Below are 56,952 nucleotides of genomic sequence, written 5' to 3'. Positions count from 1 at the left end.
GCACTGGCCCCCGACGCCGTGGTGCACACCGCGATGACCGACGACCGGGTCTTCGAGTCGATCGAGGACCTCATTTGGATGCTGGGCCACGGCGTCAACGTCGTGTCCTCCGGCCCGGTCCTCCTGCAGTGGCCGCACGGGATCCTCCCCGACGAGATCCTCACCCGCATCGAGGAGGCCGGCCGCAGCGGGAACGCCAGCCTGCACGTCAACGGCATCGACCCCGGCTTCGCCAACGACGTGCTGCCGCTGGTCATGACCAGCCTGTCGCAGCGCATCGACGAGGTCCGGGTCATGGAGATCTGCGACTACTCCACCTACTACCAGCCGGTCGTCATGGGCGACCTCTTCGGCTTCGGCAAGCCGATGGACGAGCTCGGCTTCCTGTGGCACCCGGGCGTGCTGACGATGGCCTGGGGCTCGGTGGTCAAGCAGATCGCCGCCGGCCTCGGTGTCACCCTCGACGAGCCACTCACCGAGGAGGTCGACCGGCGCCCGGCCACCCGTGACACCGCCAGCGTCTCCGGCGACGTCGCCGAGGGGACCATGGGCTCGGTCCGCTTCGCGGTGGTCGGCAAGGTCGACGGCGTACCCCGTGTCGTGCTGGAGCACATCACACGCACCGACGCCGAGTCCGACCCCGACTGGGACTCCCCGCCCGTCGGCACCGACGGCTGCTACCGCGTCAAGATCACCGGCGAGCCGATGATGCACGTCGACTTCGTCCACCACGGCGAGCACGGCGACCACAACGTCAGCGGCATGATCACGACCGCGCAGCGCCTGGTCAACGCGCTGCCCGCCGTCGTGGCCGCCGAGCCCGGCCTGGTCACCGCGCTGGACCTGCCGCTGGTCACCGGCCGCGGCCTGGTCGCCGGCTCCGGCCACACCGGCACGACGGGCTCGACGGGCTCGACGGGCTCGACCACCGGGGAGGCACGATGAGCATCCTCGACCGCTTCGGCGTGCCGGGCACGGTCGCCGTCGTCACCGGTGCCGGGCGCGGCCTCGGCGCCGCCACCGCTGTGGCGCTGGCCGAGGCCGGCTCCGACGTGCTGATCTCCGCGCGCACCGAGTCCCAGCTCGAGGAGGTCGCCGCGCAGGTCCGGGCCACCGGGCGCCGCTGCGTCAGCGTCGCGGCCGACCTCAGCGACCTCGACGCGGTCGCCGGCCTCGCGCAGACGGCGTACGACGAGCTGGGTCGACTCGACATCGTGGTCAACAACGTCGGCGGCACCGGCCCGCGCGGCTTCCTCGACACCAGCCCCGGCTACCTCGAGCGGGCCTTCTCCTTCAACGTCAGCACCGCGCACGTGCTCACCAGGGCCGCGGTGCCACTGCTGCTGAAGACCCTCGAGGGGGAGGACGAGGCGAGCGCCGCCCAGAAGTCGGTGGTGACGGTCAGCTCCACGATGGGGCGCAGCGCGGACCGTGGCTTCGTCGCCTACGGCACCGCCAAGGCCGCGCTGGCGCACTGGACGAAGATGGCCGCCCAGGACCTCTCGCCGCGAATCCGGGTCAACGGCATCTACGTCGGCTCGATCATGACCAGCGCCCTGGAGATGGTCGCCGGCGACCCGAACCTCATGGGACAGCTCGAGGGCAAGACACCGCTGGGTCGCGTCGGTGAGCCGGCCGACATCGCCGCGGGGGTGCTCTACCTGTCCTCGAGGGCGGGGCAGTACCTCACCGGCAAGCTGCTCGAGATCGACGGCGGCATCCAGCAGCCGACGCTCGACCTCGGCTTCCCCGACGTCACCGCGTGAGCCGACCGCCGGTGCCGTGCCTGATCAGGTGTCCTAGGGTCGCCGGGTGAGCCTGTCGAACACCCCCACCGCCCATGCCGTCTCCCCGGACTCCGGGGAGCACTGGACCGCGGAGGGTGCCTGGCAGGTCGCACCGGGGCTGTGGCGCATCCCGCTGCCGCTGCCGATGGACGGCCTCAAGGCGATCAACGTCTACGTGCTCGAGACCGACACGGGGCTGACGCTGATCGACGGCGGCTGGGCGATCCCGGTGGCGCGCGAGCTGCTCGAGCGCTGCCTGCGCCAGATCGGCGCGGGCTTCGGGGACATCCGCCGCTTCCTGGTCACCCACGTCCACCGCGACCACTTCACGATGGCCACCGTGCTGGGCCACGAGGTCGGGGCCGAGGTGGCGTTGGGCCGCGGCGAGGAGCCGGCGCTGGACCTGCTCAACAACGCCGACCAGATCACCGAGAGCCCCTTCCTCGCGGTGCTCCGCTCCTCCGGCGCGCTGGACGTCGCCGAGGAGTGGGCCGCGGGCCGCGGCGACGACGAGGTCCCGCCCAAGGAGGACTGGCAGTACCCCACCCGGTGGATGGACGGCGACCACACCATCTCCGTGGGGCACCGCTCGCTCGAGGCCGTGCACACCCCCGGCCACACCCCGGGCCACTTCGTCTTCGCCGACCGGGCCGAGGCCGTGCTCTTCGCCGGGGACCACGTGCTGCCGACGATCACGCCGTCCATCGGGTTCACCGTGCCGCCGACCGACCAGCCGCTGGGAGACTTCCTCGGTTCGCTGGCCCGGGTGCGCTCGCTGCCGGACCTGCGGATCCTCCCCGCCCACGGCCCGGTCGCGCCCTCCACCCACGCCCGGGTCGACGAGCTCGTCGCCCACCACGAGAAGCGGCTCGCCCAGAGCCTCGCCGCGCTCTCCGGTGGGCCGGTGACCGCGCACGACGTCGCCGGCACGCTGGGCTGGACCCGTCACGAGCACTCCTACGACTCCCTCGACGTCTTCAGCCGCGGCATGGCCGCGATGGAGACCAAGGCCCACCTCGACCTGCTCGTCGCCCGGGGCCAGGCCACCGCGACCCCCGCGGAGGACGGGGTGCGCTACACCGCGGTCCGGGACTGAGCGCGCCGCGGAAGGTCTGACTGATGACGGTCAGACCTCTCGGATGGCGGTCGAACCTTCGACCGCACACCGCAAGGTCGGACTGACATCAGTCGAACCTTCCAGCCGCCGGGACCACCCGCCGGAACCCCACCGCCAGCAGCGCCTGCGCGAGGGTGTACGTCGCCATCACGACCCGCTCCATCCACCGGGTGCTGGCGTCGGGCCGGCCGGCGAGCACGAGGTCGCGGGTGCCGAGCACGGTGTCCGAGGCCAGGAACACCGCCCCGCCGGCCGCGAGCAGCCGTCGCGTCGCCGGGTCCGTCCCGACCGCCTGGGTCACCGCGGCCATCGACGCCACCGTGAGCGTGTACGCCGTCACGGGCACCCCCAGGCGCGGGTCGACCCGGTGGGCGGCAAGCCCCATCAGCGGGGCGGAGGCGAGGGTGGACCCGGCCATCAGCCGGACCCGCCGGCTGGCGAGGAGTCGGTCGCGGGAGACGTGCGGGGCCAGCGCGGCGACGTACCCGCCGTGCGCGACGGCGAAGGACGCGACGCCCGCACGGAACGCGCGCGGCCCGTCCACCATGAGCGCGACGTCGCCGGCCCACGAGCCGGCGAGCCCTACCGCGACGGCGGGGGAGCGCGGCGGCACGGCCGCCGCGAGCGTCGGCACCAGCGCGGTCTTCGTGACCGCGCGGGCCGCCCGCACGCCCCGCGAGGGCAGGCGTCCGGCCAGCCAGGTGTCGGCGACCGCGAGCGCGGCGTAGGCCGCCAGCACGCGGCTACGCGCGGCCATCGGCGGCCCTGACCATGGGCAGGTGCGGGATCGACCCGTCGAGGAACTCCGGGCCGCACACCTCGAAGCCGAACGTGGCGTACCAGCCGGTGAGGGGCGTCTGGGCGGCGAGGACCACCGGACGACCCTGGCAGACCTCCAGGCACGCCGTCATCAGTGGTCCGGACAGGCCGCGGCCACGGGCCTGCGGCGCCAGCGCGACCCGGCCGACGCGCCACTCGTCGCCGTCGTCGAGCACCCGGGCCACGCCCACCACCTCGTCGGTGTCGTCGCGGAGCACCACGTGCACGGTGCCGGGCTCGGTGTCGCGGCCGTCGAGGTCGTCGTAGGGGTCGCCCTGCTCGACGACGAAGACCTGCTGACGCAGCCGGAACACGTCGTGCGCGGTGGTCGCGTCCATCTCCGCCCAGGACAGGACGTGGGTGTAGCAGTGCATCAGCCCAGGAACTCCCGGGTCGCCCGCCAGGCCCGCCGCGCCTCGGGGATGAAGGAGACCAACGGGTAGACGTGGATCAGCCCCGGCTCCTCGACGTAGGTGAGGTCCCACCCGGCCTCCTCGGCACGCCGCGCCAGCAGCCGGCACCCCGGCACCAGCAGGTCGCGGGTGCCGCAGAACATCAGCGCCTGCGGGAGACCCGACAGGTCGGCCAGCCCCGGGGAGACCTCGGGTCGACCGAGGTCGTCGGCCGACCCCGCCCACCAGGTCGCGTAGGCGTGCAGCTTGGTGATCCGCAGCCACGGGTCGCGCCGGGCGAACCACGCGGTCGCCGGCGTCGAGGTCGTCAGGTCGACCCAGGGGGAGTGCAGCAGCAGGTGCGTGGGCTGCGGGCCGCCCCGGTCGCGCAGGGACTGGGCCACCGCGAGGGCCAGCCCGCCCCCGGCAGAGTCGCCCGCCACGACGGTCGGGCCCCCGGCCGTCAGCTCCGCGGTCAGGTCGACCAGCGCGTCGTGGGAGTCCGCCCAGGTGTGCCCGGGGGCGAGGGGGTAGTCCGGGAGGAGGACGCGGGCCTGCAGCGAGGCGGCCAGCCGGGCGGCGTACCGCACGTGGAAGGGGTCCAGCGGCGCGACGTACCCGCCGCCGTGCAGGTAGAGCACGGTACGACGCGGTGTGCTGCCCCGGCGGGTGATCGTGTGCACGGGGAACCCCTCCCCGCCCGCGGTGCCCGCTCCGACCTGGCGGGTCTCGACCGCGAACCGCCGGTCGAAGCGCACCACCGCGTTGGTGGGCAGGTCGCGCCCCATGTCGCGGTGCCAGCGCTCGATGCGCGCCCGCTCCTTCTCCTCGGAGTCGATCTCCAGGGAACCGCGCATCTTCGGGATGCCGACGGCGATCAGGTCGTGTCTGAGGCTGGCCACGCCCCCATCCCACCAGATCGGTGGGTGGGCGAATGGGTGGTCTCGACGCCCGCTCGTCGCTGGCGCTCCTCGCTGCTCGACCACCGGGGGGCCCGCTCGTCGCTGGCGCTCCTCGCTGCTCGACCACCGGGGGGCCCGCTCGTCGCTGGCGCTCCTCGCTGCTCGACCACCGGAGGGCCCGCTCGTCGCTGGCGCTCCTCGCTGCTCGACCACCGGAGGGCCCGCTCGTCGCTGGCGCTCCTCGCTGCTCGACCACCGGGGGGCCCGCTCGTCGCTGGCGCTCCTCGCAGTTCGACCACCGGAGGGCCGGTTCGTCGGGAGCGGCTGGGTGGGCGGTAGCGTGGCCCCGACAAGACAGGGGAGCACGGGCGGCTGGTGGCCGGGCGGGCTGAGAGTGCGGGAGAGCCGCAGACCCTCACGAACCTGCTCCGGTTAGCACCGGCGAAGGGAGTCGTCCCGTGCGACGTACCACCGTTCCTGCCCTCCTCACCTGCGCGCTCGCGCTCAGCTCGTGCTCGCTGGTCGGCACCGGCGACGACGAGGCCGCCGACCGACCGACCGGTGACGGCACCACGGAGGCCGGCGGCCCCGTGGTCCTCGTGACCCACGACAGCTTCAGCCTGCCGAAGAAGCTCATCCGGGCCTTCGAGGCCGAGACCGGCTACGAGCTGGAGCTGCGCGCCAACGGCGATGCCGGCTCGATGACCAGCCAGCTGGTCCTCAACGTCGACAACCCGCTCGGCGACGTCGCCTTCGGCGTCGACAACACCTTCGCCGGCCGCGCCCTGGAGGCCGGGGTCTTCGCGCCGTACCGCGGCGAGTGGCCCGCCGGGGTCGAGGAGTACGCGCTGCCCGGTGACGACGAGGGCGTGCTGACCCCGGTCGACAACGGCGACGTGTGCGTCAACGTCGACACCGCGTGGTTCGACGAGGAGGGCCTCGAGCCGCCGCAGACGCTCGAGGACCTCACCGACCCGGCCTACGAGGACCTCTTCGTCACCTCGGGCGCGACCACGAGCTCCCCGGGCTTCGCGTTCCTGCTCGCCACGATCGCGGCGTACGGCGACGACTGGCCCTCCTACTGGGAGGACCTGCTCGACAACGGCGCCAAGGTCGTCCCCGGCTGGGAGGACGCCTACTTCGTCGACTTCACCGCCGGCGGCGGGGGCGCGCGCCCGATCGTGCTGTCCTACGACTCCTCGCCGGCCTTCACCACCACCGACGACGGCGAGGACACGACCACGGCGGCCCTGCTCGACACCTGCTTCGAGCAGGTGGAGTACGTCGGGGTGCTGGCCGGTGCGGAGAACCCCGCCGGCGCGCAGGCGGTCGTGGACTGGATGCTGACGCCCGAGGTGCAGGCGGCGCTGCCGGACTCGATGTACGTCTTCCCGGTCGCCGACGGCGCCGGGCTGCCGGAGGCGTGGGCCGAGTTCGCCCCGCGCCCCGAGCAGCCGCTCGCGGTCGACGCCGCGGAGATCGACGAGAACCGGGACGACTGGCTGACCGAGTGGCAGGACATCGTCTCCCGCTGAGCGGGTCGACCGGCATGGCGGCAGCCAGGGCGACGGGGGGCGGCTCGACCGCCGGCAGGCTCGCGGGCCTGGCGGGTCTGGCCGCGCTCCCGGCCGTCGTGCTGGGCATCTTCTTCGTCCTGCCGGTGAGCGGGATGGTCGCCCGGGGCCTCGTCGACGACGGGGCCCTGGACCTGGCCGGCGTGCTGGAGGTCCTGGGGCGGCCGCGGACCGGGCGGGTGCTGTGGTTCACCGTGTGGTCCTCGGCGGTCGCGACCACGGTCGCGGTCGCCCTGGGCCTGCCGGCGGCGTACGCGCTGTACCGGCTGCGGTGGCCCGGCCGACGGGTGGTGCGCGCCTGCCTGCTGGTGCCGTTCGTGCTGCCGACCGTCGTCGTCGGGGTCGCCTTCCGCCAGCTGCTGGGTGAGGCGGGCCCGCTGGGCTTCCTCGGCCTGGACGGCACCGCGCGGGCGATCCTGGCCGGCCTGGTGTTCTTCAACGTCGCAGTCGTGATCCGCGGCGTGGGGGCCGCCTGGGAGTCCCTGGACGCCCGGCCGGGCGAGGCGGCGGCGGCCCTCGGTGCCTCGCCGGGGCACGTGTTCCGCACCGTCACCTGGCCCCAGCTGCGCCCGGCGGTGGTGTCCTCGGCCAGCGTGGTCTTCCTCTTCTGCGCCACCGCCTTCGGTGTCGTGCTGACCCTCGGCGGGCTGCGCTACGCCTCGGTGGAGACCGAGATCTACCTGCTGACCGTGCAGCGCCTGGACCTGCAGGCGGCGGCGGCGCTCTCGATCGTGCAGCTGCTGGCGGTGACCGCGCTGCTGCTGCTGGCCGCCCGGCTGCGGGCCGTCCCCGACCCGACCGTGGCGCGCCGATCCGTCCCGCCGCGGCGGCCCCGGCGTACCGACGTCGTGCCGCTGGCGGTGACCGGCCTGCTGCTGGCCTTCGTGGCGCTCCCGGTCGCGGCGCTGGTGACCGGGTCGCTGCAGCCCGACGGCCCCGACGGCGGCTGGTCGCTGGAGGCCTACCGGGCACTGGACGGCCGCGGGACCGCGCCCGGCCAGGGGGGCACGGCGCTGGTCGTGCCCGTCACCGAGGCGCTCGTGACCTCCCTGCGCACCGCGGTCGACGCGACCTGGATGGCGCTGCTGCTGGGCGGGCTGCTGGCGCTCCTGCTCACCCGGCGCTCCCGCTCGCGGACCGAGCGTCGGGTGCGCTCGGTGCTGGACGGGCTGTTCATGCTGCCGCTGGGGGTCTCCGCGGTGACGCTGGGCTTCGGGTTCCTCATCACCCTCGACGAGCCGCCGCTGGACCTGCGGGACTCCCCGCTGCTGATCCCCCTCGCGCAGGCCCTGGTGGCGCTGCCCCTGGTGGTGCGCACGCTGGTGCCGGTGCTCGGTGGCGTCGACGACCGGCTGCGCCAGGCCGCGCAGTCGCTCGGCGCGGGCCCGGTGCGGACCCTGGTCACCGTCGACCTGCCGGTCGCCTGGCGGCCGCTGCTGGCGGCGGGAGGATTCGCGTTCGCGGTCTCGCTGGGGGAGTTCGGCGCCACGTCGTTCCTGGCCCGCCCCGACGACCCGACGCTGCCCGTCGTGATCTTCCGCCTCATCGGCCGGCCCGGCCCGCTCAACGACGAGATGGCGATGGCCGCCTCCGTGGTGCTCGCCGGCACCACCGCCCTGGTGATGCTGCTGGTCGAGCGGCTCCGGGTCCCCTCGGTGGGTGCCCTGTGAGCGGCCACGAGACCCCACGACGGAGGAGGGCGGCATGACCCTGACCATCCGCGACCTGTCGGTCGCCTACGACGACGTGCCCGCGGTGCGGGGGGTCTCCCTCGAGGTGCCCGACGGGCAGGTGCTCGCGGTCCTCGGGCCGTCGGGGTGCGGGAAGTCGACGCTGCTGCGCGGGGTGGCCGGCCTCGAGCAGGCCGTCGGCGAGGTGGCGTGGGACGGCGAGGACGTCTCCCGGCTGCCGACGCACCGCCGCGGCTTCGCGCTGATGTTCCAGGACGGCCAGCTCTTCGACCACCTCACGGTCGCACGCAACGTCGGCTACGCACTGCGGCTGCGCCGTGCGGGCCGGGCCGAGGAGCGGCGCCGCGTGGAGGAGCTGCTCGCGCTCGTCGGCCTCGACGGGTACGCAGACCGGCTGCCACGCACCCTGTCCGGCGGCGAGCGGCAGCGGGTCGCCCTGGCCCGCAGCCTGGCCCACCAGCCGCGGCTGCTGCTGCTCGACGAGCCGCTCTCGGCGCTCGACGCCGGTCTGCGGCGGCGGCTCGCGACCGATCTGCGCGACATCCTGGTGCGTTCCGGGAGCACCGCGGTGATGGTGACCCACGACCACGAGGAGGCCTTCACGGTCGCCGACCGGCTCGCGGTGATGCGCGACGGGCTGCTGGTCCAGGAGGGGCCGATCGACGAGGTCTGGCGCTCCCCGGTGGACGCGGGGACCGCGCTGTTCCTCGGCTACGCGCGGGTGCTGCGCGGGCCGGCCGCCGCGGCCGTCCTGGCCGCGGCCGGCGCCCCGGGGGCGGCCGCGGTCGCCGTACGACGCTCGGCGCTGCGGGTGGACGACGCCGGTGCCCTCACGGGGCGGGTGGTGTCGCTGCGGTCGACCCCCGAGCAGCAGCGGCTCGAGGTCGACGTGGCCGGAGTGGGCGTGGTCGACGCGGTGACGTCGCTGGACCGGCGTACCGCCCCGGGGGAGGACGTGACCCTCGCGGTCGACGTGACCCGGCTCGCAGTCCTGGGCGAGGGATGAGCGGACGCCGGTCGAGGTGAACCCCCACCCCTAGACTGACCGCCGTGTACCGCCGCGCCTACTCCGCCCTCGTCGCGACGTCGCTCGCGATCGGCCTGTGGGCGATCATCACCGCCGAGGTGCTCGACAAGCGGCTGATCGACCCCGAGAGCAGTTTCCTCGGGCCGTCCTGGCTGCGACTGCCGATCCTCTGCTTCGGCGCCCTCGCCCTGGACCTGGTGCCGCGGTCGCTGTGGGGCTCCGGGGGCCACCCGCGGCGGGCGATCGAGATCGGCCGCGAGCGGCTGCGCAGCCACTGGACCCGCGAGCGGCTGCTGCTGGTGATGCTCGGCATCGTCGGCTTCTACGTGATCTACGTCTGCTACCGCAACCTCAAGTCGTTCCTGCCGCTGGTCAGCGACCGGATGTACGACCGCGAGCTGCACCTCCTGGACCGGGCGCTGTTCTTCGGCAACGAGCCCGGGCCGGTCCTGCACGACCTGCTCGGCACCACCGTGGTGGCGCACTTCCTCTCCGCGTTCTACCTGCTGTTCATCCCGATGGTCGCGATCTTGGTGACGGTCTGGCTGGTGTGGGCGCGCAACATCTCCCACGGCTGGTGGTTCGTCACGGCGCAGGGGTTCGCGTGGACCCTGGGCACGCTGTCCTACTACGCGCTGCCGACGCTGGGCCCGGGCCTGGAGTACTACTGGCTCTACGACGACCTGGCGCACACCGGCACCACCGACCTGATGAACGCACTGGTCAACGCCCGGCAGAACTTCCGCTTCGGCGACGGGCAGGCCCAGACCGTCGCCGGCTTCGCGAGCCTGCACACCGGCATCTCCCTGCTGTGGGCGCTGATGGTGCAGTTCACCGTGCAGAGCCGGCTGCTCAAGATCGTCTTCTGGGTCAACTTCGGCCTCACCGTCGTCGCCACCCTCTACTTCGGCTGGCACTACATCGCCGACGACATCGCCGGCATCACCATCGCCTTCGTCTCCTTCTACGTCGCGGGGCTGGCGACCGGGCAGAAGTTCGACCACGGCGGGCTGGCCTCGCACCCCACGACCACCACCTCGAAGGTGCCGGTCTCCCGGGACTGACCCCGGCCGCCCCCGCCCGCGAGGGGGGTGGACGGATGCGCGCGCACGGCTAGATTCGACGGTGTGGCTACCGACACCGTGACCCCCACCGACGCGTCCGACGCCAGCGGCTACGTGCAGCCCGAGGTGGACGTGCCCGCGCTGACCCGGCTGCTCGACGGCCGGTACGCCGAGGTGCGCAACCTCGTGCGCAGCAACCTGGCGGCGTACTCCTCGGTCCTGGAGGACGCCGAGACGCTGTCGCGCGAGGACTACCGCGAGCGGGTCAAGGAGATCGTCGTGGAGATGGCCGGCACCGGCCAGACCGGGATGGGCTTCCCCGAGGAGTACGGGGGGGGCGGCGACATCGGGGCCTCCATCGCCGCGTTCGAGACGCTGGCCTTCGGCGACCTGTCGGTGCTGGTGAAGGTGGGCGTGCAGTTCGGTCTCTTCGGCGGGGCGATCCTGCAGCTGGGCACCGAGCGGCACCACGAGGAGTACCTCCGTCGCGTCGTGACCGGTGAGCTGATGGGCTGCTTCGCCATGACCGAGACCGGTCACGGGTCCAACGTGCAGGCGCTCGGCACGGTCGCGACCTACGACGTGGCGACCCAGGAGTTCGTGATCACCACGACCCGCGAGGACGCCCGCAAGGACTACATCGGCAACGCCGCCGAGCACGGTGAGATGGCGGTGGTCTTCGCCCAGCTCGAGGTGGGCGGCGAGGGTCGTGGCGTGCACGCCTTCCTCGTGCCGATCCGGGTGCGCGACGGCGAGGGCGAGATGGTGCCGGCGCCGGGCGTGACCATCGCCGACGACGGGCTGAAGATGGGCCTCAACGGCGTGGACAACGGACGGCTGTGGTTCGACGAGGTGCGCGTGCCGCGGGAGAACCTCCTCAACCGCTTCGCCGACGTGACCCCGGCCGGGGTCTACGAGTCAGCCATCGAGAACCCCAACCGGCGCTTCTTCACGATGCTCGGCACCTTGATCCAGGGCCGGGTGTGCGTCGGCGGGGCCGGCATCAACGCCTCGAAGGTCGCGCTGACGATCGCGGTGAAGTACGCCCTGCGGCGCCGTCAGTTCGAGGCGAGCGGTGAGCAGGAGGAGCTGCTCCTCGACTACGGCATGCACCAGCGGCGGCTGCTGCCCCTGCTCGCGCGCACCTACGCCCTGCACTTCGCCCAGGACGTGCTCTCCGCGAGCCTGCACGACGTCCTCACCGGCGTGCGCGAGGACGAGCACACCCAGCGCGAGCTGGAGTCGCGGGCCGCCGGCACCAAGGCGCTCGGCACCTGGCACGGCACCCGCACCATCCAGGAGTGCCGTGAGGCGTGCGGCGGCGCCGGCTACCTCGCCGAGAACCGCTTCGCCGCGCTCAAGGCCGACACCGACGTGTTCACCACCTTCGAGGGCGACAACCACGTCCTGCTCCAGCTGGTCGCCAAGGGCCTGCTCACCGACTACGCCAGCGACTTCCAGGACATGGACCAGTTCGGCATGGTCCGCTTCGTCGCCGGGCTGGCCGTCGACACGGTGGTCGAGAAGACCCGGGTGCACGGGCTGCTCGAGCGGGTGCGCGACCTGCTGCCCGGGGGCGACGAGTGGGACCAGGAGGCCGGGCTGCTGGACCCGGAGTACCAGCTGGCGATGTACCGCTTCCGCGAGGAGCACATGATCAGCGGCGCCGCCCGCCGGCTCAAGCGCGGCATCGACAACAAGATGGACCCGGGCGTGGTGTTCTCCCGGGTGCAGGACCACGTCATCGGTGCCGCGCGTGCGCACATGGAGCGGCTGGTCCTCGAGGCCTTCGTCGAGAAGACGCGGGCGCTGCCCGACGGTGACCAGAAGGTCGCGCTGAGCCTGCTGTGCGACCTGCACGCGCTCTCGGGCATCGAGGCCGACCGGGCGTGGTTCATGGAGCACGGGCGGCTCTCGATCCAGCGCTCGAAGGCCGTCAGCCGCGAGGTGTCCTCGCTGTGCCGCAAGGTGCGGCCGCTGGCCGGCGACCTCGTCGACGCCTTCGGGGTGCCCGAGGAGATGCTGCGCTCGCCCGAGCTGATCGGCGACCTCGTTCCCATGAGGGGCTGAGCCTGGTATCACTCCACCATGGGTCTGCTCGCGCGGGTGTCCGGTGGCTGGGGTGCCGACCCCCTGTGGGGCGTGGTCTACGACTTCCTCGTCGAGCACCCGCTCGTGGGGCGACCCGCCTGGGCGCTCGGGCTGCACAGCGACCTGCGCCGGCTGTACGCCGTCTGCGACGAGGTCAGCGAGCTGCCGGCCGGCTCGCGGGTGCTCGACCTGCCCTGCGGTGGAGGGGTGGCGCTGCGAGGGCTGCGCTCGGCGCAGTCGGTCTCCTACGTGGCCGCCGACATCGCGCCGCAGATGCTCGCGCGGACCATGGACGCCGCACGCGCCCGCGGCGTCGACCACCTGGTCAGCCCCGCGCGGGTCGATGCGGGTGCGCTGGGCTTCGACACTGCGTCGTACGACCTGGTGGTGAGCCTGACCGGCCTGCACTGCTTCCCCGACCCCGAGGCCGCGGTGCGCGAGATGGGGCGGGTGCTGCGGCCCGGCGGCGTGGTCGTCGGGTCCACGATCCTGCTCGACACCGGGCTGCGCTTCGAGGCGCTGCGTCGGGCCGGTCGCGCCGCCGGCCTGCTCGGCCCGATGTGCACCTCCGACCAGCTGGTGCAGTGGCTCACCCGCGCCGGGCTCGGCTCGGTGACCCTGGAGATGTCCGGCGCGCTGGGGTACTTCCGGGGCGTGCGGGAGGCGTGAGGTTCATCGGGGCGCCGATGGTGCTCACGGCCCCCCGATGAAACTGCAGCGGGGCGCCGACAGGTTCGTCGGCGCCCCGCTGAAGCTCACAGCTCCAGGCTCAGTGGCCGGTCTTCTTGAACCGCTCGAAGGAGGCGTGGACCTCGGCCTCGGCCTCGCTGCGGCCGACCCACTCAGCGCCCTCGACGGACTTGCCGGGCTCGAGGTCCTTGTAGACCTCGAAGAAGTGCTGGATCTCCAGCCGGTCGAACTTCGAGACGTGGGAGATGTCGCGCAGGTGCTCCAGGCGCGGGTCCGCGGCGGGCACGCACAGGACCTTGTCGTCGCCGCCGGCCTCGTCGGTCATGCGGAACATGCCGATGGCGCGGCACTTGATCAGGCAGCCGGGGAAGGTCGGCTGCTGGAGGATGACCAGCGCGTCGAGCGGGTCGCCGTCCTGGCCGAGGGTGTCCTCGATGTAGCCGTAGTCGGCGGGGTACTGCGTGGAGGTGAACAGGGTCCGGTCCAGGCGCAGGCGCCCGGACTCGTGGTCGACCTCGTACTTGTTGCGCTCCCCCTTGGGGATCTCCACCAGGACGTCGAACTCGAGCACGTCTGCCTCCGTGTCGTGACCGGGTCGTCCGGCCGCGGGTCTGCTTGTCTTGTCACCCGTCGCGCGGCGCGAGCGAGCGTGCCCCCGCCCCGGGAGCCGGGGACAGTCTCGCGCACAATGTCCGTGAACGCGTACCGGGAGGGGGCAGATGTGGGACGACGTGACCCACGCCACTCCCGCGGTCCCGCTCGCCGGCTGCTGTGGGCGGTGCCGATCGTGGCCCTCGTGGCCGGCGCGGGGGTCGTCGTGGCCGAGCCCGACACCCTCGACCGCGCGGAGAGCACCGTGCGCGGCTGGGTCGACGACCTGCGTGGCGTCGACGACCCCGACCCGGGGGCCGAGCCGGCGCAGGTGCCGCCCCCGGACGGCCTGGTGCTCCCCGACGTGGAGCCGCCGGTCGCAGCGGCGCTGACGCTGGGGGCGACGCCGCCCAGTCCCGCCCAGGTACGCCGCACGCTGGCCGGACCACTCGGCCAGCGGGTCCTCGGCGGCCGGGTGTCGGTGGCGGTCGCCGGGCTGACCGGCCCCGCGGCGTACTCCTCCGGCGGGGCGGCGACCCCGGCCTCCACCACCAAGCTGGTGACCGCGGTCGCGGCGCTGCACACCCTCGAGCCGGGCACGACCTTCGCCACCCGGGTCGTCGCCGACGGCCGTGACGTGGTGCTGGTCGGCGGCGGCGACCCGTTCCTCGAGCGGCGGCCCGACGCCGACGCGGAGCCGGACCGTGCCGACCTCGCGACCCTCGCCCGCCGCACGGCGCGGGCGCTGCGGGAGGTGGGGGTGCGCAGCATCCGGCTGGGCTACGACGACGGCCTGTTCTCCGGACCGTCCTGGAACCCCACCTGGCCCGAGACCTACCGCGGCGACGTCATCGCGCCGATCACGGCGCTGATGGTCGACGACGGGCGGCCGGCGGAGGGCTCCGGGCGCTCGCTCGACCCGTCGTACGCCGCCGCCGACTCCTTCGCGGCCCTGCTGCGCCAGCGGGGCATCCGCATCGTCGGCGTGCCGCGCGAGTCCGCGGCCCCCGACGGGGCCACGCCGTTGGCCCAGGTCGAGTCCGCGCCGGTCGGCCAGCTGGTCGACCGGTTGCTGCAGGTCAGCGACAACGAGACCGCCGAGGTGCTGCTGCGCCACGTCGGCCTGGCGACCGGGGGCGCGGGCTCGACGAAGGACGGCGTCGCCGGTGTGCGGGAGGTGCTCGAGGAGCTCGGGGTGAGCGTCCCGAGGCGGCTGCGCGACGGCAGCGGGCTCTCCCGCGACAACCTCATCGCCCCCGAGACGCTGGTCGGCCTGCTGCAGGTGGCAGCCGCCTCCGAGCAGTCCGATCCGCTCCGGGGGCTTTTCCCGGGGTTGCCGGTCGCCGGGTTCAGCGGGTCGCTGACCTTCCGGTTCGACGCCGCGCCGCCCGCCGCCGTCGGGCGGGTGCGCGCCAAGACCGGCACCCTGCGCGGGGTGCGCAGCCTGGCGGGGGTGGTCGTGGCGAGGGACGGCACGCCGATGGTCTTCGCGCTGATGGCCGACCGGATCGCCGAGGACGACGACGAGACCGCCGAGGCGGTGCTGGACCGGGCGGCGGCCGCGCTCGCGGCGTGCCGGTGTGGGCGCGCCGGATAGGTTCGCCCCCATGAGCGCGCCAGCCACGGTCCCGGACATGGTCGACTGGGACCTCGCGGTCTCGCTGGGTTCGCGGCTCGCGGGGGAAGGCCCCAAGGTGTCGTGGGCCGAGGCCGCCGACGCCGTGACCGAGCTGCGCGCGGGTGCGGAGCGCTCGACGCCGCTGGTGCGTGAGTTCACCGGTCTCGACGGTGGCGACGGCACCGCGCCCGTGCTGGTCGTGGACCGCCCGGGCTGGGTGCGGGCCAACGCCGAGGGCTTCCGCACCATCCTCTCGCCGATCGCGGCCAAGCTCTCCGAGCGCAAGCCGCCCTCGGGCCTCTCGCTCGCGGTGGGCCGGCGGGTCACCGGCGCCGAGGTCGGCGGGCTGCTCGGGTTCCTGGCCGGCAAGGTGCTGGGCCAGTTCGACCCGTTCCACGAGCCGTCGGGGCGACTCCTGCTGGTCGCACCCAACATCGTCCACACCGAGCGCGAGCTCGGGGTCGACCCGCACGACTTCCGGCTGTGGGTGTGCCTGCACGAGGAGACCCACCGGGTGCAGTTCACCGCGGTGCCGTGGATGCGCGACCACATCCACTCCCTCGTCGAGGAGCTCGCCGCGACGATGGACTCCCGCGAGCTGGTCGAGGACGGCCTGGGCCGCGTGGTCGAGGCGCTCAGGGCGCGCCGCTCGGGCGACGGCGGCTCCGGCTCGGTCATGGAGCTGCTCTCCACACCGGCCCAGCGCGAGATCCTCGACAAGGTCACCGGCGTGATGTCGCTGCTCGAGGGCCACGCCGACGTCGTGATGGACGGCGTGGGCCCGACGGTGATCCCGACCGTCGCCGAGATCCGCCGTCAGTTCACCGAGCGCCGCAAGGGCGTCGGCACCCTCGACCGGCTGCTGCGCCGGCTGCTGGGGCTCGAGGCCAAGATGGCGCAGTACCGCGACGGCGCCGCCTTCGTGCGCCACGTCGTCGACAAGGTCGGCATGGAGGAGTTCAACGCCGTCTTCGCCGGCCCCGACAACCTCCCCACGAAGGCCGAGATCGGCGACCCGGCCGCCTGGGTCGCCCGCGTCCTCTGAGCCCGATGGCCGGTCCGCACCCCTCCGTCGCCGCGACCCGGCTGGCGGTACGCCGCTGCCTGGCCGACCTGCCGTCCGGCTCCACCGTCGTCGTGGCCTGCTCCGGTGGCCCCGACTCGCTGGCGCTGGTCGCCGCCACGGTCCACGAGGCCCGGGCCGGTGGTTGGCGGGTCGTCGGTGCGACCGTCGACCACGGGATGCAGGACGGCTCGCAGGCCCAGGCGGCTCGCGTGGTCGAGCAGATGGCCGACATCGGGGTCGACGAGACGCTCGCGGCCCGGGTCACGGTGGACCCCGGCGGGCTCGGGCCCGAGGCGGCGGCCCGCAGGGCCCGGTACGCCGTGCTCGACCAGGTGGCCGAGCACACGGCCGCCGGCGTCGTACTGCTCGGGCACACGCGTGATGACCAGGCCGAGACCGTCCTGCTCGGCCTGGCCCGCGGCTCCGGCGCCCGGTCGCTGGCCGGGATGCGCCGCGCGTTCGACGTCTACCGGCGGCCCTTCCTCGACCTGCCGCGCGACGACACGGTCACCGCCTGCCAGGTGCTCGGCCTCGACGCCTGGGACGACCCGCACAACGCCGACCCCGGCTACGCGCGCGTCCGCGTGCGCCGCGCGGTGCTGCCCGCGCTAGAGGAGAACCTCGGTCCCGGCGTCGCCGCCGCCCTGGCACGTACGGCGCAGCAGCTGCGCGCCGACGCCGACTGCCTCGACGACCTCGCCGACCACCACTACGACCGCCTCCTGGCAGAGCCGGCGCATCCCTCCGGTGCTGCTGGCCTCCCCGTGGCCGACCTCGAGCAGCTGCCCGCCGCGATCCGGACCCGGCTGCTGCGCCGCCTCGCCCTCGAGGCCGGCGCCCCGCCCGCCGAGCTGTTCCACGAGCACGTGCTCGCCCTGGACTCCCTCGTCACCGCATGGCGCGGCCAGCAGTGGATCGACCTCCCCGGGCACCTGCGCGGCCTCCGCCGGGACGGCCGGGTGGGGGTGGCCCCGACCGATACCGGCCGGGGTACCCGCGGGGCTACCCCGTAGTCATCTATCTCGGGCTGGTCTATGGCCCCGTCTAGTCCGAACGGGCCATTTCTTTACCTTGCTTCTAGTCGAGCGGTACTAGCACTCTCTTTACTTTCGCGGGTCTGACTCCACTCACCCCGAGGTGCCTGATGCCCCCACGTGCAGAACGTCGTCCCCTGGCAGTGCTTCTCGGCCTGCTCCTCGTGATGGCCACCCTGATGTCCACCAGCCCCGCTCACGCAGATCCGCCGGGGACGACGGTGGTGAACGGCTTCGTCGGGGACGTGGCCAGCCGCGGCCCGCTCCAAGGAGTGGTCGTGGAGGCGTACGACGTCGATGCCCCGGACGCCGAGGCTGCCACTGCGGTCACGGGCGAGGACGGCGCCTTCGGCATGACGCTCCCCGACGGCACGTACCGGTTCCTGTACTCGGCCCCTGCCGGGTACACCAGTCGCTGGCACGGACCCGGCGCGGGAGCCCGCGTCGCCGTCACGGGTGGCGACCCGATCGACCTCGGCCGGGTGTTGCTGGGGCGTACGGACGAGGACTCGGTCGTCACCGGGCAGGTCCGCGCTCCGGGCGGATCGCCGGTCGACGACGTCGTGGTCCAGGCCCTCCGCGAGGGGGAGGTCGTGGCCACGGCGCGCACCTACGCCGGCCCGGACGTCGACCACGGGTACTTCGAGCTGCACCTCCCGGCAGGAGCTCTGAGGCTCCGATTCGTCGATCCAGCCGGAACCTATGCACGCATGTCGACCGGCTACCTCGACGTCGCTCCCGGCCGCACCGTGTGGACCGGATCGTGGACCCTGCGCCTTCCTCGGGGCACGCTCACCGGCCTGGTCAGGACTGCCGACGGCACGCCGCTCGCGAACTCTCGCGTCAAGGTCTATGAGCTCGGCGGAAGGGGGTTCGCGCGCAAGATCCGTACCGTGACGAACGCTGAGGGACGCTACACGGTAGCGGTTCCCGGTGACCGCCTGCCGGGGAGCTTCACGGTCTGCTCGGCTCGTCAGTACTCGCAGCGATGCCTCGGAGGCGACCGTCCGAGCCGGGACCACGCCGTCGAGCTCGCCCCGGCTGAGAGAGCCGAGGCGCCCACCATCGTGTGGGACACCGTCGGGGTCTCTGGGCGGTTCGTCGACCACGACGGCCAGGCAGTGGCCATGCGCCATGTGTTCCTCGTGCGCTACGTGGCGGGGGAGCAGCCCGGCGACGAGCGGATCCTGTGGCGCGACGCCCGCATGTTCGACGCAGCCGACGGCGAGTTCGCCTTCGAGGTCGCCCGGCCCCAGGAGGAGTACTCCGTGTGTGGTCGGACCTACGGCCCGGCCGGTGTGACCGCCTGCTACGGGAACGTCGGTGACGAGGAATCGGCCCGCCGCGCCGTGACGCCTCCCTCCGGCCACATCGTCCTGGACGACATCGTCGTCGACGGGGCCACCATCGAGGGTGACGTGGTCGACCTCCGTGGCAACCCGGTTCTCCATGACTTCTACGTGGACATCTACCGGATCGCGGACGGTGAGGCCATCCAGGCTGGGACCGACTACGCCACCGGGCCGACGTATGGCATCGGGACTCAGAGGACGAGCAACCCCGACGCTCGATACACCGTGTGCGTCTGGTCGTCCGTCGACTACGGCAACGCCACCTGGTGCCTGAGCGATGACGGCGGCCTGGTCGACGACCCGCTCGAGGCTCTGACCTTCCCCCTGCCGGACCTGGCGGTCGGTCGGATGCCTGACCTCGTCACCGACTGGGTGTGCGAGGGGTGTCCCGAGCCCGCTGCCGAGGTCGGCGCCGTGGTGCGCACCCGTGCCGGAGACCCGGTCGCCGGCCCGATCGTGATGCCCTACCGGTGGGACGGCGACAGGTGGGTCGCGCAGGAGGAGGCCCTGGGAGGTGACGACGGCCGCGTCGTCGCGCACGTCCCGGCCGGCACCTACACGTTCCGCTACCTGCGGGCCGGCATGCAGCCGGTCTTCCTCGGCGGCTCGGCGGAGATGCCGAGCGAGCCCTCACCCGCGAGCTCCGTGGTGGTCGGCGACGACCTCGCGCCGGTGGATCTCGGCAGCATCACCCTCACCCGGCAGCTCACCTCGTTCGGGACGCCCGTCGCGGGTGAGTACGGCGTCGACCACGACTTCTGTCTGTCTCGGTTCCTCGACCGCAACGACGACGGCTCGACCGGGCCGGTCGAGGTGCCCTTCGCGCTGAGCTTCTTCGGGCAGAGCTACCCCGAGCTCTTCGTCAACAACAACGGCAACGTGACCTTCGGCGAGCGTCTCAGCACCTACACCCCGTCGGCCTTCGGCGACGGGGGGAGCTACGACGGGCCCCCGATCATCGCCCCGTTCTTCGCGGATGTCGACACGCGTCACGAGGACTCGAACGTGGTCACCTACGGCACGAACGCGGCGGGCAACAAGCTGTGCGTCAACTGGACCGATGTCGGCTACTACGGCTCGCACGCCGACAAGCTGAACAGCTTCCAGCTGATCCTCACCAAGGCCGTCTCGGCAGACCGGGAAGCCGGTGACTTCGACATCCAGTTCAACTACGACCGCGTGCAGTGGGAGACCGGGGACGCCTCGGACGGTGAGAACGGCCTGGGCGGAACGAGTGCACTCGCCGGCTTCACTGCCGGTACCCCCGACGTTCCCGGCACCGTGGTGCAGCTGCCGGGATCGCTCGAGAACGGTGCGCTGCTCGACAGCGGCCAGCACGCGCTGGTGGGCAACAGCCTCAACGCGGGCGGCCGGGCGGGTCGGTACAACTTCTCGGTCCTCAACGGCTCCGTAGCCCAGCTCCTCGGGAGCCTCACCGGCAGGGTCACGGCCGAGAACGGTGGCGCCGGGGTGGCCGGCGCCCTGGTCGAGCCCTGCCGTCTGGTGTCCGGGCAGACCCGGTGCTCGGGCTCGGTGCCCACGGACGCCGAGGGACGGTTCACCGTCGTCGGTCTCGTGGCCAACGGCACGGAGAACACTGCTGACCGCTACACCCTGCGGGTCAGCCCGCCGTCCGGATCACGCTTCTTCGCCGGCGTGGGCTACGGCCGGGTCGTGGCGGGGGAGACGACCGACCTGACGGCGACGCCGATCATGCTGAGGGAGCCGCGGGCGGTGCCGCCCAGCGCGACGGTCGGCACGGCCCCGGGCTCGGACACCAGCGGGTTCGCGCCGTACGTGAGGGAGGACGGCGTCCTCCAGATGTACTGGCGGACCGACCTCGCCGTCAGCGTCCTCGGCTGCCCGGGGTTCGAGGCTCCGACCTTCAGCTTCACGGTCGGAGGCACGGTGGTCGACGAGGGTTCCATGACGGAATCGCCCGAGGGCACCTACTCGGCCTCCGCGCGCGCACCCTTCCCGCTCGCAGGTGAGGGATCGTTCTCGACGAACGTGCCCTCGAGCTGTGAGGACGGCGCGGCGCCGGCCGGGTTCGACGTCTACATCGACCCCTCGGGCACGGTGACCGACCAGTTCGGTCTGCCGCTCTCGGGGGTCACGGCGACCCTGATGCGTTCCGACACGGCCGGCGGTCCGTTCGCGGCGGTGCCGGACGGCAGCGCCATCATGTCGCCGGCGAACCGGGTCAACCCGCATCCGTTGGGCGACGACGGTGCCTTCGCCTGGTTCGTCCAGTCGGGGCACTACCGTGTCGACGCCACCCGGCCCGGGTGCACCGACACCAGTACCAGTGAGATGCCGGTGCCCCCTGAGCGTCTGGCACTGCTGATCAAGATGCAGTGCACCGGCGCGACCGTCACGCCGGGGACGGAGCCTACGGTCAACGGCACCGTGCAGGTCGGGTCGCTGCTCACCGCCACGCCCGCGACCTGGCCCGGGCTGATCGCCTCGACGCGGATCGAGTGGCTACGGGGAGTGACCGTGGTGGGCACGGGTGCGACGTACACCCCGACCGCGGCCGACGCGGGACAAGCCCTGACGGTGCGGTCCTTCGGCAAGCGGCCCGACTACCGACAGGAGAACCGGGAGGACGGTGATCTCGTCAGCTTCGACGAGACGTTCGCGACGGTCACGACGGCACCCGTGGCTGCAGCCCCGGGCGGTGGCAACCCCACCCCGACGCCGACCATCACCAACACGGTCAAGCCAGCCATCACCGGTGACGCCGTGGTGGGTGGTGCCCTCGCAGCCAGCCAGGGCACCTGGAGCACCGATGGCCTGACCTTCGCCTACCAGTGGCTGCGTGACGGGACGCCCATCGCGGGTGCCACCGCCGCGGAGTACACCCCGGGTGTCGCGGACATGGGCAAGCCGGTCAGTGTCAAGGTCACCGCGACCAGGCCCGGCTCCACCCCGGGCACGGCGACCTCCGACCCGGTGACCGTCGAGAAGGGTGCAGCGCCGCAGAACAGCGCCAAGCCCGCGATCACCGGGACCCCCGAGCTGGGGGAGACCCTCACGGTCTCCGACGGCGAGTGGGACCTGGAGGACCTGACCTTCGGCTATCAGTGGCTGCGCGACGGTGAGGTGATCGAGGGGGCCACGGAGGCGACGTACGTCGTCACCGAGGACGACCCGGGCACCGAGCTGGCCGCGGAGGTCACTGCGTCGAAGGACGGTCACGAGGACGGCTCGGCCATGGCCGACGGCGTCCTGGTGACCCTGCCCCCGGTCGAGTCGGTGACCAGGGCCCGTCTGCTGGGGAAGAAGGTGAAGGAGGGCAACCGCGGCCTGGTCAAGGTGAAGGTCGCCAGCGCCGCCGAGGCGGCTCCGACGGGCGTCGTCACGGTGACCGCGGGCCGCAAGAGCGTGGAGGTGGAGCTCAGCGAAGCCGACAACGGCACGCTGAAGATCCGTCTGCCGAAGCTCAGGCCCGGCAAGCACGAGGTGGGTGTCAGCTACTCCGGTGACGACGCCACCCTCGCCTCGTCCGACGATGCGGGGACCCTGGAGGTCACCAAGAAGTCGAAGGGCAAGAAGAACAAGGGCAAGGACAAGGGCTCGCGGTTCGGTGGGGGCCGGCCGATGCCCACCCTGCTCTGAGTCGAGGCGCCCGACCCCGGCTCATCGGTGACGCCGGTCCGACCTGCACGGTCGGGCCGGCGTTGCCGCGCCCGGGCAAAGAGTCAGCGATTCCGCCTCAGGACCGCGGTCGTGAGGCCGACCATCGTGGCGGGGGACGATCGCGCCGCGATCGACGAGCAGAAGACGAGGACCCTGATGCACCGCACCACCCGCCCGGCCCGGCTGGCCGTCATGACGCTCCTCCTCCCGGCGCTGCTGCTGCCAGCCGCGGCGTCGGCGCACGACGACCTCGAGGACGACCACGACGACCACGACGAGGTTCCCGCGGTGGTGGAGAGGGCCGGGCTCATCCAGGGCGTCGCGGTCGACTCCGCGGGCAGGGGCATCGACGACGTCGCGGTCCAGGCTCTCGACGCCCGCACCGGCGAGCCGGTCGCCTCCGCCCTCACCTACGCCAGCGACCGTCCCACCGGCCCGCAGCACGGCTACTTCTACCTCCACGTCGACCCCGGCACGTACGACGTCGTGCTGGTCAAGCGCGGGTACGACGCGGGCCTCCTCGCCGACGTGACCGCCCGCCGCAAGGCCCCGACCAGCCTGGGGCCGATCACCCTCGCCCTGCGCGACTGGCCCACCACGACCGCAGCCTCCGTGGTCGACCCCGTGGTCGCGCCGAAGCAGCGCGTGAAGCTGACGGTGGACGTCGGCAGCCGCAGGACCCGCGTCGACGGCGGCCGGGTGAAGGTGCTGGAGGGACGCAGGGTCCTGGCCAACCAGCGCCTCAAGCGCTCCGACAAGGGCTCGGTGAAGGTCGACCTGGGGCGGCTGCCCAAGGGCACCCACCACCTCACGGTGCTCTTCACCGGCACCGAGGGCCTCAAGCCGTCGCGCGCCAAGAAGGTCAAGGTCGTCGTGGCCCGATCGGCCCGGCACGCTCGATGACGCCCCCGGTGGCCGGGCGGCGCCCCAGGGCGGCGGGCGCGGTGCGCCCGCCCGCTTCCCCCCACCCGATCCCCCGGCCGTAGGCTGCTCGCCATGGACTCTGCCCACGTGGAGAACGACCTCGTCAACGTGCTGTTCACCGAGGCCCAGATCCAGCAGCGACTGCAGGAGATGGCCCAGGAGATCGAGCGGGACTACGAGGGCGAGGAGCTGCTCATCGTCGGCATCCTGCGCGGCGCCGTCATGGTGATGGCCGACCTGGCCCGCTCCTTCTCGCGCCACATCGAGATGGACTGGATGGCGGTCAGCTCCTACGGCTCGGGCACCAAGTCCAGCGGCGTCGTGCGCATCCTCAAGGACCTCGACACCGACATCTCCGGGCGCCACGTCGTCATCGTCGACGAGATCATCGACACCGGCCTGACGCTGTCGTGGCTGACCTCCAACCTCACCAGCCGCAACCCCGCGAGCGTCCAGATCGCCACCCTGCTGCGCAAGCCCGAGGCGCTGCAGATGCCCGTCGACGTCAAGTACGTCGGCTGGGACATCCCCAACGAGTTCGTCGTCGGCTACGGGCTGGACTACCGCGAGAAGTACCGCAACCTGCGTGACATCGGCACCCTCGCCCCGCACGTCTACAGCTGAGCCCCCCACTGGGTGGGTCGTGCCCCTGAGCGGGCGCCATGGCGCCCGCTCAGGGGCACGACCCGTCCTCAGGGGACCGCGCGACCAGCCGCCTGAGAGGATGGGCGGCGCGACGACCGGTACCGTCGTCAGTTCAGTCGTGCACACAACGAGAGAAGTCCGTGAAGCGCATAGGCAAGAGTCCCTGGCTGTGGATCGTCGTGGCCGTGGTCGGCGTCGTCCTCGTCCTGCAGTTCCTGGCCCCCAGCGGCGACGGGGACGAGATCACCTCCTCGGAGATGACCGCCCACATCGCCGCCGGCGAGGTCAAGACGATCACGTTCGTCGACGGTGACCAGGAGATCCGCGCGACCCTCGACGAGGGGGTGCGCGACGACGGCGCCGAGGTCATGACCTACTGGATCGGCGGCACCCAGTCGCGGCTCTACAGCCTGGCCCAGCAGCAGGTCGAGAACGGCGAGATCGAGGAGCTCACCACCGAGATCTCCCGACCCAGCGTGCTCGGCTCGTTCCTCATCTCGTTCCTGCCGCTGATCATCATCTTCATCGTCTTCTTGTGGCTGCTCAACAACATGCAGGGCGGCGGCGGACGCGGCGTCATGCAGTTCGCCAAGTCCAAGGCGAAGCTGATCTCCAAGGACATGCCGAAGACGACCTTCGCCGACGTCGCCGGGTGTGACGAGGCGATCGAGGAGCTCGGCGAGATCAAGGAGTTCCTCCAGGAGCCGGCCAAGTTCCAGGCCGTGGGCGCCAAGATCCCCAAGGGCGTGCTGCTCTACGGCTCCCCGGGCACCGGCAAGACGCTGCTGGCCCGCGCGGTCGCCGGCGAGGCGGGCGTGCCGTTCTACTCCATCTCCGGCTCCGACTTCGTCGAGATGTTCGTCGGCGTCGGCGCCTCCCGCGTCCGCGACCTGTTCGAGCAGGCCAAGGAGAACGCCCCCGCGATCGTCTTCATCGACGAGATCGACGCCGTCGGTCGCCACCGCGGCACCGGCATGGGCGGCGGCCACGACGAGCGCGAGCAGACCCTCAACCAGCTGCTCGTCGAGATGGACGGCTTCGACGTACGCGGCGGGGTCATCCTCATCGCGGCCACCAACCGTCCCGACGTGCTCGACCCCGCGCTGCTGCGCCCGGGCCGCTTCGACCGCCAGATCCAGGTCGACGCCCCCGACCTGGCCGGCCGCGAGCAGATCCTCAAGGTCCACTCGCGCGGCAAGCCGATCGCCACCGACGTCAACCTGATCAGCGTCGCGCGCCGGACCCCCGGCTTCTCCGGCGCCGACCTGGCCAACGTGCTCAACGAGGCCGCGCTGCTCACCGCCCGCGCCAACGGCAAGCTCATCACCAACGAGGCGCTGGACGAGGCCATCGACCGCGTCATCGCCGGCCCGCAGCGGCGTACCCGCCTGATGAGCGAGCACGAGAAGCTCATCACCGCCTACCACGAGGGCGGCCACGCCCTCGTCGCCGCGGCGCTCCCGGGCAACGACCCGGTCCACAAGATCACGATCCTGCCCCGCGGCCGGGCGCTCGGCTACACGATGGTGCTGCCCGACTCCGACAAGTACTCCCAGCCGCGCAGCCAGATGCTCGACCAGCTGGCCTACATGCTCGGCGGCCGGGCGGCGGAGGAGATGATCTTCCACGACCCCACCACCGGCGCCGGCAACGACATCGAGAAGGCCACCAACCTGGCCCGCGCGATGGTCACGCAGTACGGCATGACCGAGCGGCTCGGGGCCATCAAGCTCGGCGAGTCCGGCTCCCAGCCGTTCCTGGGCCGCGACCTCGGTCACTCCCGCGACTACTCCGAGTCCGTCGCCGCGATCGTCGACGAGGAGGTCAAGAACCTCCTGGCCACCGCCCACCAGGAGGCCTTCGACATCCTCGAGGAGAACCGCGACGTCCTCGACGCCCTGGTGCTGGAGCTCCTCGACAAGGAGACCCTCGACAAGGAGCAGATCGCGCGCATCTTCGAGGCGCTGCGGATGCGCCCGGCCCGCCCCGCGTGGACCGGCTCGGAGACCCGCCGTCCTTCGGCCATGCCGCCGGTCGAGATCCCCCAGGAGATCCGTGACCGGGCCAAGGTCAACGGTGCCCCCGCGGCGCCCGAGGCCACCGAGCCCGGTGCGGTCGTCACGCCCCCGGGTGCGGGCGGCGACGTGCACGGCGGCCCGGCCACCCCGGGCGACGGCCCGACCCCGCCCACCCCGCCGGCCCCGCCCGGCCCGGGCGCCCCCTGAGCCGGTGGTCGTCGACCACCACCTGTCCAGGCTCACCCGATCAGGCGAACCCCGAGTGGATACCGAGCAGTCATGACCGACACCATCGCGGCCCCCGACCGCGCCCCGGGCGACATACCGGACTTCGACCACGCGCGCGCCGAGGCCGCGATCCGCGAGCTGCTCGCCGCGATCGGGGAGGACCCCGAGCGTGAGGGCCTGCGCGACACCCCGGCGCGGGTCGCCCGGGCGTACGCCGAGCTGACCGCCGGCCTGCGGATGACCGCGGAGGAGGTGCTCACCACCACCTTCGACCTCGGTCACGACGAGATGGTGCTGGTGCGCGACATCGAGCTGTGGTCGATGTGCGAGCACCACCTGGTGCCGTTCACCGGGGTCGCCCACGTGGGCTACATCCCGGCGACCTCCGGCAAGATCACCGGCCTGTCCAAGCTGGCGCGGCTGGTCGACGTCTACGCCAAGCGGCCGCAGGTGCAGGAGCGGCTGACGACCCAGGTCGCCGACGCGCTGATGGAGATCCTGGAGGCCCGCGGCGTCATCGTCGTGATCGAGGCCGAGCACCTGTGCATGACGATGCGGGGGGTCAAGAAGGGCGGCGCCCGCACCATCACCTCCGCCGTGCGCGGCATCATGCACAACCCCGCCACCCGCTCCGAGGCGATGTCGCTGATCCGCGGCACCCGCTAGGACCCACATGCCCCGACCGCTGGTGATGGGCGTCGTCAACGTCACGCCCGACTCCTTCTCCGACGGCGGTCGGTACGTCGAGCCGCGGGCGGCCGTCGCGCACGGCCTGGCGCTGCTCGAGGCCGGGGCCGACCTCCTCGACGTGGGCGGCGAGTCCACGCGGCCGGGCGCCACCCGCCCCCTGGTGGCCGAGGAGCTGGCCCGGGTCGTCCCGGTGATCACCGAGCTGGCCGCCGCCGGCGCGACGGTCTCGGTCGACACGATGCGCGCCGAGGTGGCGCGGGCAGCCCTCGAGGCCGGCGCACGCATCGTCAACGACGTCTCCGGCGGCCTCGCCGACCCCGACATGCTCCCGACGGTCGCCGCCTCCGAGGCGACGTACGTCGCGATGCACTGGCGTGCGCACGCCGACCGGATGGCCGACCTGGCCGACTACCCCGCGGGCGTGCTGCCCACGGTGAGGGACGAGCTGGCCGGTCGGGTCGAGGCCGCGGTAGCGGCCGGCGTACCCCTCGAGCGCCTGGTGCTGGACCCCGGCCTCGGCTTCGCCAAGCGGCCCGCGCACAACTGGGAACTGCTGCGCGGCCTGGGGGAGCTGGCCTCGCTCGGGCCGCGCCTGCTGGTGGGCGCCAGCCGGAAGTCCTTCCTCGGGTCGCTGCTCGCCGACGAGGCGGGGGAGCCGCGGCCGGTCGACGCCCGGGAGGCGGCCCACCTGGCCGTCGTCGTGCACTGTGCCCGGGCCGGGGTGTGGGCCGTGCGGGTCCACGACGTAGGTTCGGCCTGCGACGCGCTGGCCGCCTGGGCCGCGCTGGAGGACCCGACGAGCGGTGCAGGAGGCTGAGATGGTCGACGAGCTCAGCGTCAGCGGCATCGAGTGCTGGGGCCACCACGGCGTGTTCGAGCAGGAGAAGCGCGAGGGCCAGCCCTTCGTGATCGACCTCGTGCTCGGCCTCGACACCCGCCCGGCAGCGGCCTCCGACGACTTGCGCGACACCGTCGACTACGGAAGTCTCGTGGCGCAGGTGAAGGCCGCCGTCGAGCGCGATCCGGTCGACCTGATCGAGACCCTCATCCACCGCATCTCGGAGGTCTGCCTCTTGGACTCCCGGGTTGAATGGGCGAGGGTGACGGTCCACAAGCCGAATGCCCCCATCGACGCGACGTTCACCGACGTCACGCTGACGACGACCAGGACACGCGAGGACCTTTCGTGACCGAGACCCCCAACCCGCACATCATCGACGCCGACACGCTCACCGGCGAGATGCGCCCGATCCGGCGCGCGGTCCTGGCCCTGGGCTCCAACCTCGGCGAGCGGCTGGCCACCCTGCAGGGGGCCGTCAACGCGATCGCCGACACCCCCGACGTGTGGGTCACCGGCATCTCCCCGGTCTACGAGACCGAGCCCGTGGACGCCCCGGCCGGCTCCGAGCCCTTCCTCAACGCCGTGGTCCTCATCGACACCACGCTGGCGGCCAACCGGCTCCTGGACCGCGCCCAGGCGATCGAGGACGCCTTCGACCGCGAGCGCACCGACGTGCGCAACGCGCCCCGCACCCTCGACGTCGACCTGATCGTCGTCGGTGACCGCCGCAGCCACGAGGACCACCTGCAGCTGCCGCACCCGCGGGCCGCCGAGCGTGCCTTCGTGCTCAAGCCGTGGTTCGACCTCGAGCCCGACGCCTCGATCCCCGACTTCGGCCCGATCGCCGACCTGCTCGCCACGGTCGGCGTCGACGGCCTGACCCTGCGCGAGGACCTCACGCTCGAGCTCGAGTGACTTCCCCGACGTGAGCGACGAGCGGCCACCGCCGCCCGCGGGCACGATCCGGCCGGTCTCGCCGGTCCGGCTGGCGGTCCTGGGGATCCTCGGGCTGGTCCTCGGCTGGCTCGCGCACCCGCTCTCGGTCCAGGCCGGGGGCTCCGCGCCGGTCGTCGCGTGGCCGCAGCCGCTGCTGCTGGGGTTCGTGGCGGTGGCGCTGGGGAGGTTCGCGTGGGACACCCGCGTCTCGGTCCGGGACCGGGCCCGACGGCTCGAGCCGCACCGGGCGGTCAACCGGCTCGCGTTCGGCCGGGCTGCGGCGTACGTCGCCAGCGTGCTGGGTGGCGGGTACGCCGGCTACGCGCTGAGCTGGGTCGACTCCCGAGCCGAGCTGGCCCTGCACCGGGTGGTGTGGTCGGGTTCCGCGGCGGTCGCGGCGCTGGCCGTGGTGGTGTGCGGCGTGCTCCTGGAGCGCGCGTGTCGCGTCGGTCTGGACGACGACGAGGCATAGCCTGGCGGGCATGACTTCCCCAGCGGCCACTTCCGTCACACCGGTCACGTCGGGTACGCCGGTCTCGGCCGCTCGCCGCCGGCAGCGCTCCACGCGGCTCACCGTCGCGACCGTGCTGCTGGTGCTCTCCGCGGCCCTGGTCGCGGGGACCGTCGCGTCCGGCTCCTGGCTGCTCCTGGTCCTGGCCGCGGCCGGTGCCGTCGTCCTGGGTGCCGCGGCCACCCGCATCACCCATGCCGAGCTGGTGCAGTCGCGCCGCGAGGCCAACCGCGACCGCGCCGAGCAGGCGCAGGCCTACCGGCGCCTGGCCGAGGAGCGCGCCGCCGAGCACGCCGCGCGCGTGGAGGACCTCCGCACCCGCATCGCCGAGCGCGAGCAGGCCCTCACCGACCTCGGCGCCGTCCTCTCCACCACCCAGCGCCAGGCCGCCGACGCCTCCCGGGCACTCGCCACGGAGCGCCGCCGCACCGACCGCCTCGACGAGGACCTCCGCGTCGCCACCCGCGCCCTCGACGCCGCCTCCGAGCAGACCACCGACGCCATCGTCCGGGTCGCCGAGCTCGAGCAGGAGGTCGACGTCCTGCGCGCCGAGCTCGACTCCGTCACCGCCGCCTGGCACGCCGCCGAGGGGCAGCGCAAGCACGCCTGATCCGGCGCCGAGCCGGGATACGACGAATGACATCTCACCCTTACTGCGCAGTAAGGGTGAGATGTGATGCGGACTATCCCGATCGGCCTCCCACCAGCCCCTCCCACCACACCCGGCCACAGGGGTGAAGCCGACTACGGCATGATGTGGTGGCGTGATCCCCGAGGAGAGCCGTTTCGAGAGCGACCCGGAGGAGCTCGTCTCCGACCCGCCCCTGCCCGACGGCTGGGAGATCGGGACGCCTGACGCCTCCGACCGGTTCGAGGTCGCCCGCCTGACCCACCTGCTGCGCGCCCACGAACGGCACGGCCGCGGCTGGGCCGGGGCGTCGGTGGACGACGTGCTGGTCGAGGTCTCCGAGCACGGGCTGCGCACCCGCGAGAACGTCGTGGTCCGCGACCCCGAGGGCCAGATCCAGGCCTGGGGCAGCGTCCACGACCGCGCCGGCGGCCGGATGCTCTACGTCCACATCGTCTCCCGCGAGCTGGCCCCGCCGATCGCCCGCAAGTGCTCCGACGTGCTCTTCGAGTGGGCGCGCGGCCAGGCCCGCGCCGTGGGCGCCGCCCGCGGCCTGGACACCCAGCAGATCGACACCGGTGCCTTCGAGGACGACGACCGCCAGCACGCCTGGCTCGACAGCGCCGGGTTCCGCAAGGTTCGCACCTGGTGGCAGATGAGCCGCCCGGTCGAGCCGGAGGAGATCGGGCTGGTGCCCGACCCCGACGAGTGGGAGAAGAAGGGCGCCCGCTTCCGCCTGGTCGACCGCGAGGGGCAGGGGCTGCCCGACGAGGCCGACCTGCGCGCCGTGCACGACGTGCTGGAGGCCGCCTTCGTCGACCACTTCAACTCCTTCGAGGAGTCCTACGGCGAGTTCCTCCACCGCCTGCGCGAGGACCCGGGCCACCGCTGGAACCACTGGTGGCTCGTCGAGCTCGTCGACGACGTGCCGGAGGGGCTCGAGGCTCCCGAGGGCCGCCACCCCGCGGTCGGAGCCCTCATCGGCACCGTCTCGCACAACGCGACCGGGCCGGACTCCTCCTACGTCTCCTACATCGGCGTCGTCGACGGCGCCCGCGGCCGCGGCGTCGCCAAGGGGCTGCTGCGCACGATCGTCGCCGACGCCGCCCGGCGAGGGCGGGTCTCGGTCGGTCTCGAGGTCGACGCCGATTCCTCCACGCACGCCCACAAGCTCTACGAGTCGATGGGCTGGCGGACGAAGTACGTCACGCAGTCCTGGCACCTGGACGTTCCCGTCGACTGACGGGCAGTTTCACCAGTCGTCTGGTGAAACTGCCGCTTGTCGACCGGAACTTCGTGGGACAAGGTCCAGTTCCACCACCCGGGTGGTGAAACTGCCACTGCTCACTCCGCCAGCGCGGCCCTGAGCGCCCGGTGCACCCCGGCGGGGGTGAGGACGCCGACGAAGGCGACGCCGTCGCGGACGCCGATCATGGCGCGGTCCTCGCGCAGCATGGCGGCCAGGGCGTCCTCGAGCGTGGAGTCCAGGTCGATGGCCGCGCCCAGCTGACCGCCGGTGACGCCGTCGAGCGGCTCGAGGTCCTCGCGCCGCAGGGGTACGACGCTGAGCCGGCGCAGCCCGGTCTCGGAGCCGACGAAGCGGGCGACCGCGTCGTCCGCGGGGCGGGCCAGCAGGTCCAGCGGGGTCCCGACCTGGGCCAACCGGCCGCCCTCGGCGAAGACGGCGACCCGGTCGCCCATCCGCACCGCCTCGTCGATGTCGTGGGTGACCATGACGACGGTGGTCCCGAGCCGCTGGGCGAGCTCGCGGAACTCCTCCTGCAGCCGCACCCGCACCACCGGGTCCACGGCCCCGAACGGCTCGTCCATCAGCAGCAGCGGTGGGTCCGCGGCCAGCGCCCGGGCCACACCGACCCGCTGCCGCTGGCCACCGGAGAGCTGGTGGGGGTAGCGCGGCCCGTGCACGTCGGGCTCCAGCCCGACCATCGCCAGCAGCTCCTCGGCCCGCGACCGCGCCTGGGAGCGCGACGTCCCGACCAGCACCGGCACGGTCATCACGTTGTCGACGACCTTCTGGTGGGGGAACAGCCCGACCTGCTGGATGACGTAGCCGATGCCCCGGCGCAGCTGCACCGGGTCGACACCGGTCACGTCGCGCCCGTCGATCTCGATGGTGCCGGTCGTCGGCTCGATGAGCCGGTTGATCATCTTCAGCGTCGTCGACTTGCCGCACCCGGACGGGCCGACCAGCACCAGCGTCTCGCCCCGGCCGACCTCCAGGTCGAGGTCGTGGACGGCGACGGTCCCGTCGGCGTACCTCTTGCCGACACCCGAGAGCCGGATCATCGGGGTCGTCTCCGGGGAGCCGGTAGCGTCCATGCGGTGACCCTACTGGTGCAGGTGTCCGCCGCCGCGGCAGCAGATGCGGGCGACCCACGCTGCTACAGCCGGCTGGTCAACGAGTGGTTCTGCTGGGACTACGTGCGCGACTACCGCCCCGAGATCGTCGACGCCACGGTGCAGCACCTCGCGCTCACGGTGGCCTCGGTGACCTTCGGCCTGCTGCTGGCCTTCCCCCTGGCGCTGCTCGCGCGCCGGCTCCCGCGCCTGGAGGGCACGGTCCTCGGCGTCAGCACCGGCCTCTACACCGTGCCGTCGATCGCGCTGTTCCCCCTGCTCGTGCCCTTCACCGGCCTGTCCGCGACCACGGTCGTGATCGGCCTGGGCCTCTACGCCCTCACCATCTTGGTCCGCGCCCTCCTGGAGGGCCTGCGAGCGGTGCCCGAGGAGGCGCGCGAGGCCGCCCGCGGCCTGGGGTACGGCGAGGGCCGGCTGCTGCTGAGGGTCGAGCTGCCCCTGGCGGTGCCCGTCCTGGTCGCCGGCCTGCGCGTGGCGACCGTCTCGACCGTGGCGCTGACCACCGTCGGCAGCCTGGTCTCCTACGGCGGTCTCGGGAACCTCATCCGTGACGGCGTGCAGGGCAACTTCCGCGCCGAGCTGCTCACCGCCGCGATCCTGTGCGTCGTGCTGGCCGTGCTCCTCGACGCGCTGCTGGTGCTGGCCCGCCGGCTGCTGACCCCCTGGCAGCGGGGGGTGGCCGCATGAGGGTCCTCCAGGACGCCTGGCGCTACCTCGTCGACCCGGCCAGCTGGACCGGCGACGGCGGGATGCTCGAGCTGCTGGGCCAGCAGCTGCTGCTGACCTTCGGCGCGCTCGTGCTGGCGCTGGCCCTCGGCTTGCCGCTGGCGCTGTGGCTGGGGCACCTCGGCCGCGGCGGCTTCCTCGCGGTCAACGTCTCCAACATCGGCCGCGCCATCCCGACCTTCGCCCTGCTCGCGCTGCTGGTCACCGCGGACCCGTGGGGCTGGACCGGCGGGCACTTCCCGGGCACCGCCACCCTCGGGCCGTTCGGCCGCGGCGGCGCCGCGACCCTGGTCGCGCTGGCGCTCTTCGCCCTGCCGCCGATCATCACCAACGCCTACACCGCCGTGCGCGAGGTGCCCGCGGAGGTGCGCGCGGCCGCGCGCGGGATGGGGATGAGCGGCACCCAGGTCTTCCGGCAGGCGGAGTGGCCGCTGGCCCTGCCGCTGGTCGCCTCCGGCGTACGCCTGGCGCTGGTGCAGGTGTGGGCGACCGCCACCATCGCCGCGCTGGTCGCGGGCCCCGGGCTGGGACGCGTGATCACCGACGGCTTCTTCCGCACCCAGTACGGCAAGGGGATCGCCGGCGCGATCGTGGTCGCCCTCGTCGCGCTGCTCCTCGAGCTCGCGGCCGCCTGGGTGCAGCGCGCGGTGACCCCACCCGGGACGCCCGGGGCGCGGACGGGTGAGGACGAGGTGTCCCCGGCGGCCCCTACGGTGGACCCATGACCCTGCGACGCTCCCTCCGACGTACCTCGGCCTCCGTCCTCGCCGTGGGCGCCCTGCTCCTCGCCTCGGCCTGCGCGGGCGACGACCTCGCCTCCGACAGCGGCGACGACACCCCCGCCGCCAGCTCCGGCGGGCCGGTCACGATCGCCTCCCAGTCCTTCCCCGAGGCCGCGCTGATGGCCTCGATGTACGAGCTGCTCCTCGCCGACGCCGGCTACGACCCCACGGTCAAGCTGGTCGACGCCCGCGACGCCTACATGAAGGACTTCCCCGGCGCGGTCGACGTCGTCCCGGAGTACGTCGGCGGCATCGTCAACTTCCTCAACTCCATCGAGAACGGCGACGACGCCGAGCCGTTCGAGACCGGTGACGGCCAGCAGCTCGCCGAGGACGGCGCCGACCTGCTCGACGCCGCGGGCATCACCTTGCTGGAGGTCTCCGAGGCCACCGACACCAACGCCTTCTTCGTCACCCAGGAGCGCGCCGAGGAGGAGGGGTGGAGCACCCTGTCCGACCTCGAGGGCGAGTCGATGGTGCTGGCCGCCGCCCCCGACTGCGAGGGTCGCCTGGACTGCGAGGGCGGGCTGAGCGACGCCTACGGCATCGACATCACCAAGGTCCTGCCGCTGGGCTACGCCTCCGACCAGACCTACCAGTCGGTGCTCGACGGCGAGTCCGACCTCGGCGAGACCTCCACCACCGACGGCACCCTGGACTCCCTCGGTCTCGTGGTCCTCGAGGACGACCAGCAGATCCAGCCCGCGCAGAACCTCGTGCCGGCGGTCTCCACCGAGTTCCTCGACGAGCACCCCGACCTCGCCGACCTCCTCGAGCCGCTGATGGCGGCGCTGACCACCGAGAAGCTCACCGAGCTCAACGGCCGCATCACCGTCGACCGCGAGAAGACCGAGGACGTCGCCCGCGACTTCCTGGAGTCCGAGGGGCTCCTCTGACCTGAGGGACGGCCCAGTCGGTCGGCGTCCGCGGCGCGGACGGCGGCCGGCACCCCCTCCCCGGAGGAGGGCGGATGGGCCTGGCCCCCGGCTCGTGAGGGACGAGCGAGACGGGTGGTTCCGACGGAGGGGAGGGGGTGCCGGTTGCCGGGAGCGCCCCCGACGTCGACCGGACCCACCGGCCCCCCACCAGGTTTCGAGACGCGTCACGGGTCCGTCGCTGGCGCTCCGTTCCCGTCGACGCTCCTCGACCTTCGGCGCTGATCGGGGCCGAGCAAGCTCGTCCCCGGCGCCTCACTCCCCGGGCCGCACCTCGAGCGCGGCCCGGGGCAGGGTGGCCCGGTCCAGGAACGGCACGTCGAGCAGCTCCCCCTCCGGCGTACGCCGGCGACCGATCGGTCCGAGGGCGCGCTGGCGCATCAGCTGCTCGGCCTCCTCGCGCCGGCCCTGCTCCACCAGGTAGCCGCACAGCCGGTGCACCGGCGGCAGGATCGACTTGGTCAGCGAGCGGTCCCCGCCCCAGATGGCCAGCACCCCGTCGCGCAGCAGCGCCCACCACTCATCAGTGCAGCCGGGGATCTCGGTGAAGTAGCGGTGCATGTCACCGGCGAGCACCTTCTCGCGCAGCACCCGCAGCACCTTCGGGTCGCCGTAGTCCTCGACCGAGGCGAGCGTCATCTGCTTGGTGCGCCACCGGTCGCGCAGGTCCTCCAGGCTGGAGCGCTGCTGGGTGATCGAGGAGCCGTCGACCCGGATCCGCCAGTGGTAGACGACGTCGGGCACCACGCCGAAACGACGCGAGGCGAGGAAGGCGCGCGTGGTGGTCGGCTGGTCCTCGTAGCGCACGCCCACCGGCCAGGAGAGGTCCGCTGCGTCCCAGAACTCGCGGCGGAACAGCTTGTTCCACGCGAACACGTCGCCCAGGATCTCGGGGTGCTGGTCGATGAAGGCCATCCGCCGCGGGTGCAGCCGCCGCATCCACCGTGGCTCCTCCAGCCGCTCGCCGTCCCACCGCGCGATCGAGCCGGTCACGAAGTCCGCACCGCGGCGCAGCTGGCGCCACATCACGTCGTACGCCGCCGGGGGCACGACGTCGTCGCTGTCGGCGAAGGCCAGCAGCTCGCCCGTGGCCACCTCGACCCCGGCGTTGCGGGCCGCGCCGAGCCCGTGGTTGTCGGTGTGCAGCACCCGGATCCGGTCGGGGTGGGCGGCGGCGTAGGAGTCGGCGACCCGGCCGGTGGAGTCGGTCGAGCCGTCGTCGACGACCACGATCTCGACGGGGGAGTAGGTCTGCGCCAGCAGGCTGTCGAGGCACTCGCCGAGGTAGTCCTCGACGTCGTAGGCCGGCACCACGACCGACAGCAGCGGACGGTCGCGACGCCAGAAGCTCATGGCAGAACGCTAGCGGTGCTGGTCGGAGCCCCTCAGGCGGATAGAGTCCCCTCCCGTGAGTGCCCAGCCTGACGCCTTCACCGTGCCCGCCGACCCCGACCCGATGTCGTACGACCGCAAGGTCCTCTTCGTCGCCGGAGCCGGTCGCTCCGGCACGAGCACGATGGCGGGGCTGATGAAGATCATGGGCCTGCACGTGCCGCAGCCCGAGGTCGAGCCCGACGAGACCAACCCGAAGGGCTTCGCCGAGCCCGCCTGGGCCGTGGAGCACCACTCGCGGCTGCTGCGCGAGGCGGTCGTGCAGGTCAGCGACAGCCGGCCCGACGCGTGGTTCGAGACCGGTCGGGTCTCCACCCGCGAGCCCGAGCGGATCAAGACCGCCGAGTGGCTCGAGGGGCACTTCGCGGTCAATCCCGAGCTGGTCGTGAAGGACCCGCGGCTGAGCTGGTTCCTCTCGCTGTGGCGCGTGGCTGCCATCCGCTGCGGCGCCACCCCCGTCTTCGCCACGATGCTGCGGCCGCCCAGCGAGGTCGTCGGCTCCAAGCAGAAGTACTACGCCAACCGGCTCGGCTCGGCCCACCTGGCCGCCAGCTGGCTCAACATGCTGCTGCACACCGAGCGCGCCACCCGCGAGTCCGTCGCCGACGGCGGCCGGGTCTTCATCCGCTACGGCGACCTGCTCGACGACTGGACCAAGGCCGTCATGTACACCGGCGAGCAGCTCGGCCTCCAGCACATCCTGCACGCCAAGTCCGAGCGCATCCGCGACGCGCACCGCTTCGTCGACCCCGGCCTGCGCCGCGTCTCCGGCAGCCTCGATGACCTCGGTCTCCCCAAGCGCCTCCACGAGCTGGTCGCCGACACCTGGACCGAGCTCAACAAGCTCGCCGACGAGGGCGGCGACACCCCCGAGGTGCACGAGGCCCTCGACCAGCTGCGCGAGGGGTACGTCGAGCTCTACGAGGAGTCCGAGGCCATCTCGCGCTCCTCGGTGGTCGCTGCCGAGCAGAAGACCCGCCGCGGCCGCGAGAAGCCCGGCAAGGAGGGCGGCGCGGACGCCCCCGTCGACAGCGCGGACCCGGCGTACGTCGCCGACCGCATCCCGCACGGCCTGCGCGCCGCCATCCCGCCGGGTGTGCGCCGCGGGCTGCGCAGGGCCGTCGGCCGCGAGCGCTGAGCGGGGCTGGCCGCGCCGTGAACGCGATCCGCAACCCCCAGGGGCTCACCAACCTCGAGGGCCACACCGACTTCGACATCACCTGGCCGTGGAACCGCCCCGGCGGCCTGCGGGCCGGGGCCACCGCGGTGCTGCGGGTCAAGGACGAGGCGCCGTCGCTGCCGTTCGTGCTGCCGCCGCTGCTGCGGGCCACCGACCACGTGATCGTCGTCGACAACGGCTCCACCGACGGCACCCCCGAGGTGGCCGCCGAGACCGCTGCGAAGGCGGGCCTGGCCGACAAGCTGACCCAGGCGTCGTACCCCTTCGAGGTCGCCCGCGCCGGCGCCGAGCACCTGGGCCAGCACGAGCTGTCGGTGCACTCGCTGTCCTACTTCTACAACTGGTGCTTCTCGCTGGTGCAGACCCGCTACTCCTGGAAGTGGGACGGCGACATGGTCCTCACCACCGAGGGCGAGGTGTCGCTGGCCGACCTGACCTGGCAGATCGGCGGCGTCCAGTCGATCATCCGCGTCCCGCGCCACGGGCTCTACCTCGACTCCGACTCCCACGGCTATCTCGACCTGGGCTTGCGCAACGCCGAGGAGTGGGGCTACCCCGTCGGCCCGGACTTCGTGTTCACCAAGGCCTTCGAGTGGGAGATCCGCTCCACCCCCGAGCAGTGCCGCTCCATCGGCCTGCCGCAGGGCCTGTGCGTGGAGCTGAAGTACCTCGACGGTGACGAGTTCGCCCACTGGACCGACCCGGAGTCCTTCGCGACCTCCTGGCGCAACCGTCGCAAGCGCCGCGAGTGGGCGGTCTTCCACGCCCTCAAGGAGGGCCAGCTGCCCCCCGGCGTCCACGAGATCACCGCCCCCGAGGGCGTCCACATCGTCGACCACGTCACCCAGACCTGGCTGCCCCGCGCCCCGCGCCCGCTCGAGGTGGGCTGAGCCCACAGCGGCGGGGACGCGCACGGCCGGCCGCACCCCCCGGCGGAGGGTGGATGGGCCTGGCCCCCCTGGAGCGACGAAGGAGCGGAAGGGGTGGTTCCCCTCCGCCGGGGGGTGCGGGTGGACGGGAGCGTCCCCGCCCTCAGGCTCAGCCCACCCCGGACCCAGCGCCCCCACCCCAGCCACCGGTGTCGGCCAGGTCACACCCCTGATCGGGTTACACGGGCGTTTCGGGCCGCGTACCGTGGACGCCGCAAGTTCGAGCACAACGTCCGGTACCCACACCGGCCCGGGGCCCCCGGGTGGTCGGAGGGACTGGAACGAAAGGTTCAGACCATGGTCCACCCCGCCCTGCGGGTGGGCGTCGTCGGCGCCGGACGCGTCGGGGCCGTCCTCGCCGCCCGATTGCGCGCCGCCGGCCACCACGTCGTGGCCGCCGCCGGTGACTCCGACGCCACGCTGGAGCGCATCGAGACGCTGCTGCCCGGCGTCCCCAACGCCAAGCCGTCCGCCGTGGCCCGCGACTGCGAGCTGCTGCTCCTCACGGTGCCCGACGACATGCTCGGCAACGTCGTGTCCACCCTGGTGGGGGCGGGCGCGATCCGCGAGGGCCAGTACGTCGTGCACACCTCGGGCCGGCACGGCCTGGCCGTCCTCGAGCCGGCCGCCGCGGTCGGTGCCCGGGTGGCCGCCGTGCACCCGGCGATGACCTTCACCGGCACCGCCGTGGACCTCGAGCGGCTCGGCGGCTGCGTGTTCGGCCTCACCGCCGGCGCGGCGGAGCGCCCCTTCGCGGAGGCGCTGGTCGCCGACCTCGGCGGGCGCCCGATGTGGGTGCCCGAGGAGATGCGCACGCTCTACCACGCGGGGCTGGCCCACGGCGCCAACCACCTGGTCACGCTGGTGACCGAGGCGATGGAGGTGCTGGCCGCCGCCGGCGCCGACGACCCTGCCGCCACGCTGCGTCCGCTCCTGCACGCCGCCCTCGACAACGCCCTGGCCCACGGCGACGCCGCCCTCACCGGCCCCATCGTGCGGGGTGACGCGGGGACCGTCGAGGCGCACCTCGCGGACCTGCGCGACAACGCGCCGCAGTCGCTGGCGTCGTACGTCGCGATGGCGCGGGCGACGCTGGGCCGTGCCGTCACCGACGGCCGGCTGCTGCCGATCCGCGCGCTGAAGATCAACGAGCTGCTGGACGCGGCCACCGCGGAGGTGCCCGTGCACCAGTGGAGCCAGCACCGCGAGGTCGGGCGATGAGCGCCCCGGTCGTCGTCACGACCCGCGCCGAGCTCGCCGCCGCGCTGGCGCCCGCCCGCCGCGCGGGCCACCGGGTCGGCTTCGTGCCCACGATGGGCGCCCTGCACGACGGGCACGCCGCGCTGCTGCGCGAGGCTCGTTCGCTGGTGGGCGACGGCGCCGTGGTCGCCAGCATCTTCGTGAACCCGACACAGTTCGGCGAGGCGGCCGACCTCGAGCAGTACCCCCGCACCCTCGAGGCCGACGTCAAGGTCTGCGAGCGCGAGGGCGTGGACGTGGTCTTCGCCCCCGACGTGGCCGAGATGTACCCCCACGGCACGGGCGACGACGACGCCGTCATGGTGCGCCCGGGGCCGCTGGCCAAGGTGCTGGAGGGCCGCAGCCGCAAGGGCCACTACCGCGGCGTGCTCACCGTGGTGGCCAAGCTCTTCGGGCTGGTCCGCCCCGACGTCGCCGTCTTCGGCCAGAAGGACTACCAGCAGCTGGTGATGATCCGCCGGATGGTCGAGGACCTCTGCATGGGTGTCGACGTCGTCGGCGCCGAGACCGTCCGTGAGCCCGACGGCCTGGCGCTCTCCAGCCGCAACGTGCACCTCGACGAGGACCAGCGCCGCCAGGCCACCGCGCTGTCCCGCACGCTGTACGCCGCCGTCGAGAACGCCGTCTACGGGCTCGGTCCGGCCCTGGACGAGGCGCGTGCGGTGCTGCGCGAGTCCGACGGGGTCGACCTGGACTACCTGGAGGTCACCACCCCCGACCTCGACCCGCTGCCCGACGACCCGGCCCCCGGCACCGAGGCCCGCATCCTCATCGCCGCCCGGGTCGGCACCACGCGACTCATCGACAACCTGCCCCTGACGATCGGAAGGATCGACTGATGCTCCGGACCATGATGAAGAGCAAGATCCACCGCGCGACCGTGACGCAGGCCGACCTGCACTACGTCGGCTCGGTGACCGTGGACGAGGACCTCCTCGACGCCGCGGACCTGCTGGCCGGCGAGCTCGTGCACATCGTCGACATCGACAACGGTGCCCGCCTGGAGACCTACACGATCGCCGGCGAGCGCGGCTCGGGCGTGATCGGCATCAACGGCGCCGCCGCGCGCCTGGTGCACCCCGGCGACCTGGTGATCCTCATCGGCTACGCCCAGATGACCACCGAGGAGGCCAAGGAGCTCAAGCCGCACGTGGTCTTCGTCGACTCCGACAACAAGATCATGGCCACCGGCTTCGACCCGGCCGAGACCTTCGACGGCGACGGTCTGGTGCGCGGCGACGTGACGGCCCGGCGCTGACCGGCGCCGCACGACTGCTTCGGCCGCACCGCTAGCCTGACCCGATGCCACGACCCACGCCCGGGGCGACCCCCGAGGTGCTCGACGCCCCCGTGCGCCGCCTGCCCGGCCGGCTGAGCGCACCCGACCCCGGCTGGTCGGTCACCGCCGACGTCGTCGTCATCGGCTCCGGCATCGCCGGGCTCACCGCGGCCCTGCGGCTGAAGGAGGAGCTCGGCCCCGAGGGCGGCAAGGTCCTGGTCGTCACCAAGGACCGCCTCGCCGCCGGCTCGACCCGGTGGGCCCAGGGCGGCATCGCCGCGGCGCTCGGCCCGGAGGACACCCCTGCCGAGCACGAGCTCGACACCCTCGTCGCCGGTGCCGGCGCCTGCGACCCCGAGGCGGTCCGTGCGCTGGTGACCGAGGGTCCGGCGGCCGTGCACGAGCTGATCGCCCTGGGCGCGCAGTTCGACCGCGACCCGGCCGGCGAGCTCTCCCTGACCCGCGAGGGCGGCCACCACCGCGACCGCATCGCCCACGCCGGCGGCGACGCCACCGGCGCGGAGATCCAGCGGGCGCTCATCGAGGCCGTCGGCCGTGCCCCCGAGATCGAGATCATCAAGCGTGCCCTGGCCGTCGACCTGCTCCTCGACGGCCCCGCCGGTGAGGGCGGCGTCGCGGGCGTGACGCTGCACGTGATGGGCGAGGGACAGCGAGACGGGGTCGGGATGGTCCGCTGCCGCGCGGTCGTCCTGGCCAGCGGCGGGATGGGCCAGATCTTCTCCCAGACCACGAACCCCGTCGTCTCCACCGGCGACGGGATGGCGCTCGCGCTGCGCGGCGGCGCGACGCTGCGCGACCTGGAGTTCGTGCAGTTCCACCCCACCGTCATGTGGCTCGGCGCCGACTCGGTCGGCCAGCAGCCGCTGATCTCCGAGGCCGTCCGCGGTGAGGGCGCGTTCCTCGTCGACGATGCTGGCGACCGCTTCATGCAGGGCCAGCACGAGCTCGCCGACCTCGCGCCGCGCGACGTGGTCGCCAAGGCGATCATGCGCCGGATGATGGAGACCGGCCGGCCGCACATGTGGCTCGACGCCCGGCACTTCGGCGAGGAGAAGTGGCAGCGCCGCTTCCCGACCATCCTGGCGACCTGCCGCTCCCACGGGGTCGACCCCGTGACCGAGCTGATCCCGGTGGCGCCGGCGTGCCACTACGCCTCCGGTGGCGTGCGCACCGACCTGTGGGGGCGCACCGACGTCCCCGGGCTCTACGCCACCGGCGAGGTCGCCTGCTCCGGCGTGCACGGCGCCAACCGGTTGGCCTCCAACTCCCTGCTCGAGGGCCTGGTCTTCTCCCGGCGCATCGCCGCGGTCCTGCCCGGCGAGCTGCGGCCCTGGTCGGAGCCCGCGACCGACGAGCGCACCGACGGGCTGGTCCCCGGCTCGGTGCGCCGCGGCCTGCAGGACGCCATGACCACCCGGGTCGGGGTGCTGCGCAACGCCGAGGGCCTGGCCGGGGTCACCGACTACCTCGACGACCTGGCCGCCACCCCCGCCGACCTGGTCGACCTCGACGCCTGGGAGACCACCAACCTGCTCACCATCGCCTCGGCCGTCGCCGACGCCGCGACCGTCCGCGAGGAGACCCGGGGGTCGCACTGGCGCGAGGACTTCCCCGAGCGCGACGACGCCACGTGGGCCGGCCACCTCGACGTGCGGATGCGCGACGGCGCCACCAGCGTGGTCTTCGCCCCCGCGCCCCCCAGCGACGGGTCCAGCGATGGTGCCGACGGCGGGTCCAGCGAGGTCCTGCCGTGATCGCCCGGCTCTCCTACGCCCGCCTCCCGCGCCCGCTCGTGGACGAGCTCGCCGCGGCCGGCCTCGACCCGGTCGAGGTCTACGGCCACGTCGTCTCGGCGTTCGAGGAGGACCTGCCCGACGGCGCCGCCGACGTCACCAGCGCGGCGATGCCCGAGATGGGTCGCGCGGTGGCCGACGTGGTCTCCCGGGAGACCGGCGTCGTGGCCGGGCTCGCAGTCGCCGAGGTGGCGCTGCGCTACGCCCTCGGCGAGGACGTCGAGACCCTCCAGCGCGTCCCGGACGGCACCCGGGTCGGCCCCGGGGACACGGTGCTGACCGTGGCGGGGCCCGTCTCCGGCGTACTCACCGGGGAGCGGACCGCCCTCAACTTCGCCTCCCACCTCTCCGGCGTCGCCACCGCCACCTCGCGGTGGGTCGACGCGCTGGCCGGATCGCGCACCCGGGTGCTGGACACCCGCAAGACGCTGCCCGGCTGGCGCGCGCTGCAGAAGTACGCCGTCCGCTGCGGCGGCGGGGTCAACCACCGCTTCTCGCTGGCCGACCGCGCCATGGTCAAGGACAACCACGTGGTGGCCGCCGGCGGCGTCGTCGAGGCCTACCGCCTGGTACGTGCCGCCAACCCCGAGCTGCGGATCGAGGTCGAGGTGACCGACCTCGACCAGCTCCTTGCGGTCATCGAGGCCGGGTGCACCGAGGTGCTGCTCGACAACATGGACGACGCGATGCTCACCCGAGCCGTGGAGCTGGCCGCGGGCCGGGCGACCCTCGAGGCCTCCGGTGGCATCACCCTGGAGCGCGCCGAGCGGATCGCGGCGACCGGCGTCGACTTCGTGTCGGTCGGTGCGCTCACCCACTCCGTGACCGTCTTCGACCTCGGTCTGGACTTCCGGGAGCACTGATGCCGCTGCTGGTCGCCGACATCGGCAACGCCCACACCGTGCTCGGCCTGCTCGAGCCCGGTGCCGACGGTGGGCCGGGCACGGTCGGCGACCACTGGCGCATCGCCACCGACGAGCGGCGCACGGCTGATGAGTGGGCGGTGCTGCTGCGCGGCCTGCTCGGTCGCCGCCAGGCCGAGCTCGACGGCATCGCGGTCTGCTCGACGGTGCCGGCGGTGCTGCACGAGTGGCGCGACATGCTCGCCGGCCACTTCGCCGAGGTGCCCCACGTGGTGGTGGAGCCCGGCGTGCGCACCGGCATCCCGGTGCTCGTGGACAACCCGCGCGAGGTCGGGTCCGACCGCATCCTCAACGCGCTCGCGGTCGCGGCGATCTTCGGCGGGCCGGCGGTCGTCGTGGACTTCGGCGGCACCGCCACGACCTACGACGTGATCTCCCCGCGCGGGGAGTACGTCGGCGGCGCCATCGCCCCCGGCCTGGAGATCTCTCTGGAGGCGCTGGGCCGCCGGGGCGCGCAGCTGCGCAAGGTCGAGCTGGCCCGGCCGCGCACGGTCGTCGCCAAGAACACCGTCGAGGCGCTGCAGTCGGGCATGGTCTTCGGCACGGCCGCCCAGGTCGAGGGGTTGGTCGCGCGGATGGTGCGCGAGCTCGGCGTACCCGCCGAGGAGGTCCGCGTGATCTCCACCGGATATCTCGCCCCGCTCGTCGTCGGGGAGTGCGGCTGCTTCACCGATCACCAGCCGTGGTTGACCCTGCAGGGCCTGGGCATGGTCTTTGCCCGTAATCGCCGGCATTCCTGAATCAACCGCGCCGCGCGTTTGCGCCGCTGATATCGGTAAAACTGCGCGAATGTGCGCCGATTCCTCGATCTATACCGCATGGAATTGGCGAGAAGTGGATATCGACTGGCATAGTGGAAAGCGCGCACCGGGGATTTCCCGGTGATTCGCGTCAACGATGTCGCACCAGCAAGGAATGCCCATGGCACAGAAGGTCCAGATCATCCTCGAGGACGACCTCGACGGCGGCGAGGCCGACGAGACCGTCTCCTTCGCCCTCGACGGCACCTCGTACGAGATCGACCTCAACGAGGACAACGCGACCAAGCTCCGCGAGGCCCTGGCCACCTACGTCGGCCACGCCCGCAAGGTCACCGGCTCCCGCGGCCGCGCCCGCGCCAAGTCCGCCGCCTCCACCTCGGGCCCGAGCCCGAAGGAGGTCCGTGAGTGGGCGCGCGAGAACGGCCACGACGTCCCCGACCGCGGCCGCATCCCCGCCGACGTCCGTGAGGCCTTCGACGCCGCCCACTGACGCCGAGCGGTCACTCACGCACGACACCCTCGCGAGGGGGAGCAGGAGTTCCCTCGCGCGAGGGTGTCGCACGTCCGGCGTCGTCAGCAGACTCCTGGCATGACCACCGTCTCGGGCGCCGCTCCCTCCACCCCCTCGGCCGCCTTCCTCGCCGACGTCCGCCGACACCCGGCGCGCCTGGCCTGCGCCGGTGCCTTCGCGGCGCTCCTGGTCGTCTGGACCCCGCTGATCGAGTGGCGGCCCTTCCTGGAGAACGGCGAGGAGTTCATCCGCCTCGGTGACCTGCTGCTGCCGGTCGCGGCGCTGAGCCTCGCCCTCGCGCCGCTCCTGGCGCTGCGCTGGAGCGTGCTCGCCGCAGCGGCGGGCCTGGCGCCGGTGCTGCTGAGCCTCTACGGCTCCACCGGGGTGCCGATCACCGTCTACGTCGCGCTGGTGCTGGCGGCCGCGGTCGCCTGGCAGCGCTCCCGTCCCGCGGGGGTGGGGCTCGGCGCCCTCGGGGTCGGCGTGGTCGCGCCGGTCATCCTCGTGCCGGTGTCGAGGCTGGAGGTCTTCGACACCATCAACGTCGACTTCGCCTACGACAGCGACCGGCCGGTCATGCTCGCGGCGTACGCCGTGTTCGCTCTCCTGGTCCTCGCGGTCGCCGAGGCCGGCCGCCGAGCCGGTGAGCGGATGGCCCGGGCGGAGGTCCTGGAGGCCCGCGCGGGCGAGGTCGAGCAGCAGTCCGCGGTCACCGAGGAGCGCGCACGCCTGGCCCGCGACCTGCACGACGTCGTCGCCCACCACGTCAGCCTGATCGCGGTGCGCGCCGAGACCGCGCCGTACACCACCACCGACCTCGGCGACGGGGGCAAGGAGGTGCTGGCCGAGATCGCCGCGGACTCGCGCCGCGCCCTCGACGAGCTGCGCGGGGTGCTCGGCGTCCTGCGGCGCAGCGAGGACGACCCGGCCCTGGCGCCGCAGCCGACGGCCGCCGACCTCCCCGATCTCGTCGACCGCGCCGTCGCCGCGGGCGAACCAGTGACCTGGGCCGAGGGCCCGGCCGGTCTGGCGCAGGTCCCCGCCCCGATCGGGTACGCCGGCTACCGGGTGCTCCAGGAGGCGCTCACCAACGCCCGGCGGCACGCGCCCGGGCGGCCGGTCGAGGTGACCGTGCGCGGCTCCGACGCGGGTCTGTGGCTGCGCGTGGTCACCCGGCTCGCGGCCCCGGCGGCGGCGACCGACCCGGGTCGCGGGCTCACCGGCGCCCGCGAGCGGGTCGAGGCCCTGGGCGGCAGCCTCCGTGCCGGCCCCGCGGGCGACACCTTCGTGGTGGAGGCTGACCTGCGTGGCTGAGACTCCCCTCCGTGTCGTGGTGGCAGACGACCAACCGGTCGTCCGGGCCGGGTTCGCCGCGGTGCTGGCCGCCGCCCCCGACATCGAGGTGGTGGGCACGGCGGCCGACGGTGCCGAGCTCGTCGCGCTCGTGGCGGCCGAGGACCCCGACGTGGCGGTCGTCGACGTGCGGATGCCGGTCATGGACGGCATCGCGGCGACGGCGGCCCTCGGTCGCGCCCACGCGACCCGGGTGCTGGTGCTGACCACCTTCGACCTCGACGAGTACGTCGTCGCGGCCGTGCGTGCGGGGGCCAGCGGGTTCCTGCTCAAGGACGTGCCCGCGGAGCGGCTGGTGGAGGCGGTCCGCCTGGTCGCGGACGGCGGCATGCTGCTCGGGCCGAGCGTGACCAGGAGGCTGGTCGAGGACTTCGCGGAGCAGCCGGCCACCCGGGCCACCGACCCGGCGGCGTACGGCCTGACCAGGCGGGAGGGCGAGGTGCTCGGGCTGCTGGGGCGCGGTCTGGCCAACGCCGAGATCGCCGAGGACCTGGTCGTCAGCACCGAGACGGTGAAGTCCCACGTGGCCGAGGTGCTGCGCAAGCTGGGCCTGCGGGACCGGGTCCAGGCCGTGGTGTGGGCCTACGAGCACGGGCTCGTGACGCCCGGCTCGGCTCGCTGAGGACCGCCTCGTGCGGCCCAGCGCGGGCCCTGGACCGCGCTGGCCCACACGAGCCGCGGGGTCGGCTGTGAAGGCTCTGTTCGCTCTCAGCGGATGCAACGGATGGGCGACCAGGGAACGCGTAGGCTGTCGGCGGGGTTGGACCCAGTGATGGCTGGCGTCTCCGGAGACGGCGGGACGTCGGAGCCCCACACCGGCACAGAGGAGCGATGCGCATGTTCGAGCGGTTCACCGACCGGGCCCGACGGGTGGTCGTGCTGGCCCAGGAAGAGGCCCGCATGCTCTCCCACAACTACATCGGGACCGAGCACATCCTGCTCGGCCTGATCCACGAGGGCGAGGGTGTCGCCGCCAAGGCGCTGGAGAGCCTCGACATCTCGCTGGAGGCCGTCCGCGCCCAGGTCGAGGAGATCATCGGCCAGGGCCAGCAGGCGCCCAGCGGGCACATCCCGTTCACCCCGCGCGCCAAGAAGGTGCTCGAGCTGTCCCTGCGCGAGGCGCTGCAGCTCGGCCACTCCTACATCGGCACCGAGCATATCCTGCTCGGCCTGATCCGCGAGGGCGAGGGCGTGGCCGCCCAGGTGCTGCAGAAGCTCGGCGCCGACCTCAACCGGGTGCGCCAGCAGGTCATCCAGCTGCTCTCGGGCTTCCAGGGCAAGGAGTCCAGCCAGTCCGCGCAGGCCGCGACCGCCGGCGGCGGCGAGTCGCCCTCCAGCAGCCTGGTGCTCGACCAGTTCGGTCGCAACCTCACCCAGGACGCCCGCGACGGCAAGCTCGACCCGATCATCGGTCGCGCCCAGCAGATCGAGCGCGTCATGCAGGTGCTGTCGCGGCGCACGAAGAACAACCCGGTCCTCATCGGCGAGCCCGGGGTCGGCAAGACCTCGATCGTCGAGGGCCTGGCCCAGGACATCGTCAAGGGCAACGTGCCCGAGACGCTGAAGGACAAGCAGATCTACACCCTCGACCTGGGTGCGCTGGTCGCCGGCTCGCGCTACCGCGGTGACTTCGAGGAGCGCCTGAAGAAGGTGCTCAAGGAGATCCGCACCCGCGGCGACATCGTGCTGTTCATCGACGAGATCCACACCCTCGTCGGGGCCGGTGCGGCCGAGGGCGCCATCGACGCCGCCAGCATCCTCAAGCCGATGCTGGCCCGCGGCGAGCTGCAGACGATCGGTGCGACCACCCTCGACGAGTACCGCAAGTACCTCGAGAAGGACGCCGCGCTCGAGCGCCGCTTCCAGCCGATCCAGGTCCCCGAGCCGTCGATCGCCGACACGATCGAGATGCTCAAGGGCATCCGCGACCGCTACGAGGCACACCACCGCGTCACCATCACCGACGAGGCGCTGGTCTCCGCGGCGACGCTGGCCGACCGCTACATCTCCGACCGCTTCCTGCCCGACAAGGCCATCGACCTCATCGACGAGGCCGGCTCGCGGCTGCGGATCCGGCGGATGACCGCGCCGGCGGACCTGCGCGAGTTCGACGACAAGATCGACGAGGTCCGTCAGCGCAAGGAGGCCGCGATCGACGGCCAGGACTTCGAGGCCGCTGCCCGTCTGCGCGACGAGGAGAAGCAGCTGATCCTGAAGAAGTCCGAGCGCGAGAAGCAGTGGCGCTCCGGCGACATGGACGAGGTCGCCGAGGTCGACGAGGAGCTGATCGCCGAGGTGCTCGCCGTGGCGACCGGCATCCCGATCGTGAAGCTGTCGGAGGAGGAGTCCACCCGTCTGCTCAAGATGGAGGACGAGCTCCACAAGCGCGTCATCGGCCAGGACGAGGCCGTCAAGGCGCTCTCCCGCGCCATCCGGCGTACCCGTGCCGGCCTGAAGGACCCCAAGCGTCCCGGTGGCTCCTTCATCTTCGCCGGCCCCTCCGGTGTCGGTAAGACCTGGCTGTCCAAGACGCTCGCGGAGTTCCTCTTCGGCGACGAGGACGCGCTGATCCAGCTCGACATGAGCGAGTTCGGCGAGAAGCACACCGTCTCGCGGCTCTTCGGCTCGCCCCCGGGCTACGTCGGCTACGAGGAGGGCGGCCAGCTCACCGAGAAGGTGCGCCGCAAGCCGTTCTCCGTGGTGCTCTTCGACGAGGTCGAGAAGGCCCACCCCGACATCTTCAACAGCCTGCTGCAGATCCTGGAGGAGGGTCGCCTGACCGACTCCCAGGGCCGGGTGGTCGACTTCAAGAACACCGTCATCATCATGACCACCAACCTCGGCACGCGCGACATCGCCAAGTCGGTGCACCTGGGCTTCAACCAGGGCGGCGACGCGGCCGGCTCCTACGAGCGGATGAAGGGCAAGGTCACCGAGGAGCTCAAGCAGCACTTCCGCCCCGAGTTCCTCAACCGTGTGGACGAGACGATCGTGTTCCCGCCGCTGAGCAAGGAGCAGATCATCCACATGGTCGACAACATGATCGCCGCCGTGGAGGTCCGCCTGCGCGACCGCGACATGCAGCTCGAGCTCACCCAGAACGCCAAGGACCTCCTGGCCGAGAAGGGCTTCGACCCCGTGCTGGGTGCCCGGCCGCTGCGCCGCACCGTCCAGCGCGAGATCGAGGACGTCCTGGCCGAGAAGATGCTCTACGGCGAGGTCGGTGCCGGCCAGATCGTGCTGGTCGACGTGGAGGGCGAGGGTCCCGCGCGGGCCTTCACCTTCAAGGGCCAGAAGATCTCGGCACTGCCCGACGTCCCGCCGCTGGAGACCGCCGGTGCCCCCGAGGTCTCCGAGGAGGGTGGCGCGCCGGACGTCCCGAAGTCCGGTCCCACCGAGTAGTCACCGAGACCGCTTCGGCGGTCGAGGCGCCGGCAGCGCCAGCGACGAGCCACGAGACCTCACGGGGTCTCGTGGCTCGCGTGCGCTCGCACCCCGACCAGCGGGCGCGTCACGGCAAGGCGTACGTCTCCGGCCCCACCCGCACCGCCAACCCGTCGACCAGCAGGCCGGCCAGGCAGCGCTCGCGCTGCTCCGTGCCGGGCCAGGCGGCCTCGAGAGAGGAGACGTGGACCGGGCCGCTGGACTCCCGCAGGACCGCCATCAGCCGACCCCGGCACTGCCGGTCGGTGCCGTCCCAGGCCTGGGTACGCCGGGCCGGGCCGTCGTACGCCGGAGCGCCGGCCGCCACCCAGGCGCACCGGTCGCGCACCGGGCACTCCCCGCACGCGGGTGAGGTCGCGGTGCACACCAGGGCGCCGAGCTCCATCACCGCGACCGCCCACGTCGCCGCGACGTCGTCGGCGTCGGGCAGCAGCGAGACCGCGAGCCGGCGCTCGGCCGCGGTGACCGAGGGCCCGGGGAGGGCCACCCCGGTGACGGCTCGGGCCAGCACCCGCCGCACGTTGGTGTCCATCACCGCGTGCCGCTGGCCGAAGGCGAAGGAGGCGACCGCTGCGGCGGTGTACTCACCGACGCCCGGCAGCGCCAGCAGGTCGGCGTGGTCCTCGGGCACCGAGCCGCCGTGCCGCTCGAGGATGGCCACGGCGGCGGCGTGCAGCCGCAGGGCGCGTCGGGGGTAGCCCAGTCGTCCCCACATGCGCACCGCCTCGCCGGTGGTCTCGGCGGCGAGGGCGGCCGGCGTCGGCCACCGCTCCAGCCACGCCTCGTGCACGGGCAGCACCCGGGCGACCGGCGTCTGCTGGAGCATCAGCTCGCTCACCAGCACCGACCACGGCGAGGCATCGGGGCGGCGCCAGGGCAGGTCGCGCTGGTGCGCGGCGTACCAGCTCAGGATCGGTGCGTGCAGCGGGCTCTCGGGCATGGCCGCACCATTGTGGACGAGCGGTCGGAGCGAGTGGTCCGGGCGGCCCCGGAGTGGCACCTCCACCCGGCCGCCACGGCTGGCTAGCCTGCGCTGCATGAGCCAGCCGACCCGCGGACCCCACGCCGCTCGAGGGCCGCAGCTCACCCGGGGCCCGTTGCCCGCCGCGATCTACTGGCGCCGCCGCGTGGTGGCCCTGGTCGCGGTGCTCGGTGTGGTCTCCCTGGTCGTGGTGCCGGTCCGCCTGGTCACCGGCGGGGACGACCCGGCAGACCAGGGCGGCGAGGTGGCCCTCGCCGGGGGGAGCGCGACCGCCGAGGCCAGCGCCAGCACCCCCGCAGCCACCGCCACCACCTCGCCGGAGGCGGAGAAGAAGAAGCAGAAGAAGGCCGCGACGCCGGCGCTGCCCGACCCCCAGGGCAGCTGCGCCCCGGAGGACGTCGTGATCCGACCCACCGTCGCCGAGGCGGTGGCGGGTCGACCGGTCACCGTCGTGCTCAAGCTGCGCACCCAGCTGGCCGAGGCGTGCACCTGGGAGCTCTCGCGGGCCAGCTTCACCTGGAAGCTCACCTCGGGCAGCGACGAGATCTGGACCAGCCGCGAGTGCCCGCGGGCCGTGCCCGGTCGCGAGCTGGTGGTCCGCCGCGACACCGTGGCCACCACGCAGCTGACCTGGGGCGGGCGGCGCAGCGACGCCGACTGCAGCCGGCTGACCGACTGGGCCCTGCCGGGCTGGTACCACGTGACGGTGGCCGCCCTGGCCGGCGAGCCGCGCACCAGCCAGTTCGAGCTGCGGGCTCCCACGCCCGCCACGATCACCGCCAGCCCGGAGCCGCAGGGCAAGACCGGCAAGAAGCAGGCCGACAAGCAGGCCGCCACGAAGAAGACCGAGAAGAAGAAGCGCGGCTAGTCGGTCAGCAGCCGGATCAGCATCGAGACCACGAAGCGGGCCTCCTCGGCACGACCGGCCTCGTCGAGGGAGCCCAGGTGCTCGCGGTCGACCATCGCGCGCAGCAGCAGGTCGCCGTACATCATCCGGGTCGCGACGCGGACGCGGGCGTCGTCGGGGCCGGGGATCTCGCCGCGGTCCGCTGCGCGCTGCCACACCGTGGCGAGCATGGCGGCGTGCCCCGCGCCGACCCGCTGTGGGGCCGCCCATGACGTCGCGTCGTCGGTCGCCCCGTCGACAGCCACGCGCACGGCGACCCAGCCGGCCTCGGTGAGGAAGTGCTGCAGCAGCCAGGAGTAGACCCCGAGCAGATCGCCCTCGAGCGACCCCGTGTCGACCGACGGGGCGTCGGCGCGGGCGTGGACGGCGTCGACGAGCAATGTCTCCTTGTCGCGCCAGCGCAGGTAGATCGACGACTTGCCGACCCCGGCGCGGCGGGCGACGCCGTTGAGGGAGTAGCCGGCGCGTCCGTGGGCTGCGTACTCGGCGAGGGCGGCGTCGATGATCCGGTCGTCCGCGTCGGCATCTCGGGGCCGACCCGCGGGACGTGACTCCGAGTGGTCCACGTCACCATTGTGACACGAGGCCGCGATGCCCCGGGGGGTTTGTGTCGCAAGGTCCCGGCGGTCCGACATCAGGGACCACACGCCCCCTGGGCACCACCCGTGAGGGCGTGGAGTGGCCCGCTCGCCGCGACTAGTGTCGAGCGCACCTGTGAGCCTGACGGAGGTGAGAGCCGTGCCCCAGGAGAAGTCGCCCGGCCCGAGCGTGAAGGATGACGAGCTCTACGAGAGCCTGCGCGAGGACGGCAACAGCAAGGAGAAGGCCGCCCGCATCGCCAACGCGGCGGCCGGGTCGTCGCGCAGCGAGGTGGGCAAGCGGGGCGGTGGCTCGCCGGCGTACGAGGAGTGGACCGTCGAGGAGCTCCGCGACCGCGCCGCCGAGCTCGACGTCGAAGGTCGCTCGTCGATGACCAAGGACGAGCTCATCGAGGCACTGAGGAACCACTGACGATGGCCACCGACCACGTCGGGCCGGTGCGGGTGGCGGTCCTCAACGACTACGAGATCGTCGTCAACGGCATCGCGCGCATGCTCGAGCCGTACGCCGACCGCGTCCGCGTCGTGGAGACGAGCACGGGCATCCCCTCGATGGGGGAGAGCGACGTCGTGCTCTACGACACCTTCAGCCAGGCCCAGGGCAACGTGCTGGAGGTGCAGGAGGTGTCCTCGATGACCGGTGCCGCGGTGGTGCTCTACAGCTGGAACCTCGACCCCACGCTCGTCGCCGAGGCGCTGCGCCGTGGCGCCGCCGGCTACCTGTCCAAGACCCTCGACGGTGCCGGTCTGGCCGACGCGCTGGTCAAGGTGGCCACGGGTCAGCGGGTGCTGCCGGGTGACCGTGGCAACGGCGAGGAGCACGGGGCCTGGCCCGGCCAGGAGCAGGGGCTCTCTGCCCGCGAGGCGGAGATGATGGCGCTGATCACCCAGGGCTTCTCCAATGCCGAGATCGCCGAGCGCTCCTACCTGTCCATCAACTCGGTGAAGACCTACATCCGCACCGCCTACCGCAAGCTCGGGCTCGCGCGCCGCTCGCAGGCGGTCCGCTGGGGGCTCGAGCACGGGTTCCTGCCACCGGAGCCACGACGTACCGACACCGCCAGCGGCGTCACCCAGGTGGCGGCACCGCGGCAGTGAGGTCGCCGCGACCGCCGAGGGCGCCATTTCTGATGGAATATTCACGCGATTGCTCGACAAGCATTCGACGGGATATCCACAAACATTCCACAATGCGTGGAAAACTCATCAGATCGGGTGAAGTGCGCTAAATCGACCCCCCGCGATCGGGCTATTTGCTCCCATCGCGGTTACGGTCGATGAATGAGTGGCTCACGACCTGTGCGCGTCGCCCTCATCGACAACTTCGAGGTGTCGGTGGCGGGCGTTCGCAGCCTGCTGGCGCCCTACTCGGGCCGGGTGGCCCTGCTCGACCTCGGCTCGGCGATGAACAAGCCGTCCTCGGTCGACGTCATCCTCTACGAGCCGGTGCGCCAGACCCCCTCCTCCCAGGCGATGCTGCGCGACCTCGTGCGCGCCTCGCAGAAGTCCGCGATCGTCTACTCCTGGCGCGACAAGGAGGGGCAGGTCACCGGCTCGTTCGCCGCCCACCTGTCCAAGGCGTTGCCGGCCGCCGACCTCGTCAGTGCGATCGAGAGCCTGCACGACGGCGGCGACGGTGGCCCGTCGCGCCGGATCCCCAGCGACCAGGGGCCGCTGAAGGTCATCCGCGGCACCGCCCGGCGCGACTACGACCTGACCCCCCGCGAGGCCGAGATCCTCTCGCTGGTCACCCAGGGGCTCACCAACTCCGAGATCGGCGGGCAGCTCTACCTGTCCATCAACTCGGTCAAGACCTACATCCGCGCGGCCTACCGCAAGATCGAGGTCACCCGACGTGCCCAGGCGGTCGCCTGGGGCATGGAGCACGGCCTGGCGCCGCTGGCGGAGACCGATCTCGTCAGCAGCTGAACCTCACCGTCCGCCGACCGGCGGGCGTGGCCTGGACGTCGCGACAGGATTCCGTGTGACGTCCGGGCAGAGGGCTCTCGCGCGATCCCACGAGGGTGGCTGGGACCAACGGCTGAGATGCGTGGCCGAGATGCGTGGCCGAGATGCGTGGCGGCGATGAGTAGGCCCCGTGGGACTCGAACCCACAACCAAGAGTTGTGAGGGTGGCCGTCGGCAGCATCTTGCAGCACCTGCCAACGGCTGACGTTCAGGCGCGATTCGGGGGTTCGGGCTTGTGGTCGGTCGTCATCAGTTGGCACTGAATTTGGCGAGTTCTCGGCGAGTCCAGCAGGCCGATTACGGGACAGGCCGAGGGGCAGGTTGCGGTACCATCTATACATGGTTATTTACGATGCATGCGAGCCTGCGTCATGAGCGAGGCGAGTGGAGATTGGGGCACGATCCGCCTGCGGAACGGTCTGTCGTTGGAGGAAGCGGCGCAGCGCCTGCGCACGCTTCAGGAGCCTCCCGTCCTGCTCTGTCCCGACGCCGGCGAACTCCTCGACATCGCCGTGGGGCTCATGGAGATCCTGCGCCTCGGGTGGACGGTGTGGATGGACTCGGACGCCATCGCGGCTGATCTCTACGGCGATGACACAAGCGAGCCCGCCTTGCCAGACCGGTTGATCGCACTTGATGAGCAGGACGCGGCGGCCATCGCTGACCTGGACCTGGCCGCCGAGTTCAGCGCATCGGGACGCCGGTGGGTCGAGGGTGACGATGACGGTCGCCCCTGGCTCGTCCATCCGGACGGGCGCCGCGAACTCATCGGTCCCGCCGACGATGTCTTCGCCATGCTGACCGACGCCGTATCCGAGGCTCAAGAAGCCGGGGCACTCGAGGCCGAGAGGAACGACGGTGATCCAGGCAACCCTCAAGACGACGCATCCTGATGCCGACCATGCATCAGGTGCGAGTCACGCTCGCCGAGCCATTCGAGGACTCCGCGTTCCTAGGGCTGCTCCACATCAATCGCAGTGATCAAGAGATCCTCCAGCGAGGCGACTCTCTCCTGCAGTCGGTCCGTGCACACGAAGTCGACAAGTGGTCTCATCCCGTCGCCTGGCGGAACGGCTCCGTCGTGGTGCGATGGCGAGACTCGGAGTTCGACCGCCCGGGGTTCACCCGGTACGAGCTCCGAGACAGTCGAGGCGTCCGACTCGGTGGCTGCGCGAAGCACGGCCCGGACGAGTGCTGGCGTATGGACGACTTCCCCCTGCAGGCCGGGTATCGAGCCCCCGCTGGCGTTCCTGAGGCGGGCCATGTGACCTTCGGGCCCCTCTTAAGGCTCGTGGAGCACGCTGAGTGCCCATGGGCGACGGCGCCAGTCGACAAGCTGGTCGACCTGGAGCCCGTCCCGCTTGTCGGAGGCGGCATGTGCTGTCGGCGATCCGGTGCGCTGCCCACGGGTGAGCAGTCGTTGCTGCAATGGGCCGCCTTCGATATGTCGACGTACGTCAAGCCGACGCGCGTGCTGTCCGTACTCGACGTTCTCATTGGCTGGCGTCTCTTCGGTCTCTACTCCGATTCCCTCGACTGGCCCGGCCTCGGCGACGGTTCGACGGGTCTCTCGTCCACGGCGAGGTCTGGTTGGTTCACGATGCTGCAGTTGCGCGAACTGGCATGACGGGTCCGAGCGTCCGGATCATCGCCGTCCCTGTCGGCATGCGCCCACTCCGCGCGATCGCTCGGGTGGCTTAGCAGCCCGTGATGCCTTGAGGAATCGGTACGGCATCGAGTGGTGCGCCGATCTAACGAGGCGGAGGTGCCTGCGCCGAGTCCGCAGGCCTTCAGAACTCCTGAGTGCCGCCCCGCCCCTCGCGGTCGCGGCGCGCGAAGCGGAGCGTTGCGTCGATATCGTCGGACAGAACATGGGATCCGCATCGTGTCTGCCAGTAGTTCTCCCGGACCTGTGTCAGTGTGCCGAGTTCCCCGCAGACGTCGCACACGCTGCAGGATTCCCGCTCGGCATCACCAACGAGTGAGTGGGCGAGCGCTCTGCTCGAGGTCTCGAGGTCCTCGGGCAACTCGACGTACAGCCGAAGACCGCCGAACTTCTGCTTGACCTGGACGACGAGCCATCCGGGGGCCACGATGTCCAACTGCTCCATCGTGGCGTCGAGCAGGGCAACCCAGCCAGTAGGTACGTGTGACCAGGCGGGCGGGATGTTCGGGAGGGTGCAGTCATTCGGTGACGAGGCGCTATCCATCGATCGACCAGGCTGTCGCCGGCTGAGATCTTGTGTTCCGTTGGCGGCCTCTCTCCGGCGCAATCTGCCGATGAGTCGGCCATGACCGAGATGAACCAGCCTGTTGACCTGAGCCCCGTCCACCAGTTGCTTGACGACTTCGAGGATCAGTACGTCGCGACCTTCCGCTGTACGGACGCCAACAAGTACGAGTCGGAGAGCGCGGCGTTGACGTCGATCGAGCAGCAAATCCTCGCGCTGACGGGAGATGACCTTCGCGACGCGGCTGACCGACTGATCGGCTACCTTCACGAGCTGCAGATCCTTGGCATGGACTAGAGCGCACGCAGAGCCCCCATGGTGAGCAGCCCCGATGTGATGCCCGGATCATCGGATCGCGGGGCCAACCCGGTGGCCTCTCTCGCTTCGAGTCCCGCACGCAGAGCAAGTAGAGCGAATTCGGGCCCCGTTACGCTTTGGCCGGCGTCTGCCACGGGCACCCGCGACCATGCCCAGACCAGGCACGCGGGGTCTCGGGGACGGTCACTGGGCGTGCGTTCAAGGATTCCCATCAGTGGAGTCCAGCAGAGTGGTGTACGAGCAGCCCCGGTGAGTGAGTCCCTACCGACGTAGAGACGGCCACCGGGTGATCCTTCGAGTGATCTGCGAAAACCGACTCGAAGAAGGACCACACCGATGACCGCCATGCCCAGTATCGACCCTGCCCAGTTCCTGAACGAGCAGCTGTCCCAAGCATCCCC

The 56,952-nt window shown here is 72.5% G+C and carries 55 protein-coding genes (2 of these 55 cut by a window edge); 46 read left to right on the top strand and 9 right to left on the bottom strand.

The features are described 5' to 3' along the window. The 3 genes in view from BKA05_RS15980 to BKA05_RS15970 are tightly spaced (at most 46 nt apart) and all read left to right on the top strand, a layout consistent with a single transcriptional unit that may run on beyond the window. Positions 1–945, top strand: the 3' portion of a protein-coding gene (locus BKA05_RS15980) for an NAD(P)H-dependent amine dehydrogenase family protein (RefSeq protein WP_179532312.1). 219 nt of this gene lie to the left of the window's left edge; only the last 945 of its 1,164 coding nucleotides appear in the window; its start codon lies beyond the left edge, outside the window; its stop codon occupies positions 943–945. Then, on the top strand, positions 942–1,766 hold the full coding sequence (locus BKA05_RS15975; RefSeq protein ID WP_179532311.1) for an SDR family oxidoreductase: 825 nt from the start codon (positions 942–944) through the stop codon (positions 1,764–1,766). The genes BKA05_RS15980 and BKA05_RS15975 overlap by 4 nt, the downstream gene beginning before the upstream one ends. Before the next feature lie 46 nt (positions 1,767–1,812). Further along, positions 1,813–2,883 (top strand): MBL fold metallo-hydrolase, encoded by a 1,071-nt coding sequence (locus BKA05_RS15970; RefSeq protein WP_179532310.1) that lies wholly within the window; start codon positions 1,813–1,815, stop codon positions 2,881–2,883. Positions 2,884–2,971: 88 nt separating this feature from the next. On the opposite strand, the gene BKA05_RS15965 is transcribed toward BKA05_RS15970, so the two are convergent. The 3 genes from BKA05_RS15965 to BKA05_RS15955 are packed head-to-tail and all read right to left on the bottom strand — an operon-like array spanning position 2,972 to position 5,017. After that, on the bottom strand, positions 2,972–3,661 hold the full coding sequence (locus tag BKA05_RS15965; protein ID WP_179532309.1) for a lysoplasmalogenase: 690 nt from the start codon (positions 3,659–3,661) through the stop codon (positions 2,972–2,974). Then, a complete protein-coding gene (locus BKA05_RS15960; RefSeq protein ID WP_179532308.1) occupies positions 3,648–4,097 on the bottom strand; it encodes a GNAT family N-acetyltransferase in 450 nt (149 codons plus the stop codon). The genes BKA05_RS15965 and BKA05_RS15960 overlap by 14 nt, the downstream gene beginning before the upstream one ends. After that, positions 4,097–5,017: an alpha/beta hydrolase fold domain-containing protein gene (locus BKA05_RS15955; protein WP_179532307.1), complete on the bottom strand. Its 921-nt coding sequence runs from the start codon at positions 5,015–5,017 to the stop codon at positions 4,097–4,099. The genes BKA05_RS15960 and BKA05_RS15955 overlap by 1 nt, the downstream gene beginning before the upstream one ends. 458 nt (positions 5,018–5,475) lie before the next feature. On the opposite strand from BKA05_RS15955, the gene BKA05_RS15950 reads away from it, so the two are divergent. The 6 genes from BKA05_RS15950 to BKA05_RS15925 all read left to right on the top strand — a co-directional run bounded on the left by BKA05_RS15950 (position 5,476) and on the right by BKA05_RS15925 (position 13,133). Then, on the top strand, positions 5,476–6,552 hold the full coding sequence (locus BKA05_RS15950) for a thiamine ABC transporter substrate-binding protein (RefSeq protein ID WP_179532306.1): 1,077 nt from the start codon (positions 5,476–5,478) through the stop codon (positions 6,550–6,552). 14 nt (positions 6,553–6,566) lie between these two features. Continuing rightward, positions 6,567–8,261, top strand: a complete 1,695-nt coding sequence (locus tag BKA05_RS15945; RefSeq protein ID WP_179532305.1) for an ABC transporter permease — start codon at positions 6,567–6,569, stop codon at positions 8,259–8,261. A 34-nt stretch (positions 8,262–8,295) separates the two neighbouring features. Next, positions 8,296–9,288: an ABC transporter ATP-binding protein gene (locus BKA05_RS15940; RefSeq protein ID WP_179532304.1), complete on the top strand. Its 993-nt coding sequence runs from the start codon at positions 8,296–8,298 to the stop codon at positions 9,286–9,288. Positions 9,289–9,332: 44 nt separating this feature from the next. Further along, positions 9,333–10,373, top strand: coding sequence for a phosphatase PAP2 family protein (locus tag BKA05_RS15935; protein WP_343045707.1), 1,041 nt, complete (start codon positions 9,333–9,335; stop codon positions 10,371–10,373). Positions 10,374–10,436: 63 nt separating this feature from the next. Then, on the top strand, positions 10,437–12,443 hold the full coding sequence (locus BKA05_RS15930; protein WP_343045706.1) for an acyl-CoA dehydrogenase family protein: 2,007 nt from the start codon (positions 10,437–10,439) through the stop codon (positions 12,441–12,443). Between the two features lie 18 nt (positions 12,444–12,461). Then, complete coding sequence (locus BKA05_RS15925; RefSeq protein WP_179532303.1) at positions 12,462–13,133, top strand: class I SAM-dependent methyltransferase; 672 nt, start codon at positions 12,462–12,464, stop codon at positions 13,131–13,133. A 100-nt stretch (positions 13,134–13,233) separates the two neighbouring features. Here the strand turns inward: BKA05_RS15925 and BKA05_RS15920 are convergent, their stop codons facing one another. Further along, positions 13,234–13,725 (bottom strand): inorganic diphosphatase, encoded by a 492-nt coding sequence (locus BKA05_RS15920; RefSeq protein WP_179532302.1) that lies wholly within the window; start codon positions 13,723–13,725, stop codon positions 13,234–13,236. Between the two features lie 150 nt (positions 13,726–13,875). Between BKA05_RS15920 and dacB the strand changes: the two genes are divergently transcribed. The 14 genes from dacB to BKA05_RS20385 all read left to right on the top strand — a co-directional run bounded on the left by dacB (position 13,876) and on the right by BKA05_RS20385 (position 31,121). Beyond that, positions 13,876–15,342 carry a D-alanyl-D-alanine carboxypeptidase/D-alanyl-D-alanine endopeptidase gene (gene dacB, locus BKA05_RS15915; RefSeq protein ID WP_179532301.1) on the top strand — a complete coding sequence of 489 codons (1,467 nt, stop codon included), beginning with the start codon at positions 13,876–13,878 and terminating at the stop codon, positions 15,340–15,342. Positions 15,343–15,352: 10 nt separating this feature from the next. Further along, a complete protein-coding gene (locus BKA05_RS15910) occupies positions 15,353–16,408 on the top strand; it encodes a zinc-dependent metalloprotease (RefSeq protein ID WP_246289819.1) in 1,056 nt (351 codons plus the stop codon). Positions 16,409–16,413: 5 nt separating this feature from the next. Further along, positions 16,414–17,442, top strand: a complete 1,029-nt coding sequence (tilS, locus tag BKA05_RS15905; protein ID WP_179532300.1) for a tRNA lysidine(34) synthetase TilS — start codon at positions 16,414–16,416, stop codon at positions 17,440–17,442. A gap of 188 nt (positions 17,443–17,630) precedes the next feature. Then, a complete protein-coding gene (locus tag BKA05_RS15900) occupies positions 17,631–22,436 on the top strand; it encodes a nidogen-like domain-containing protein (RefSeq protein WP_179532299.1) in 4,806 nt (1,601 codons plus the stop codon). Between the two features lie 111 nt (positions 22,437–22,547). Then, positions 22,548–23,360: an Ig-like domain repeat protein gene (locus BKA05_RS15895; protein ID WP_179532298.1), complete on the top strand. Its 813-nt coding sequence runs from the start codon at positions 22,548–22,550 to the stop codon at positions 23,358–23,360. 93 nt (positions 23,361–23,453) lie between these two features. Beyond that, positions 23,454–24,005: a hypoxanthine phosphoribosyltransferase gene (hpt, locus tag BKA05_RS15890; RefSeq protein WP_179532297.1), complete on the top strand. Its 552-nt coding sequence runs from the start codon at positions 23,454–23,456 to the stop codon at positions 24,003–24,005. 161 nt (positions 24,006–24,166) lie between these two features. Beyond that, positions 24,167–26,251, top strand: coding sequence for an ATP-dependent zinc metalloprotease FtsH (gene ftsH / locus BKA05_RS15885; protein ID WP_343045705.1), 2,085 nt, complete (start codon positions 24,167–24,169; stop codon positions 26,249–26,251). A 72-nt stretch (positions 26,252–26,323) separates the two neighbouring features. Next, positions 26,324–26,938 (top strand): GTP cyclohydrolase I FolE, encoded by a 615-nt coding sequence (folE, locus tag BKA05_RS15880; protein WP_179532295.1) that lies wholly within the window; start codon positions 26,324–26,326, stop codon positions 26,936–26,938. Positions 26,939–26,945: 7 nt separating this feature from the next. Continuing rightward, the gene (folP, locus tag BKA05_RS15875) at positions 26,946–27,779 is read left to right on the top strand and encodes a dihydropteroate synthase (RefSeq protein ID WP_179532294.1); all 834 of its coding nucleotides are present in this window, start codon (positions 26,946–26,948) and stop codon (positions 27,777–27,779) included. A gap of 1 nt (position 27,780) precedes the next feature. Further along, complete coding sequence (gene folB / locus BKA05_RS15870) at positions 27,781–28,152, top strand: dihydroneopterin aldolase (RefSeq protein ID WP_179532293.1); 372 nt, start codon at positions 27,781–27,783, stop codon at positions 28,150–28,152. Continuing rightward, entirely contained in the window at positions 28,149–28,718 is a 570-nt protein-coding gene (folK, locus tag BKA05_RS15865; RefSeq protein ID WP_179532292.1) for a 2-amino-4-hydroxy-6-hydroxymethyldihydropteridine diphosphokinase, read from the top strand. The genes folB and folK overlap by 4 nt, the downstream gene beginning before the upstream one ends. Positions 28,719–28,728: 10 nt before the next feature. Then, positions 28,729–29,211, top strand: coding sequence for a DUF3180 domain-containing protein (locus BKA05_RS15860; RefSeq protein ID WP_343045704.1), 483 nt, complete (start codon positions 28,729–28,731; stop codon positions 29,209–29,211). 10 nt (positions 29,212–29,221) lie between these two features. Continuing rightward, a complete protein-coding gene (locus tag BKA05_RS15855; protein WP_179532291.1) occupies positions 29,222–29,860 on the top strand; it encodes a hypothetical protein in 639 nt (212 codons plus the stop codon). Positions 29,861–30,014: 154 nt separating this feature from the next. Continuing rightward, a complete protein-coding gene (locus BKA05_RS20385; RefSeq protein WP_179532290.1) occupies positions 30,015–31,121 on the top strand; it encodes a GNAT family N-acetyltransferase in 1,107 nt (368 codons plus the stop codon). Positions 31,122–31,222: 101 nt separating this feature from the next. Here BKA05_RS20385 and BKA05_RS15845 read toward each other — a convergent pair whose 3' ends face one another. Then, positions 31,223–32,185 carry an ABC transporter ATP-binding protein gene (locus BKA05_RS15845; protein WP_179533261.1) on the bottom strand — a complete coding sequence of 321 codons (963 nt, stop codon included), beginning with the start codon at positions 32,183–32,185 and terminating at the stop codon, positions 31,223–31,225. A gap of 36 nt (positions 32,186–32,221) precedes the next feature. Here BKA05_RS15845 and BKA05_RS15840 point away from each other — a divergent pair, with 36 nt between their 5' ends. The 3 genes from BKA05_RS15840 to BKA05_RS15830 are packed head-to-tail and all read left to right on the top strand — an operon-like array spanning position 32,222 to position 34,661. Further along, entirely contained in the window at positions 32,222–32,944 is a 723-nt protein-coding gene (locus BKA05_RS15840) for an ABC transporter permease (protein WP_343045703.1), read from the top strand. After that, complete coding sequence (locus tag BKA05_RS15835; RefSeq protein WP_179532289.1) at positions 32,941–33,708, top strand: ABC transporter permease; 768 nt, start codon at positions 32,941–32,943, stop codon at positions 33,706–33,708. The genes BKA05_RS15840 and BKA05_RS15835 overlap by 4 nt, the downstream gene beginning before the upstream one ends. Continuing rightward, positions 33,705–34,661, top strand: coding sequence for an ABC transporter substrate-binding protein (locus BKA05_RS15830; RefSeq protein ID WP_179532288.1), 957 nt, complete (start codon positions 33,705–33,707; stop codon positions 34,659–34,661). The genes BKA05_RS15835 and BKA05_RS15830 overlap by 4 nt, the downstream gene beginning before the upstream one ends. A gap of 294 nt (positions 34,662–34,955) precedes the next feature. On the opposite strand, the gene BKA05_RS15825 is transcribed toward BKA05_RS15830, so the two are convergent. Next, a complete protein-coding gene (locus BKA05_RS15825) occupies positions 34,956–36,053 on the bottom strand; it encodes a glycosyltransferase family 2 protein (protein ID WP_179532287.1) in 1,098 nt (365 codons plus the stop codon). Between the two features lie 55 nt (positions 36,054–36,108). Between BKA05_RS15825 and BKA05_RS15820 the strand changes: the two genes are divergently transcribed. From BKA05_RS15820 to BKA05_RS15765, 12 genes are all read left to right on the top strand, one after another. Further along, a complete protein-coding gene (locus tag BKA05_RS15820; RefSeq protein WP_298758932.1) occupies positions 36,109–37,230 on the top strand; it encodes a sulfotransferase family protein in 1,122 nt (373 codons plus the stop codon). Between the two features lie 17 nt (positions 37,231–37,247). Then, a complete protein-coding gene (locus BKA05_RS15815; protein WP_179532286.1) occupies positions 37,248–38,162 on the top strand; it encodes a glycosyltransferase family protein in 915 nt (304 codons plus the stop codon). A gap of 336 nt (positions 38,163–38,498) precedes the next feature. Next, a complete protein-coding gene (locus BKA05_RS15810) occupies positions 38,499–39,422 on the top strand; it encodes a Rossmann-like and DUF2520 domain-containing protein (protein ID WP_179532285.1) in 924 nt (307 codons plus the stop codon). Then, complete coding sequence (panC, locus tag BKA05_RS15805) at positions 39,419–40,300, top strand: pantoate--beta-alanine ligase (protein ID WP_179532284.1); 882 nt, start codon at positions 39,419–39,421, stop codon at positions 40,298–40,300. Before BKA05_RS15810 ends, panC begins: the two co-directional genes overlap by 4 nt. Continuing rightward, the gene (gene panD, locus BKA05_RS15800; RefSeq protein ID WP_179532283.1) at positions 40,300–40,719 is read left to right on the top strand and encodes an aspartate 1-decarboxylase; all 420 of its coding nucleotides are present in this window, start codon (positions 40,300–40,302) and stop codon (positions 40,717–40,719) included. The genes panC and panD overlap by 1 nt, the downstream gene beginning before the upstream one ends. Positions 40,720–40,763: 44 nt before the next feature. Further along, entirely contained in the window at positions 40,764–42,515 is a 1,752-nt protein-coding gene (locus BKA05_RS15795) for an L-aspartate oxidase (RefSeq protein ID WP_179532282.1), read from the top strand. After that, complete coding sequence (nadC, locus tag BKA05_RS15790) at positions 42,512–43,417, top strand: carboxylating nicotinate-nucleotide diphosphorylase (RefSeq protein WP_218843134.1); 906 nt, start codon at positions 42,512–42,514, stop codon at positions 43,415–43,417. The genes BKA05_RS15795 and nadC overlap by 4 nt, the downstream gene beginning before the upstream one ends. Then, positions 43,417–44,217: a type III pantothenate kinase gene (locus BKA05_RS15785; RefSeq protein WP_179532281.1), complete on the top strand. Its 801-nt coding sequence runs from the start codon at positions 43,417–43,419 to the stop codon at positions 44,215–44,217. The genes nadC and BKA05_RS15785 overlap by 1 nt, the downstream gene beginning before the upstream one ends. Positions 44,218–44,398: 181 nt before the next feature. Next, on the top strand, positions 44,399–44,728 hold the full coding sequence (locus BKA05_RS15780) for a histone-like nucleoid-structuring protein Lsr2 (protein ID WP_179532280.1): 330 nt from the start codon (positions 44,399–44,401) through the stop codon (positions 44,726–44,728). Positions 44,729–44,827: 99 nt separating this feature from the next. Further along, a complete protein-coding gene (locus BKA05_RS15775; RefSeq protein WP_179532279.1) occupies positions 44,828–46,063 on the top strand; it encodes a sensor histidine kinase in 1,236 nt (411 codons plus the stop codon). Then, the gene (locus BKA05_RS15770) at positions 46,056–46,724 is read left to right on the top strand and encodes a response regulator (RefSeq protein WP_179532278.1); all 669 of its coding nucleotides are present in this window, start codon (positions 46,056–46,058) and stop codon (positions 46,722–46,724) included. Before BKA05_RS15775 ends, BKA05_RS15770 begins: the two co-directional genes overlap by 8 nt. Positions 46,725–46,939: 215 nt before the next feature. Further along, a complete protein-coding gene (locus tag BKA05_RS15765) occupies positions 46,940–49,504 on the top strand; it encodes an ATP-dependent Clp protease ATP-binding subunit (RefSeq protein ID WP_179532277.1) in 2,565 nt (854 codons plus the stop codon). A gap of 109 nt (positions 49,505–49,613) precedes the next feature. Here BKA05_RS15765 and BKA05_RS15760 read toward each other — a convergent pair whose 3' ends face one another. Further along, a complete protein-coding gene (locus tag BKA05_RS15760) occupies positions 49,614–50,486 on the bottom strand; it encodes an A/G-specific adenine glycosylase (RefSeq protein ID WP_179532276.1) in 873 nt (290 codons plus the stop codon). Between the two features lie 97 nt (positions 50,487–50,583). Between BKA05_RS15760 and BKA05_RS15755 the strand changes: the two genes are divergently transcribed. Next, entirely contained in the window at positions 50,584–51,396 is an 813-nt protein-coding gene (locus tag BKA05_RS15755; protein WP_179532275.1) for a hypothetical protein, read from the top strand. On the opposite strand, the gene BKA05_RS15750 is transcribed toward BKA05_RS15755, so the two are convergent. Beyond that, on the bottom strand, positions 51,393–52,001 hold the full coding sequence (locus BKA05_RS15750) for a TetR/AcrR family transcriptional regulator C-terminal ligand-binding domain-containing protein (protein ID WP_179532274.1): 609 nt from the start codon (positions 51,999–52,001) through the stop codon (positions 51,393–51,395). The two genes, BKA05_RS15755 and BKA05_RS15750, sit on opposite strands and share 4 nt — an antisense overlap. Before the next feature lie 172 nt (positions 52,002–52,173). Between BKA05_RS15750 and BKA05_RS15745 the strand changes: the two genes are divergently transcribed. The 5 genes from BKA05_RS15745 (at position 52,174) to BKA05_RS15725 (ending at position 55,629) form a co-directional block, all read left to right on the top strand. Beyond that, the gene (locus BKA05_RS15745) at positions 52,174–52,446 is read left to right on the top strand and encodes a DUF7218 family protein (protein ID WP_179532273.1); all 273 of its coding nucleotides are present in this window, start codon (positions 52,174–52,176) and stop codon (positions 52,444–52,446) included. A 2-nt stretch (positions 52,447–52,448) separates the two neighbouring features. Beyond that, entirely contained in the window at positions 52,449–53,132 is a 684-nt protein-coding gene (locus BKA05_RS15740; RefSeq protein WP_179532272.1) for a response regulator transcription factor, read from the top strand. 183 nt (positions 53,133–53,315) lie between these two features. Then, the gene (locus tag BKA05_RS15735; protein ID WP_179532271.1) at positions 53,316–53,963 is read left to right on the top strand and encodes a response regulator transcription factor; all 648 of its coding nucleotides are present in this window, start codon (positions 53,316–53,318) and stop codon (positions 53,961–53,963) included. 410 nt (positions 53,964–54,373) lie between these two features. Next, on the top strand, positions 54,374–54,895 hold the full coding sequence (locus BKA05_RS15730; RefSeq protein ID WP_179532270.1) for a hypothetical protein: 522 nt from the start codon (positions 54,374–54,376) through the stop codon (positions 54,893–54,895). Between the two features lie 308 nt (positions 54,896–55,203). Next, positions 55,204–55,629 (top strand): hypothetical protein, encoded by a 426-nt coding sequence (locus tag BKA05_RS15725; RefSeq protein ID WP_179532269.1) that lies wholly within the window; start codon positions 55,204–55,206, stop codon positions 55,627–55,629. A gap of 163 nt (positions 55,630–55,792) precedes the next feature. Here the strand turns inward: BKA05_RS15725 and BKA05_RS15720 are convergent, their stop codons facing one another. Beyond that, positions 55,793–56,104, bottom strand: a complete 312-nt coding sequence (locus tag BKA05_RS15720; RefSeq protein ID WP_179532268.1) for a hypothetical protein — start codon at positions 56,102–56,104, stop codon at positions 55,793–55,795. 189 nt (positions 56,105–56,293) lie between these two features. Between BKA05_RS15720 and BKA05_RS15715 the strand changes: the two genes are divergently transcribed. Both BKA05_RS15715 and BKA05_RS15710 read left to right on the top strand, forming a co-directional pair. Then, positions 56,294–56,530, top strand: coding sequence for a hypothetical protein (locus tag BKA05_RS15715; protein WP_179532267.1), 237 nt, complete (start codon positions 56,294–56,296; stop codon positions 56,528–56,530). Positions 56,531–56,887: 357 nt separating this feature from the next. Then, positions 56,888–56,952, top strand: the 5' portion of a protein-coding gene (locus tag BKA05_RS15710; RefSeq protein ID WP_179531047.1) for an IS256 family transposase. The gene runs 1,183 nt beyond the window's last position; the window shows 65 of its 1,248 coding nt (coding positions 1–65); it begins with the start codon at positions 56,888–56,890; its stop codon lies beyond the right edge, outside the window.

The sequence above is a fragment of the Nocardioides marinus genome, assembly GCF_013408145.1.
Taxonomy (GTDB): Bacteria; Actinomycetota; Actinomycetes; order Propionibacteriales; family Nocardioidaceae; genus Nocardioides; species Nocardioides marinus.
This window is presented reverse-complemented; position numbering and strand designations above follow the sequence as displayed.

Bases quoted from the DNA above. Each gene is read 5' to 3' on its own strand.
- folE (WP_179532295.1), top strand. From the start codon at position 26,324: ATGACCGACACCATCGCGGCCCCCGACCGCGCCCCGGGCGACATACCG.
- BKA05_RS15775 (WP_179532279.1), top strand. From the start codon at position 44,828: ATGACCACCGTCTCGGGCGCCGCTCCCTCCACCCCCTCGGCCGCCTTC.
- BKA05_RS15795 (WP_179532282.1), top strand. From the start codon at position 40,764: ATGCCACGACCCACGCCCGGGGCGACCCCCGAGGTGCTCGACGCCCCC.
- panC (WP_179532284.1), top strand. From the start codon at position 39,419: ATGAGCGCCCCGGTCGTCGTCACGACCCGCGCCGAGCTCGCCGCCGCG.
- BKA05_RS15755 (WP_179532275.1), top strand. From the start codon at position 50,584: ATGAGCCAGCCGACCCGCGGACCCCACGCCGCTCGAGGGCCGCAGCTC.
- hpt (WP_179532297.1), top strand. From the start codon at position 23,454: ATGGACTCTGCCCACGTGGAGAACGACCTCGTCAACGTGCTGTTCACC.
- tilS (WP_179532300.1), top strand. From the start codon at position 16,414: ATGGCCGGTCCGCACCCCTCCGTCGCCGCGACCCGGCTGGCGGTACGC.
- panD (WP_179532283.1), top strand. From the start codon at position 40,300: ATGCTCCGGACCATGATGAAGAGCAAGATCCACCGCGCGACCGTGACG.
- folB (WP_179532293.1), top strand. From the start codon at position 27,781: ATGGTCGACGAGCTCAGCGTCAGCGGCATCGAGTGCTGGGGCCACCAC.
- BKA05_RS15735 (WP_179532271.1), top strand. From the start codon at position 53,316: ATGAGTGGCTCACGACCTGTGCGCGTCGCCCTCATCGACAACTTCGAG.
- BKA05_RS15810 (WP_179532285.1), top strand. From the start codon at position 38,499: ATGGTCCACCCCGCCCTGCGGGTGGGCGTCGTCGGCGCCGGACGCGTC.
- BKA05_RS15740 (WP_179532272.1), top strand. From the start codon at position 52,449: ATGGCCACCGACCACGTCGGGCCGGTGCGGGTGGCGGTCCTCAACGAC.
- BKA05_RS15975 (WP_179532311.1), top strand. From the start codon at position 942: ATGAGCATCCTCGACCGCTTCGGCGTGCCGGGCACGGTCGCCGTCGTC.
- BKA05_RS15825 (WP_179532287.1), bottom strand. From the start codon at position 36,053: ATGAGCTTCTGGCGTCGCGACCGTCCGCTGCTGTCGGTCGTGGTGCCG.
- BKA05_RS15960 (WP_179532308.1), bottom strand. From the start codon at position 4,097: ATGCACTGCTACACCCACGTCCTGTCCTGGGCGGAGATGGACGCGACC.
- BKA05_RS15855 (WP_179532291.1), top strand. From the start codon at position 29,222: ATGACTTCCCCAGCGGCCACTTCCGTCACACCGGTCACGTCGGGTACG.
- BKA05_RS15900 (WP_179532299.1), top strand. From the start codon at position 17,631: ATGGCCACCCTGATGTCCACCAGCCCCGCTCACGCAGATCCGCCGGGG.
- BKA05_RS15940 (WP_179532304.1), top strand. From the start codon at position 8,296: ATGACCCTGACCATCCGCGACCTGTCGGTCGCCTACGACGACGTGCCC.
- BKA05_RS15945 (WP_179532305.1), top strand. From the start codon at position 6,567: ATGGCGGCAGCCAGGGCGACGGGGGGCGGCTCGACCGCCGGCAGGCTC.
- BKA05_RS15760 (WP_179532276.1), bottom strand. From the start codon at position 50,486: ATGCCCGAGAGCCCGCTGCACGCACCGATCCTGAGCTGGTACGCCGCG.
- BKA05_RS15925 (WP_179532303.1), top strand. From the start codon at position 12,462: ATGGGTCTGCTCGCGCGGGTGTCCGGTGGCTGGGGTGCCGACCCCCTG.
- BKA05_RS15785 (WP_179532281.1), top strand. From the start codon at position 43,417: ATGCCGCTGCTGGTCGCCGACATCGGCAACGCCCACACCGTGCTCGGC.
- folP (WP_179532294.1), top strand. From the start codon at position 26,946: ATGCCCCGACCGCTGGTGATGGGCGTCGTCAACGTCACGCCCGACTCC.
- BKA05_RS15845 (WP_179533261.1), bottom strand. From the start codon at position 32,185: ATGATCCGGCTCTCGGGTGTCGGCAAGAGGTACGCCGACGGGACCGTC.
- BKA05_RS15965 (WP_179532309.1), bottom strand. From the start codon at position 3,661: ATGGCCGCGCGTAGCCGCGTGCTGGCGGCCTACGCCGCGCTCGCGGTC.
- BKA05_RS15765 (WP_179532277.1), top strand. From the start codon at position 46,940: ATGTTCGAGCGGTTCACCGACCGGGCCCGACGGGTGGTCGTGCTGGCC.
- BKA05_RS15910 (WP_246289819.1), top strand. From the start codon at position 15,353: ATGAGCGCGCCAGCCACGGTCCCGGACATGGTCGACTGGGACCTCGCG.
- BKA05_RS15715 (WP_179532267.1), top strand. From the start codon at position 56,294: ATGACCGAGATGAACCAGCCTGTTGACCTGAGCCCCGTCCACCAGTTG.
- BKA05_RS15835 (WP_179532289.1), top strand. From the start codon at position 32,941: ATGAGGGTCCTCCAGGACGCCTGGCGCTACCTCGTCGACCCGGCCAGC.
- BKA05_RS15830 (WP_179532288.1), top strand. From the start codon at position 33,705: ATGACCCTGCGACGCTCCCTCCGACGTACCTCGGCCTCCGTCCTCGCC.
- BKA05_RS15730 (WP_179532270.1), top strand. From the start codon at position 54,374: ATGAGCGAGGCGAGTGGAGATTGGGGCACGATCCGCCTGCGGAACGGT.
- BKA05_RS15725 (WP_179532269.1), top strand. From the start codon at position 55,204: ATGGACGACTTCCCCCTGCAGGCCGGGTATCGAGCCCCCGCTGGCGTT.
- BKA05_RS15780 (WP_179532280.1), top strand. From the start codon at position 44,399: ATGGCACAGAAGGTCCAGATCATCCTCGAGGACGACCTCGACGGCGGC.